The sequence below is a fragment of the Rhodococcus sp. WS1 genome, from assembly GCF_003797745.1.
Lineage (GTDB): Bacteria > Actinomycetota > Actinomycetes > Mycobacteriales > Mycobacteriaceae > Rhodococcus_F > Rhodococcus_F erythropolis.
Genome location: NZ_RKLZ01000002.1, coordinates 20,001 through 76,908, shown reverse-complemented (window position 1 = coordinate 76,908; position 56,908 = coordinate 20,001). Strand labels below are relative to the sequence as shown.

At 63.2% G+C, this 56,908-nt stretch carries 57 protein-coding genes and 1 tRNA gene (2 of these 58 only partly in view); 34 read left to right on the top strand and 24 right to left on the bottom strand.

Going from position 1 to position 56,908, the window contains the following annotated elements; all coding sequences use genetic code 11:
• Positions 1-61, top strand: the 3' portion of a protein-coding gene (locus EEB12_RS12885; protein WP_030535686.1) for an acyl-CoA synthetase. The gene continues 1,496 nt to the left of window position 1, outside the view; only the last 61 of its 1,557 coding nucleotides appear in the window; its start codon lies beyond the left edge, outside the window; its stop codon occupies positions 59-61.
• A gap of 1 nt (position 62) precedes the next feature.
• Here the strand turns inward: EEB12_RS12885 and EEB12_RS12880 are convergent, their stop codons facing one another.
• The 4 genes from EEB12_RS12880 to EEB12_RS12865 form a co-directional block, all read right to left on the bottom strand.
• Entirely contained in the window at positions 63-416 is a 354-nt protein-coding gene (locus EEB12_RS12880; RefSeq protein ID WP_029254326.1) for a VOC family protein, read from the bottom strand.
• A 100-nt stretch (positions 417-516) separates the two neighbouring features.
• Positions 517-840: a hypothetical protein gene (locus EEB12_RS12875; RefSeq protein WP_019746603.1), complete on the bottom strand. Its 324-nt coding sequence runs from the start codon at positions 838-840 to the stop codon at positions 517-519.
• Positions 841-914: 74 nt separating this feature from the next.
• A tRNA-Pro gene (locus EEB12_RS12870) sits at positions 915-988 on the bottom strand.
• A gap of 54 nt (positions 989-1,042) precedes the next feature.
• A complete protein-coding gene (locus EEB12_RS12865) occupies positions 1,043-2,011 on the bottom strand; it encodes a metallophosphoesterase (RefSeq protein WP_003943461.1) in 969 nt (322 codons plus the stop codon).
• Positions 2,012-2,143: 132 nt separating this feature from the next.
• Between EEB12_RS12865 and EEB12_RS12860 the strand changes: the two genes are divergently transcribed.
• On the top strand, positions 2,144-2,620 hold the full coding sequence (locus EEB12_RS12860) for a GatB/YqeY domain-containing protein (protein ID WP_003943491.1): 477 nt from the start codon (positions 2,144-2,146) through the stop codon (positions 2,618-2,620).
• Positions 2,621-2,714: 94 nt separating this feature from the next.
• Here EEB12_RS12860 and EEB12_RS12855 read toward each other — a convergent pair whose 3' ends face one another.
• Positions 2,715-5,084, bottom strand: coding sequence for a penicillin-binding protein (locus tag EEB12_RS12855; RefSeq protein WP_003943525.1), 2,370 nt, complete (start codon positions 5,082-5,084; stop codon positions 2,715-2,717).
• 293 nt (positions 5,085-5,377) lie between these two features.
• Here EEB12_RS12855 and EEB12_RS12850 point away from each other — a divergent pair, with 293 nt between their 5' ends.
• Positions 5,378-5,701 carry a WhiB family transcriptional regulator gene (locus tag EEB12_RS12850; RefSeq protein WP_019746605.1) on the top strand — a complete coding sequence of 108 codons (324 nt, stop codon included), beginning with the start codon at positions 5,378-5,380 and terminating at the stop codon, positions 5,699-5,701.
• 19 nt (positions 5,702-5,720) lie between these two features.
• Here EEB12_RS12850 and EEB12_RS12845 read toward each other — a convergent pair whose 3' ends face one another.
• Complete coding sequence (locus EEB12_RS12845; protein ID WP_029254327.1) at positions 5,721-6,899, bottom strand: ArsA family ATPase; 1,179 nt, start codon at positions 6,897-6,899, stop codon at positions 5,721-5,723.
• Entirely contained in the window at positions 6,899-7,912 is a 1,014-nt protein-coding gene (locus EEB12_RS12840) for an ArsA family ATPase (protein WP_021334234.1), read from the bottom strand. Before EEB12_RS12840 ends, EEB12_RS12845 begins: the two co-directional genes overlap by 1 nt.
• Before the next feature lie 53 nt (positions 7,913-7,965).
• On the opposite strand from EEB12_RS12840, the gene EEB12_RS30500 reads away from it, so the two are divergent.
• From EEB12_RS30500 to EEB12_RS12800, 9 genes are all read left to right on the top strand, one after another.
• Positions 7,966-8,130, top strand: a complete 165-nt coding sequence (locus EEB12_RS30500; RefSeq protein WP_003943454.1) for a hypothetical protein — start codon at positions 7,966-7,968, stop codon at positions 8,128-8,130.
• A gap of 5 nt (positions 8,131-8,135) precedes the next feature.
• Complete coding sequence (locus EEB12_RS12835) at positions 8,136-8,606, top strand: RidA family protein (protein WP_019746608.1); 471 nt, start codon at positions 8,136-8,138, stop codon at positions 8,604-8,606.
• On the top strand, positions 8,606-9,391 hold the full coding sequence (locus tag EEB12_RS12830) for an MBL fold metallo-hydrolase (protein WP_046377838.1): 786 nt from the start codon (positions 8,606-8,608) through the stop codon (positions 9,389-9,391). The genes EEB12_RS12835 and EEB12_RS12830 overlap by 1 nt, the downstream gene beginning before the upstream one ends.
• A gap of 157 nt (positions 9,392-9,548) precedes the next feature.
• Complete coding sequence (locus tag EEB12_RS12825) at positions 9,549-11,024, top strand: 2-hydroxymuconic semialdehyde dehydrogenase (protein WP_020905966.1); 1,476 nt, start codon at positions 9,549-9,551, stop codon at positions 11,022-11,024.
• A gap of 42 nt (positions 11,025-11,066) precedes the next feature.
• Positions 11,067-11,840, top strand: coding sequence for a 2-keto-4-pentenoate hydratase (locus EEB12_RS12820; RefSeq protein WP_019746611.1), 774 nt, complete (start codon positions 11,067-11,069; stop codon positions 11,838-11,840).
• Positions 11,837-12,289, top strand: coding sequence for a RidA family protein (locus tag EEB12_RS12815; protein ID WP_019746612.1), 453 nt, complete (start codon positions 11,837-11,839; stop codon positions 12,287-12,289). The genes EEB12_RS12820 and EEB12_RS12815 overlap by 4 nt, the downstream gene beginning before the upstream one ends.
• Entirely contained in the window at positions 12,286-12,807 is a 522-nt protein-coding gene (locus tag EEB12_RS12810; RefSeq protein WP_003943511.1) for a 3-hydroxyanthranilate 3,4-dioxygenase, read from the top strand. Before EEB12_RS12815 ends, EEB12_RS12810 begins: the two co-directional genes overlap by 4 nt.
• A 3-nt stretch (positions 12,808-12,810) precedes the next feature.
• Positions 12,811-13,806 (top strand): amidohydrolase family protein, encoded by a 996-nt coding sequence (locus EEB12_RS12805; RefSeq protein WP_020968257.1) that lies wholly within the window; start codon positions 12,811-12,813, stop codon positions 13,804-13,806.
• A gap of 184 nt (positions 13,807-13,990) precedes the next feature.
• Positions 13,991-15,349, top strand: a complete 1,359-nt coding sequence (locus EEB12_RS12800) for an MFS transporter (protein WP_019746615.1) — start codon at positions 13,991-13,993, stop codon at positions 15,347-15,349.
• Positions 15,350-15,409: 60 nt separating this feature from the next.
• Here EEB12_RS12800 and EEB12_RS12795 read toward each other — a convergent pair whose 3' ends face one another.
• The 6 genes from EEB12_RS12795 to EEB12_RS12770 form a co-directional block, all read right to left on the bottom strand.
• Positions 15,410-16,336 (bottom strand): LysR substrate-binding domain-containing protein, encoded by a 927-nt coding sequence (locus tag EEB12_RS12795; protein WP_019746616.1) that lies wholly within the window; start codon positions 16,334-16,336, stop codon positions 15,410-15,412.
• Between the two features lie 50 nt (positions 16,337-16,386).
• The gene (locus tag EEB12_RS12790) at positions 16,387-17,679 is read right to left on the bottom strand and encodes a carboxylesterase family protein (protein WP_070796469.1); all 1,293 of its coding nucleotides are present in this window, start codon (positions 17,677-17,679) and stop codon (positions 16,387-16,389) included.
• Between the two features lie 85 nt (positions 17,680-17,764).
• Positions 17,765-18,325 carry a TetR/AcrR family transcriptional regulator gene (locus tag EEB12_RS12785; protein WP_019746618.1) on the bottom strand — a complete coding sequence of 187 codons (561 nt, stop codon included), beginning with the start codon at positions 18,323-18,325 and terminating at the stop codon, positions 17,765-17,767.
• 15 nt (positions 18,326-18,340) lie between these two features.
• A complete protein-coding gene (locus EEB12_RS12780; RefSeq protein WP_019746619.1) occupies positions 18,341-18,811 on the bottom strand; it encodes a DUF1348 family protein in 471 nt (156 codons plus the stop codon).
• Positions 18,812-18,941: 130 nt separating this feature from the next.
• On the bottom strand, positions 18,942-19,616 hold the full coding sequence (locus tag EEB12_RS12775; protein ID WP_003943506.1) for a Crp/Fnr family transcriptional regulator: 675 nt from the start codon (positions 19,614-19,616) through the stop codon (positions 18,942-18,944).
• Between the two features lie 255 nt (positions 19,617-19,871).
• A complete protein-coding gene (locus EEB12_RS12770) occupies positions 19,872-20,144 on the bottom strand; it encodes a hypothetical protein (protein ID WP_019746620.1) in 273 nt (90 codons plus the stop codon).
• A gap of 80 nt (positions 20,145-20,224) precedes the next feature.
• Between EEB12_RS12770 and nth the strand changes: the two genes are divergently transcribed.
• Genes nth through EEB12_RS12750 form a run of 4 tightly spaced genes read left to right on the top strand, consistent with a single transcriptional unit; the run spans position 20,225 to position 23,573 of the window.
• Positions 20,225-21,010: an endonuclease III gene (gene nth / locus EEB12_RS12765; RefSeq protein ID WP_003943471.1), complete on the top strand. Its 786-nt coding sequence runs from the start codon at positions 20,225-20,227 to the stop codon at positions 21,008-21,010.
• A 6-nt stretch (positions 21,011-21,016) separates the two neighbouring features.
• Positions 21,017-21,670 (top strand): TlpA family protein disulfide reductase, encoded by a 654-nt coding sequence (locus EEB12_RS12760; protein ID WP_019746621.1) that lies wholly within the window; start codon positions 21,017-21,019, stop codon positions 21,668-21,670.
• The gene (locus tag EEB12_RS12755) at positions 21,667-22,386 is read left to right on the top strand and encodes an NUDIX hydrolase (protein WP_019746622.1); all 720 of its coding nucleotides are present in this window, start codon (positions 21,667-21,669) and stop codon (positions 22,384-22,386) included. Before EEB12_RS12760 ends, EEB12_RS12755 begins: the two co-directional genes overlap by 4 nt.
• Complete coding sequence (locus EEB12_RS12750) at positions 22,383-23,573, top strand: MarP family serine protease (RefSeq protein WP_019746623.1); 1,191 nt, start codon at positions 22,383-22,385, stop codon at positions 23,571-23,573. The genes EEB12_RS12755 and EEB12_RS12750 overlap by 4 nt, the downstream gene beginning before the upstream one ends.
• 3 nt (positions 23,574-23,576) lie before the next feature.
• On the opposite strand, the gene EEB12_RS12745 is transcribed toward EEB12_RS12750, so the two are convergent.
• From EEB12_RS12745 to nhaA, 3 genes are read right to left on the bottom strand one after another with little or no spacing between them, the layout of a single operon-like run.
• Complete coding sequence (locus EEB12_RS12745) at positions 23,577-24,512, bottom strand: alpha/beta fold hydrolase (RefSeq protein ID WP_070385864.1); 936 nt, start codon at positions 24,510-24,512, stop codon at positions 23,577-23,579.
• Positions 24,513-24,527: 15 nt separating this feature from the next.
• A complete protein-coding gene (locus tag EEB12_RS12740; RefSeq protein ID WP_019746625.1) occupies positions 24,528-25,037 on the bottom strand; it encodes a phage holin family protein in 510 nt (169 codons plus the stop codon).
• Entirely contained in the window at positions 25,034-26,368 is a 1,335-nt protein-coding gene (nhaA, locus tag EEB12_RS12735; protein ID WP_410055708.1) for a Na+/H+ antiporter NhaA, read from the bottom strand. Before nhaA ends, EEB12_RS12740 begins: the two co-directional genes overlap by 4 nt.
• A gap of 173 nt (positions 26,369-26,541) precedes the next feature.
• Between nhaA and EEB12_RS12730 the strand changes: the two genes are divergently transcribed.
• Complete coding sequence (locus EEB12_RS12730; RefSeq protein ID WP_020968263.1) at positions 26,542-27,933, top strand: MFS transporter; 1,392 nt, start codon at positions 26,542-26,544, stop codon at positions 27,931-27,933.
• A gap of 55 nt (positions 27,934-27,988) precedes the next feature.
• On the opposite strand, the gene EEB12_RS12725 is transcribed toward EEB12_RS12730, so the two are convergent.
• The 5 genes from EEB12_RS12725 to EEB12_RS12705 all read right to left on the bottom strand — a co-directional run bounded on the left by EEB12_RS12725 (position 27,989) and on the right by EEB12_RS12705 (position 33,750).
• Positions 27,989-29,674 (bottom strand): purine-cytosine permease family protein, encoded by a 1,686-nt coding sequence (locus EEB12_RS12725; RefSeq protein WP_019746628.1) that lies wholly within the window; start codon positions 29,672-29,674, stop codon positions 27,989-27,991.
• A 135-nt stretch (positions 29,675-29,809) separates the two neighbouring features.
• Positions 29,810-30,865: an AAA family ATPase gene (locus EEB12_RS12720; protein ID WP_141487905.1), complete on the bottom strand. Its 1,056-nt coding sequence runs from the start codon at positions 30,863-30,865 to the stop codon at positions 29,810-29,812.
• A 10-nt stretch (positions 30,866-30,875) separates the two neighbouring features.
• A complete protein-coding gene (locus EEB12_RS12715) occupies positions 30,876-31,913 on the bottom strand; it encodes an aliphatic amidase (protein WP_019746630.1) in 1,038 nt (345 codons plus the stop codon).
• A 26-nt stretch (positions 31,914-31,939) separates the two neighbouring features.
• On the bottom strand, positions 31,940-32,560 hold the full coding sequence (locus EEB12_RS12710) for an AmiS/UreI family transporter (protein WP_019746631.1): 621 nt from the start codon (positions 32,558-32,560) through the stop codon (positions 31,940-31,942).
• Between the two features lie 110 nt (positions 32,561-32,670).
• Entirely contained in the window at positions 32,671-33,750 is a 1,080-nt protein-coding gene (locus tag EEB12_RS12705; RefSeq protein WP_020905975.1) for a substrate-binding domain-containing protein, read from the bottom strand.
• Between the two features lie 107 nt (positions 33,751-33,857).
• Between EEB12_RS12705 and EEB12_RS12700 the strand changes: the two genes are divergently transcribed.
• Positions 33,858-34,283: a MarR family transcriptional regulator gene (locus EEB12_RS12700; RefSeq protein WP_037137389.1), complete on the top strand. Its 426-nt coding sequence runs from the start codon at positions 33,858-33,860 to the stop codon at positions 34,281-34,283.
• Positions 34,284-34,319: 36 nt separating this feature from the next.
• On the opposite strand, the gene acs is transcribed toward EEB12_RS12700, so the two are convergent.
• A complete protein-coding gene (gene acs / locus EEB12_RS12695) occupies positions 34,320-36,251 on the bottom strand; it encodes an acetate--CoA ligase (RefSeq protein WP_113683544.1) in 1,932 nt (643 codons plus the stop codon).
• A 364-nt stretch (positions 36,252-36,615) separates the two neighbouring features.
• Between acs and EEB12_RS12690 the strand changes: the two genes are divergently transcribed.
• The 5 genes from EEB12_RS12690 to EEB12_RS12670 all read left to right on the top strand — a co-directional run bounded on the left by EEB12_RS12690 (position 36,616) and on the right by EEB12_RS12670 (position 42,769).
• Positions 36,616-38,232 (top strand): ABC transporter substrate-binding protein, encoded by a 1,617-nt coding sequence (locus tag EEB12_RS12690; RefSeq protein ID WP_020968269.1) that lies wholly within the window; start codon positions 36,616-36,618, stop codon positions 38,230-38,232.
• A gap of 125 nt (positions 38,233-38,357) precedes the next feature.
• Positions 38,358-39,284 carry an ABC transporter permease gene (locus EEB12_RS12685; RefSeq protein ID WP_019746637.1) on the top strand — a complete coding sequence of 309 codons (927 nt, stop codon included), beginning with the start codon at positions 38,358-38,360 and terminating at the stop codon, positions 39,282-39,284.
• On the top strand, positions 39,277-40,233 hold the full coding sequence (locus tag EEB12_RS12680; RefSeq protein ID WP_019746638.1) for an ABC transporter permease: 957 nt from the start codon (positions 39,277-39,279) through the stop codon (positions 40,231-40,233). The genes EEB12_RS12685 and EEB12_RS12680 overlap by 8 nt, the downstream gene beginning before the upstream one ends.
• A gap of 5 nt (positions 40,234-40,238) precedes the next feature.
• The gene (locus EEB12_RS12675) at positions 40,239-41,963 is read left to right on the top strand and encodes a dipeptide ABC transporter ATP-binding protein (RefSeq protein WP_020968270.1); all 1,725 of its coding nucleotides are present in this window, start codon (positions 40,239-40,241) and stop codon (positions 41,961-41,963) included.
• Between the two features lie 56 nt (positions 41,964-42,019).
• Positions 42,020-42,769 carry a hypothetical protein gene (locus tag EEB12_RS12670; RefSeq protein WP_020905979.1) on the top strand — a complete coding sequence of 250 codons (750 nt, stop codon included), beginning with the start codon at positions 42,020-42,022 and terminating at the stop codon, positions 42,767-42,769.
• 390 nt (positions 42,770-43,159) lie between these two features.
• Here EEB12_RS12670 and EEB12_RS12665 read toward each other — a convergent pair whose 3' ends face one another.
• Entirely contained in the window at positions 43,160-43,978 is an 819-nt protein-coding gene (locus EEB12_RS12665; protein WP_019746641.1) for an HAD-IB family hydrolase, read from the bottom strand.
• 312 nt (positions 43,979-44,290) lie between these two features.
• Between EEB12_RS12665 and ssd the strand changes: the two genes are divergently transcribed.
• From ssd to EEB12_RS12630, 7 genes are all read left to right on the top strand, one after another.
• Positions 44,291-45,385 (top strand): septum site-determining protein Ssd, encoded by a 1,095-nt coding sequence (gene ssd, locus EEB12_RS12660; RefSeq protein ID WP_141487904.1) that lies wholly within the window; start codon positions 44,291-44,293, stop codon positions 45,383-45,385.
• A complete protein-coding gene (locus EEB12_RS12655) occupies positions 45,382-46,563 on the top strand; it encodes a TadA family conjugal transfer-associated ATPase (RefSeq protein ID WP_134998514.1) in 1,182 nt (393 codons plus the stop codon). The genes ssd and EEB12_RS12655 overlap by 4 nt, the downstream gene beginning before the upstream one ends.
• A complete protein-coding gene (locus EEB12_RS12650) occupies positions 46,560-47,348 on the top strand; it encodes a type II secretion system F family protein (protein ID WP_141487903.1) in 789 nt (262 codons plus the stop codon). The genes EEB12_RS12655 and EEB12_RS12650 overlap by 4 nt, the downstream gene beginning before the upstream one ends.
• Entirely contained in the window at positions 47,345-47,929 is a 585-nt protein-coding gene (locus EEB12_RS12645) for a type II secretion system F family protein (protein ID WP_141487902.1), read from the top strand. Before EEB12_RS12650 ends, EEB12_RS12645 begins: the two co-directional genes overlap by 4 nt.
• A gap of 65 nt (positions 47,930-47,994) precedes the next feature.
• Positions 47,995-48,198 carry a DUF4244 domain-containing protein gene (locus EEB12_RS12640; protein ID WP_020905984.1) on the top strand — a complete coding sequence of 68 codons (204 nt, stop codon included), beginning with the start codon at positions 47,995-47,997 and terminating at the stop codon, positions 48,196-48,198.
• Entirely contained in the window at positions 48,198-48,557 is a 360-nt protein-coding gene (locus tag EEB12_RS12635; RefSeq protein ID WP_020968274.1) for a TadE family type IV pilus minor pilin, read from the top strand. Before EEB12_RS12640 ends, EEB12_RS12635 begins: the two co-directional genes overlap by 1 nt.
• On the top strand, positions 48,554-48,904 hold the full coding sequence (locus EEB12_RS12630) for an Rv3654c family TadE-like protein (protein ID WP_020905986.1): 351 nt from the start codon (positions 48,554-48,556) through the stop codon (positions 48,902-48,904). Before EEB12_RS12635 ends, EEB12_RS12630 begins: the two co-directional genes overlap by 4 nt.
• A gap of 7 nt (positions 48,905-48,911) precedes the next feature.
• Here EEB12_RS12630 and EEB12_RS12625 read toward each other — a convergent pair whose 3' ends face one another.
• Positions 48,912-51,200, bottom strand: a complete 2,289-nt coding sequence (locus EEB12_RS12625; protein ID WP_141488674.1) for a DEAD/DEAH box helicase — start codon at positions 51,198-51,200, stop codon at positions 48,912-48,914.
• A 456-nt stretch (positions 51,201-51,656) separates the two neighbouring features.
• Between EEB12_RS12625 and EEB12_RS12620 the strand changes: the two genes are divergently transcribed.
• The 4 genes from EEB12_RS12620 to EEB12_RS12605 all read left to right on the top strand — a co-directional run.
• Positions 51,657-51,860, top strand: coding sequence for a cold-shock protein (locus tag EEB12_RS12620; RefSeq protein ID WP_003946117.1), 204 nt, complete (start codon positions 51,657-51,659; stop codon positions 51,858-51,860).
• A 183-nt stretch (positions 51,861-52,043) separates the two neighbouring features.
• Positions 52,044-52,628: a hypothetical protein gene (locus tag EEB12_RS12615; protein WP_003946106.1), complete on the top strand. Its 585-nt coding sequence runs from the start codon at positions 52,044-52,046 to the stop codon at positions 52,626-52,628.
• A 192-nt stretch (positions 52,629-52,820) separates the two neighbouring features.
• On the top strand, positions 52,821-55,757 hold the full coding sequence (topA, locus tag EEB12_RS12610; protein ID WP_141487901.1) for a type I DNA topoisomerase: 2,937 nt from the start codon (positions 52,821-52,823) through the stop codon (positions 55,755-55,757).
• Between the two features lie 33 nt (positions 55,758-55,790).
• A protein-coding gene (locus EEB12_RS12605; RefSeq protein ID WP_019746652.1) for a DNA polymerase III subunit delta' crosses the window boundary here: on the top strand, positions 55,791-56,908 show its 5' portion. It continues 112 nt past the right edge of the window; only the first 1,118 of its 1,230 coding nucleotides appear in the window; its start codon is at positions 55,791-55,793; the stop codon falls past the right edge of the window.

Below are 56,908 nucleotides of genomic sequence, written 5' to 3'. Positions count from 1 at the left end.
CCGCTCACCCAGTGGGAAGGCCGACTACCGTTGGGCTCGCGAAACCGTAGCGGGAGTGTGAATCACCTTCCGATACTTCGGACGACGCACCACTCGTTTCCCTCTGGATCCAGCAGCACCTGAAAGGTACCGGCCGGGTCCTGCTGGACAGTACCGACCCGAGTTGCGCCGAGGCGCTCGGCGGCCTCGGTTGCAGCGACGACGTCATCCACGCTGACGTCGATGTGTAGACGATTCTTCGTCAGCTTGGATTCCGGTACGCGCTGGAACGCGAGGCGGGTCCATCCTGGAGGGTCGACAAACGCCCACGCGGTGTTTCGCTCCACTGGTTGTCCGCCGAGGATTCCGGCCCAGAATTTCGCCAGTGCAATAGGAGACGAGCAGTCGACGACCACCTCATCAACCTGCCCGATCACCGCTTCACAGCTCCGCTCAATTCGGCTGTCACAGCTGTGCTGAATTCGGCTGTCACAGCTGTGCTGAACTCGGCTGTCACAGCTGCGCTCAATTCGGCTGTCACAGCCACGGCTCGATCGGCTTCTTCACCCACATGATCTTCTCGTCCGGATGCTCACGCCGAGCTTCGGGACGGTCAGGGTTAGCGGCTGCCCACACAGCTTTCTCGTCGAGCAGTCCGGCCGCGATGGTCCAGGTCTCCCGCGTGCTCGGCGGATTGGCGCCGGCCGCACGTGCGAGTTTGCGCAGTCGATCGTCGGGCATCTCGAGCAACTCTGCGCTACTGATATCGCGATCCCAGGCGAACTTGGCCAGGCCGACGGCTTTCTCGCGTCGGCTACGGCTCGCCATGTCGTTGTGCGCAAAGTCTGGTTGGGATGCCACGGCTTCACCTTATCGTCAACGCAATCGAGGCCCTCCCGCGTGAGCGGAAGGGCCTCGATTGCTGTTCTTCACTGTCGGGGTGGCGGGATTTGAACCCACGACCTCTTCGTCCCGAACGAAGCGCGCTACCAAGCTGCGCCACACCCCGTGTCGAACCTCGGTTAGCTTACATTACCGAGTCGACTGACATTAAATCCGCAGGTCAGTTGCGTAGAACCGACGCTGGAGACTCTGCGGAACTGTGTGCTGAGACGTGCTCCGGTTCGCGCCTGGTGGCCGGAACCAGAGTCAACAGAGTTGCCTCTGGGCGGCAGCAGAAGCGTGCCGGAGCCCACGGCGAAGTGCCGATGCCCGCGGAGACGTGCAGCTGGGTGTGCGCGCCCCACTTCGACGGCCCCTTGACCCGGGATCGATCGATCTGGCAGTTGGTGACCAACGCGCCGTAGAACGGAAGGCACAGCTGACCACCGTGCGTGTGGCCGGCGAGCACAAGATCGTAACCGTCGTCGGCGAACCGATCGAGAACTCGAGGTTCGGGCGAGTGCGTCAGACCAAGCTTGAGCTGGGCGACGGGATTGGGTGTTCCGGCGACGGTGTCGTAGCGATCACGCTTCAGGTGCGGATCGTCGACGCCGGCGGCTGCGATGCGAATACCGGCCACTTCGAGCTCGCGGCGCACGTGGGTCATGTCCAGCCATCCACGTTCGGTGAACGCGGCCCGCAGATCGCCCCAGGGGAGGGGATCCCCGGTGATGCGCTTGTCCTTGTTGAAGATGTAGCTCAGTGGGTTCTTCGGTTTCGGAGCGAAGTAGTCGTTGCTGCCGAAGACGAACAGACCCGGCCGAGCCAACAGATCACCGAGCGCCTGGACCACTGCCGGGACGCTGCGCTGATGCGACAAGTTGTCGCCGGTGTTGACCACGAGGTCGGGGTCGAGGCCTTCGAGCTCACGCAACCAATTCTGTTTCAACCGTTGGTTCGGCATCATGTGCAGGTCGCTGAGATGGAGGACCCGCAGCGACGACGAACCGGGCGCCAGGACTGGCATCGTCACCTCACGCAGTGCAAATGCATTGCGTTCGATGCCGGATGCGTACCCGATCCCTAGTGCAGCGGCGCCCGCGGCACCAAGTGCGGTGCGGGTCAGATTGGTGCGGAACTGGGAAGACACCTCTCAAGGATACGGGTGTGGCGTTCTTCTGCGTCGCTCTCGCCGCCTTTTACAGCTATTCCACAGAGAATTGTGTCCGGGCGGAGGTAACTATCGGCACGCTCGAAACGCCGAGCGCGTAACGTTTCCACCATGTCCGACACGACACCATCGCTCAAAGCCACCCTCCGAACCGACATGGTTGCATCCATGAAGGCGAAGGATCCGCTACGTACAGCCACCCTTCGGATGCTCATGGCAGCCATCCAGACCGAAGAGGTGGCCGGTAAGGAAGCACGAGTCCTCACCGACGAAGAAATCATCAAAGTCCTTGCAAAGGAATCGAAGAAGCGCGGCGAATCGGCCGAGATCTACACCGAGAACGGCCGCGGTGAGCTTGCCGCGAAAGAGCGCGCCGAAGCTCAGATCATCGACGAGTACCTGCCGACGCCGTTGACCGACGCCGAGCTTGTCGACGTCGTCGACACCGCCCTCGCTCAGGTGTCCGAGGAGCTCGGTGAGCGTCCGGGGATGCGCCAGATGGGCCAGGTCATCAAGGCCGCCAGCGCGCTGGCCAAGGGCAAGGCCGATGGCGCCCGTATCTCTGCAGCAGTGAAGTCCCGCCTGTAGAAGCGCGCCACCAGAATCGAAAACGGCCGCGATCTCTGAGTCACTCGGAGATCGCGGCCGTTCTTGTTTTCAGAGCCGTCAGTTTTCAGGGCCGTCAGTTCGGCGGGGTCCCCGCAGGCGGTGCGGGTTCACCTCCGGGCGGAGTCGCATCCGGGGGAGTCGCGCCCGGTGCCGGAGCTGCTGGAGCTGCCGGGGATGCGGGTGCTGCCGGAGCCCTCACAGAACCGTCACTGATGTAGATCGTGACGGTCGAACCCGGGATCGCGGACCCGGACGGCGAAACTCCGGTGACCGTTCCCGCGCGTGCTCCGGACGCCGTGGTCACGGAATTGACCGTGAAGCCGGACGCCTGCAACCTCGACGTCGCAGCCGACTGGCTCAGGCCGACAACCTCGGGAACCTGGCCGTTCTGCGATCCCCGTGCGTACTTCTCGTCGATCGGAGGCAGCGAGGTGGGCCCGAAGTTGTTGGCGACCGGGTTCATTGCCGCGAACCAGGATCTCGCCGGTTCGGTACCGCCGTACAGGTTGCCGCTGTAGCAGGGGCGCAGCGGGCTCGAGCAGATCTCTCCCGGCGTCGGGGAGTCGCCGAAGATGTAGACGGCAGCAGCGAGGTTGTTGGTGAAGCCGAGGAACGCCGAGGACTTGTGGGTCTCGGTGGTACCCGTCTTGCCCGACATCGGCAGGCTCCATCCGGCGCTGCTTGCAGCTCCGGCAGACGTACCGGCGCCGACGTCGTCACGGCTCATGGCGTTGGCGAGTGTGTCTGCCAAGCCGGGCTCGACAACCTGCTCACAGCCCTGCTCGGTGACGGCCACCGGCTTGCCGTAGCGGTCGAAGACCGAATCGATGGGACTCGGCGGGCACCACTTGCCGTGCGAGGCGAGAGTGGCCGCGACGTTGGAGAGTTCGAGCGGGTTGATCCAGGTGGGACCGAGGGTGAACGAACCGAGGTTCTGTTCCTTCTGGAAGTCGGCCATGCTGCGCTCGTCGAAGCCCGAGGTGTTGGGATCGGCGTACGAGCGCATGCCGAGACGGACGGCCATGTCGACGGTCGGCGTGACGCCGGTTGCCTCGATGAGCTTGACGAAAGCGGTGTTGGGGGACTGTGCCAGCGCGTCGGTCACGGACAGCGTCGGCGGGTAGTTGCCGGCGTTCTCCACGCAGTAGGTCGACACCGGGCAACCGGCCGCACCACCGCTACCCATGCCCTTGGCTTCGAATCGCTTGGGCACGTCGAGCGTCGCGTTGATACCGAGGCCCTTCTCCATCGCCGCAGCCGTCGTGAAGATCTTGAAGACGGAACCCGCACCGTCACCCGCAAGGGAGTACGGCTGTGCCTGGACGGTTTCGTCGGCGTCGGCATTGAGACCGTACGTGCGACTGCTGGCCATCGCGATGACCTTGTGTGAATCCTGGCCCGGCCTGATCACGTTCATCACGTTCGCGATGCCGTCGAGGTTGGCGCTCGCGTTCGCGTTCAGTCCGGCCTTGGTGGACGCCTGGACCTGCGGATCGAGAGTGGTCTTGATGAGGTAACCACCCTCGTTGATCTGGTCGCGCGTGATTCCGGCGTCCGAGAGGTACTTCAGTGCGTAGTCACAGAAGAATCCGCGATCGCCTGCAGCGATGCAGCCGCGCGGCAAGTTGTTGGGGGTTTCCAGGACGCCGAGGGGCTCTTCCTTGGCGGCGCGGAACTCGTCGGCACGATCCGGAATGTTCGTGATCATGGTGTCGAGCACGGTGTTACGACGCTCGGTCACGCCCTCGACGTTCGTGTACGGGTTCAGTGCGGAGCTGGACTGAACCATGCCGGCAAGCATCGCCGACTGGGGAACGGTCAGATCTGCGGCATCGACGCCGAAGTAGGTCTGAGCCGCGTCCTGGATGCCGAAGGATCCGTTGCCGAACGGTACGAGGTTGAGGTACCGGGTGAGGATCTCGTCTTTCGTGAGTTCCTTGTCCAGCGTCAGGGCCATCCGGATCTCGCGGATCTTTCGGGCCGGGGTGGTCTCGATGGCAGCGCGGCGCTCGGCATCCGTCTTGGCCACGACCAACAGTTGGTAGTTCTTCACATACTGCTGATCGAGTGTCGACGCGCCCTGCTGCACTTCACCGGTCGTCGTGTTGGTGAGGAAGGCACGCAGCGTTCCCTGCCAGTCGACGCCCTTGTGGTCGGGGAACCGGCGGTCCTCGATGGAGACGATCGCCAACTTCATGTTGTTGGAGATCTTCTCGCTCGGGACTTCGAAGCGTCGTTGGTCGTAGAGCCAGGCAATGGGATTGCCTGCCGCATCGACCATGGTGGACACCGCGGGGACCGTGCCTTCGACCAGTTCGGCCGAGACGTTGTCGACGGTATCGGCGGCGCGGTTGGACGCGAATCCGAATCCGCCCGCCACTGGGAACATCACCCCTGCGACCAGGACACCCGCCAATGCGGAGCTTCCGGCGAGCTTCGCCACTGTTTTTGCAATCGACACGATCTACAGAGTACGTGTGCCCACCCATTGGAACCGGTTTCAGTGTTTTGGGGGTGTTCAAAACCTTCTGAACACGCGCTTTGTACTGCCGTACCAAAAAATGCTCCCGAGCGTCTTGCGTTAGGGCCGTTCTTTACCTAAATTGTGATCAGTGTGATCGACGTAACACTCGATCACGAATGTGTCTCAGCTTTCACCGTGCTACCGCGGGGACGGCTGAGATGGTGCGCTGCTCGCCCTATGGCGACGGTCAGACTTTGTAGAGGGGACCCAGAATGTACACAGCCACCCCGAGTAGCCGTTTGGACATCGAGCAGGCCGAGGCACGAATTGCCTGGGTAACTAAGGCACGATGCCGCGAGGTCGACCCCGACCAACTTTTTGTTCGTGGCGCCGCGCAGCGCAAGGCGGCCACCATCTGCCGTCACTGCCCGGTCCTCATGCAGTGCGGAGCAGATGCTCTCGACAATCGTGTCGAGTTCGGTGTGTGGGGCGGAATGACCGAGCGTCAGCGCCGTGCACTGCTCAAGCAGCACCCCGACGTCGACTCCTGGTCCGAGTTCTTCGAAGACCAGCGCCAGCATCACTCAGCAGTCTGATCCAGGCCGATCGGGGGGATCAGCCCTTACGAGTGAGCTGATCTCCCACCGCGCGCAGCGCCTCGAGGTCCGAGACCTCGAACGGTAGCGACGGAACACCGATCAGCGGCACCCTCGGGTGAGCTGCGGTGAATCGACTCAGCAAGGCGATCTCCCGCTTCGCGATCACTGCCCGATGGGCATGGATGCGGAGAACGGCTGCGGTGAGGGCTTCGGCCTCGGTCGCACTTTCCTTCGCTTCCAGTTTGTCGGCGGCGGTCACCGCATGATCGGCAGGCAGAGCCGTCAATGTCGGGTGCGTGCGGTTGAGAACCAGACCGGCCAACGGCATCGAGTCGCCCGCAAGGCGATCGACGAAGAACGCCGCCTCGCGCAGAGCGTCGGGTTCGGCCGCTGCGATCACCAGGAAATGAGTCCCCGGCTGACGTAGCAACTCGTAGGTCTTCGTTGCGCGTTCACGGAAACCGCCGAACATCGAGTCGAGCGACTGCACGAATGCCGATGCATCCGAAAGCATTTGGCTTCCCACGATGGTCGAGACACCCTTCAGTGCCAATCCCATCGCGCCGGCCACGAGCCTGGTCAGGCCACGGCCGGGTGCGGAGAGCAGCCGGATCATCCGTCCGTCGAGGAATGTGCCGAGCCTCTGCGGGGCGTCGAGGAAGTCGAGCGCATTGCGCGACGGCGGGGTATCGACGATCACCAGATCCCACGCGTCGTTCGACGCCAGCTGCCCCAACTTCTCCATCGCCATGTACTCCTGCGTTCCGGAGAACGATGTGGCAACGGTTTGATAGAAGGGATTCGCCAGGATCTGCTCGGCCTTCTCAGGGCTCGAATGCTCGATGACCATCTCGTCGAAAGTCCGACGCATGTTCAGCATCATTGCGTGCAGTTCGCCCGTGGCCTCGGGACCCAGCTTCACCGGCTGCGGAGTGTTGTCGAGTTCGGCCACACCCAGGGCCTGTGCGAGGCGGCGGGCCGGATCGATGGTGAGGACGACTACGCGTCGGCCCTCTTCGGCTGCACGCAACGCCAGGGACGCGGCCGTCGTGGTCTTGCCGACGCCACCTGCGCCGCAACAAACCACGATCCGGGCCGTCGGGTCCTTGATGATCGCCGAAATATCGAGGGCAGGAGCTGCGCGTCGGCCGGTCCTGGAACTGCCGACCGTCACGTTCTCGGTGGTCTCGGTCATCACACGCCCTGTTCCGTGAGGTATTCGGCAAGCTCGTACAGCCCACCGAGATCGACGCCGTCGGCGAGTGCGGGAAGTTGCACCCGAGCCCCGTCGATCTCGCGGAGCTTCTCGGCGCTGGATTCTTGAGCTTCGAGCACCGAGGCATGCTCGATCGTCTCGGTGAGCAGGCCTGCGAAGTCGTCGTCGGACAGATCGATGCCGACGTCCGAGAGTGTCGACCGGATCGAAGCCGCGTCGATATCGCCGGCAGCGGCACCGGAGAGTTCGTCTTCGGGCAAGAACCTCGGGCTGGCGCGGTTGACGATGATGGCACCGAGGTTGAGGTCGTCGCGCGCCAGTTCTGCGGCGGCGTCGGCAGTTTCCTGAACGGGCAGCGCTTCGAGAAGTGCAACAAGATGTACGACGGTCTCCGGCGAGTGCAGCAGCCGAACGACGCCTTCACTCTGGGAGTGCACCGGGCCGCCCTTGGCGAGATCGGCCATCGCCTTGGTGACGTCGAGGAAGCTGCCGATTCGTCCGGTCGGGGGAGCGTCGACGACAACGGCGTCGTACACGCGTTTGCCGGTTCGATCGGTGCGGATGACGCACTCCTTGATCTTGCCGGTGAGCAGAACGTCGCGAAGGCCGGGAGCGATGGTGGTGGCGAATTCGATGGCGCCGAACTTACGCATCGCCCGGCCGGCGAAGCCGAGGTTGTAGAACATTTCGAGGTATTCGAGGAACGCGGTCTCGATGTCGACGGCCAGAGCCATCACTTCACCGCCACCTTCGGCGGCCGCGACCTTGGTCTCCTGCGGTGGAAGCGGCGGTACGTCGAAGAGCTGCGCGATTCCCTGGCGGCCCTCGACTTCCACGAGGAGAACGCGCTTGCCGCCTTCGGCCAACGCGAGCGCCAACGCGGCGGCAACCGTGGACTTACCGGTTCCGCCTTTACCCGACACAAAGTGCAGGCGGGCCTTCGTCGCAGACTCGGGCCAGGTCCTGCTCAGCTCATCTTGGGATGCAACCACACCGCGAGCCTATAAGTCTGGGGCCGAAGATGTACGCGGGATAGGCTCACCGCATGAGCGAAATAACTTCCTGGGAATACACCGTGACTCCGTTGCTGGTCCACAATCCGAAGGCAATTCTCGACAACTGGGGTGTCGACGGCTGGGAACTCGTGGCAGTCCTGCCGAGCGCGTCGGGCGAGCAGCACGTCGCGTACATGAAGCGTCCGAAGGGCTGAATCACATGGCAGAGGCAACACAGACCTGGTCGGAGCGTCTCGCCGAACTGGGCATTGCACTTCCCGCCGTCGCGGCACCCGTTGCTGCGTACGTTCCCGCGGTTCGCAGCGGCAACCACGTGTACACGTCGGGTCAGCTCCCGTTCGTCGACGGAAAACTGGCGCTGACCGGCAAGCTCGGTGCGGGCGTGTCGGATGACGACGCCAAGGCTGCGGCTCGCACCTGCGCGCTCAACGCTCTCGCTGCCATCGACGCCCTGGTCGGCATCGACAACGTCGTTCGCGTTGTCAAGGTTGTCGGCTTCGTGGCATCCGCCGAAGGATTCACCGGTCAGCCCGGCGTGATCAACGGCGCGTCCGAATTCCTCGGTGAGGTGCTCGGCGACGCCGGTATCCATGCTCGTTCGGCAGTCGGCGTGGCAGAGCTTCCCCTCGGCTCTCCGGTCGAGGTGGAACTGATCGTCGAAGTTCGCTGATGTCGACGGTCCATCCCGCCTACGCGCAGCTTCGCCGCGTCACCGACATCGCTTCGGTCTTGCTCGAGAACAATCCGGGCATGATGACGCTGGACGGTACGAACACCTGGATTCTGCATGCTCCCGGCAGCGTCGAGTGTGTAGTCGTCGATCCAGGCGACAACGACGAGGAACACCTGCAACGTGTCGCTGGTATCGGTCCGGTTGCGCTGACCTTGATCACGCACCGGCACTACGACCACACCGGCGGGGTGGACCGTTTCCATGAATTGACCTCGGCTCCCGTGCGTTCCGTCGACCCCACTTTTCTGCGCGGGGGTGCTTCGGCGCTTGTCGACGGTGAAGTGATCGAGGTGGCGGGTCTGAAGTTGCGGATCCTCGCGACTCCAGGACACACCGCTGACTCGGTGTCGATAGTCATCGAGAACGATGCGAGCGTGCTGACGGGCGACACCATTCTCGGCCGCGGCACAGCAGTTCTGGACGACTCCGACGGCGATCTGGGGGATTACCTCACATCACTGCGGTCGTTGGCCGCACTCGGCGAAGGACTGACGGTTCTTCCCGGGCACGGTCCGGACCTGCCCGATCTGCAGGCGATTTCGCAGCAGTACCTTGCTCACCGCGAGGAGCGTCTAGCCCAGGTGCGGGACGCTCTGACGACGTTGGGGGAGTCGGCATCGGTGCGCGAGGTTGTCGAGCACGTCTACTCCGACGTGGACCCGAAGCTGTGGCCGGTGGCGGAGAAATCCGTCAACGTGCAGTTGGCGTATCTGCGCCGCTGAGGCGCTCGGCGCCGACATTCTGCGCCGCTGAGGCGCTCGGCGCCGACATGATGAGCTGAGTTGTGTAGCCGAACTGCCGCCATCTATGCCGATCGAGGTATAGCTGGCGGCAGTTTTTGCATTTGTTTGATATGGGTCACGGGCCAATAGTTAGTCCATGACCTCACAATGCGACGGATGGATCCGCAATTACGTGGACGGCTCCTATGTCGAACCCGACGAGTCGTCGAGCTTCGATCAGGTCGACCCAGCAACGGGCCGTGTTCTCGCCCGGGTCCACGAGGCCGACAAGGCCCTGGTCGATCGGGCCGTGACCTCTGCCAGACGTGCTCTGGACAACGGTTGGGCCGATACGCCGGTCCGCGAGCGGACGGCTCTGCTGCGACGCGCCGCCGACCGGATCGAGGAGCGATTCGAAGAGTTCGTCGCCGCAGAAATGGCGGACACCGGCAAGCCGATCACACAGGCACGCGAACTCGACGTCGCGCGCGCCCTGACGAACTTCCGCACTTTCGCCGACATCGTCGCCGCGGCCGGACAGGAATCGTTTGTCACGGATCTCGCGGGTGGCAAGCAGGCGTTGAACTACGCGATCCGCAAGCCGCTCGGCGTCGTCGCCGTCATCGTTCCCTGGAACCTGCCGTTGCTTCTCCTGACCTGGAAGGTAGCGCCCGCGCTCGCGTGCGGAAACTCCGTGGTGGTCAAGCCCTCCGAGGAAACCCCAGCGACGGCGTCGTTGCTTGCCGAGGTACTCGAAGAAGTCGGCCTGCCTGCCGGTGTCTACAACGTCGTCCACGGGTTCGGTGCGAACTCCGCCGGCGAGTTCCTCACCACGCACCCCGGCATCGACGGCGTCACCTTCACCGGTTCTTCGGCAACCGGTTCCCATGTCATGAAAACCGTTGCGCCGCGAGTCCGTCCGGTCTCGTTCGAACTCGGTGGCAAGAACGCCGCGATCGTCTTCGACGACGTCGACATCGACGAAGCGTTGACGGGTCTGACCAAGTCGGTGTTCACCAACACCGGCCAGGTCTGCCTGTGCACAGAGCGGGTGTACGTGCACCGCAGCATTTTCGACGACATCGCCGGTGGACTCGTCGAGCGGGCAGCAGGATTGCGTCTGGGCGACCCGACGCTCGATGCAACGACGACCGGACCGCTCATTTCGCAGGCGCACCGGAAGAAGGTTCTCGACTACTTCGAGATCGCCGAGCAGGAAGGCGCGAAAGTGCTGACCGGCGGCGGTATTCCGGACCTCGGACAGGAACTGTCGGGCGGATCGTGGATCGAACCCACCCTGTGGACTGGCTTGACCAACAAGGATCGCGTCGTGCGCGAGGAGATCTTCGGACCCGTTGCAGCACTCATTCCGTTCGAGACCGAAGCCGAGGCGATCGCCCTGGCAAATGACACCGAGTACGGCCTCGCTGCCTCCGTGTGGACCAACGACCTGCGCCGTGGACACCGCGTCGCGCAGAAGATGAACGTCGGAATCTCCTGGGTCAACACGTGGTTCACCCGCGAACTGCGATCTCCCTTCGGCGGTATGGGCCTGTCCGGCATCGGACGTGAGGGCGGCGAGTCCTCGCTGCACTTCTACACCGAACCGACGAATGTATGTGTGCAACTGTGAACATCGAAACCGCAAAAGTTTTCCAGAAATGAGCGAGGCGTGATGACAGCCCCCGAAGACACCGTATCCGCGCTCGCGCGTCGCCTCGACGACGCTGCGCAGACTCGCACCGACACCCCGAGCCTCGCCGACGAATACACCATCGACATCGACGAGGCCTACCGGATCCAGAACGAACTCCTCGAACGACGAACCAGCCGTGGCGAATCGATTGTGGGTATCAAGCTCGGCTTCACAAGCCAAGCGAAGATGGCGCAGATGGGTGTCTCCGAAGTGATCGTCGGTCAGTTGACCGACGCGATGTGCGTGAGCAACGGCGGCGAAGTCGACCTGAGGAAGTTCATTCATCCCAAGATCGAACCCGAAGTGGCATACCGTCTGTCGAAGGACGTCGATCTCGACGATCCGAACGTCGACATCGAAACCTGCGTCGATGCACTGGCTCCCGCAATGGAGATCATCGACTCGCGCTATCGCGACTTCCGCTTCACCTACACCGACGTCGTCGCTGACAACACCAGCGCTGCCGGGTATGTGATCGGGCGGTGGCTGCCGCTACAGAACGTCGAAGACCGTTCCGTACGTATGGAGGTCGGCGGCGAGACGGTAGTCGGTTCCACGTCGGCCATTCTCGGCGATCCGGCGCGCGCTTTGCATGCACTGCTCGACATCGCCCGCCGACGCCGAATTCCGTTGCGCGCCGGTCAGGTAATTCTGGCCGGTGCCGCCACAGCAGCTGTGCGACTCGACGAGGGCGTCGCACAGTGCACGATCGACGGACTCGGAACCGTCACGGTGAAAGGCGTGAAGCGATGAGTGGGGCGCAGGTCATCGAGAAGCTGGCGAAGCCGCGCGGAAAGTTCCCCCACGTCAAGGTGGTCGGCGATTTCGTCTATGTCTCCGGGACCAGTTCGCGTCGACCCGACAACACGTTTGTCGGCGTCGAGGTCGACGAGATGGGGACGACGGCGCTCGACATTCGGGCGCAGACGCGTGCCGTCATCGAAAACATCGCGGCAATCCTCGCCGAAGTGGGTGGAGAACTCAGTGATCTGGTTCAGGTCACCTCCTACCTGGTGTCGATGAACGACTTCGGTGGATACAACGAGGTGTACGCCGAACTGTTCGACGAAAACGGTCCGACGAGAACGACTGTGGCTGTTCACCAACTGCCCCACCCGCATCTGCTCATCGAAATTTCCGGCGTGGCGTACGTGCCCGCCTCCAAGCGCTCAGCGTCCGAAGATACGGAGAATGCATCATGACCACGATTCCTCCCGTCATCGACTTCAAGAAGTGGATCGACGACAACCGCCACCTGCTGCAGCCGCCTGTCAACAATCAGACGATGGCGCTCGGAGACGACTTCATCGTGCAGGTCGTCGGCGGACCGAACCAGCGGACCGACTACCACCTCGATCCGTACGAGGAGTGGTTCTACCAGCTCGAAGGCGACATCCACGTCAACGTCATGACCGAGGACGGTCCTCAGCGTGTCGACATTCGTGAGGGCGAAACCTGGTTGCTGCCGGGAGACATTCCGCATTCGCCGCAGCGTCCCACGGCGGGCTCCATCGGCCTGGTCATCGAACGCGTCCGCAAGGAAGGCACGCTCGAGAAGTTCCAGTGGTACTGCCTCGAATGCGATCACAAGATTCACGAGGTCGAACTTCAGGTGCGCGACATCGTGGCCGACCTTCCGCCGGTGTTCGTCAAGTTCTACGAGAGCGAAGAAGCCCGCACGTGTGACAAGTGCGGCACGCTCCATCCCGGCAAGGGCTGAGTGATGAGCAACCTGATCGACATCCACACCCACTACGTGCCCAACGGGTGGCCGGATCTGACCGAAGACGCGGGGCCGCAAGCGCCGTGGCTGAAGGTCGAGTCGGAGACCGAAGCCATGATCATGATGGGCACCAAGGAGTTCCGCCGCATCCAGTCCGATGCTTGGGACGCCGAGGTGCGGCTTCGGGACATGGATGCCGACGGCGTGCACACGCAGGTCGTCTCGCCGACGCCGGCATTCTTCAATTACGGCCGGAGCGGCGAGCAGGCAAGTCGCATCGCACGGATCTTCAACGACCTCGCGCTCGAGATCGTGGAGCCGGCGAAGGATCGGTTGATTCCGTTCTGCCAGGTGCCTCTGCAAGACACCGACGCAGCGTGCCGTGAGCTCGAGCGGTGCATCGCGAACGGGCACCGCGGTGTCGAGATCGGCAATCATGTGGGCGATCTGGACCTCGACAGCGAGGGCGTGGTGACGTTTCTCCAGCACTGTGCGTCGCTTGACGTGCCGGTATTCGTGCACCCGTGGGACATGGCCAACTCTCCGCGCCTCGATCGCTGGATGGCGCAGTGGCTCACCGCGATGCCGGCCGAAACGCATCTGTCGATACTCGCGCTGATTCTCGGTGGGGTGTTCGACAAGATCGACGATCGTCTCAAGATCGGATTTGCGCACGGTGGTGGATCTTTCGCGTTCTGGTTGGGCCGGATGGAAAACGCCTGGCACGGCCGCAACGACATCATCGGTACGTCGGAGTTCCCGCCTTCGCATTACCTGGGTAGGTTCTACGTGGATTCCGTCGTCTTCGACGAGCGCGCACTGCGACTGCTGGTGGACACGGTGGGGGTGGACCGTGTGATGGTGGGTAGTGATTACCCGTACCCCTTGGGGGAGCGTCCGGTCGGTGAGGTGGTTCGCAAGAGTGAGTTCTTGGACGATACTGCGCGCCAACTGATTTCGCGGGGGAATGCCGAACGCTTCCTGGGTCTCGTCTGAGACCCCGGCTATACCCTTTCCGGTATGGCGGACGGTGAATTCGGCATTTGTGAGTCATGTCTCGAGCGAGCACAATTCCAAACACAACGATCGACGACGCTCGTGATGCCGACAATCCCGAAGACGGGGTCGGTGACTACAGATTTCATCGTCCGCCTGCCCCATCCAATCGATAGGTTCCGCGATGTCAGACAAGATATCCAACAGCACAACGAGTGACGGAAAGCCGTTGCCGGAGAAAGCTGCCCGTAGCCGAGTTGCCATGGCAACTCTGGCCGGCACAACTCTCGAATGGTACGACTTCTTCCTCTACGGCACAGCCGCCGCGCTGATCTTCAACAAACAATTCTTTCCGAGCCTGAGCCCCACGGCCGGCACGCTGGCTGCCTTCAGCACCTTCGCCGTCGGATTCATCGCACGGCCGGTAGGTGGGCTCGTGTTCGGGCACTTCGGTGACCGGATCGGGCGCAAGGCCACACTCGTGGTCTCCCTGGTGATGATGGGCGTCGGGTCCACACTCATCGGCCTCATCCCGAACTACGATTCCATCGGATTCTGGGCGCCCGTCCTCCTGGTGGCCATGCGCGTCGTTCAGGGCATCGGTCTGGGCGGTGAAGGCGCCGGCGCGACACTCATGTCGATGGAGCACGCGCCGGCAGGGCAGAAGAATCGTTATGCAGGTTTCCCGCAGATGGGCACACCCGCCGGACTGGTTCTCGCCAACGGCATCTTCCTGACGACCAACGCCGTGATGTCGGACTCGGCATTCGCTTCGTGGGGTTGGCGAATCCCGTTCCTGCTCAGCTTCGTTCTGGTGGCGATCGGTCTGGTGATTCGCCTGCGCGTCACCGAGTCGCCGTCATTCGCCGGGATCATGGAGAAGGGCGAAATAGTCCGCTTCCCGCTGCGCGAGTCGCTCAAGGTCGGCTTCCCCCGTCTGTCTCTCACGCTGGCCGCGTGCTTGGCGAACTCCGCCGTGGCGTACGCCTTCATGGTGTTCACCCTGTCGTACGGAACTCAACATCTGGGCTACGACAAGCAATTCCTGGTGCTCAGCGTGACCGCGGCCGCAGTCCTGTGGTTCCTTTCCATCCCGTTCTGGACCAAGATCGCTGACAAGTACGGGCGTCGACACATGTTCATCGGCGGATCTGCCGCAATCCTGTTGTGGTGCATCGTGTTCTTCCCGCTACTGAACACCGAGAACAAAGTGGTCGCTGTCATCGCGTTCCTGGGTATGGGTCTGATCGTGCCGGTCACCCACTGCGTTCAGGGCAGCATCATCGCCGATACCTTCCCGGCCAAGGTCCGCTACTCCGGTTCGTCTCTGATCCTTCAGAGTGGTGCGATTCTCGGCGGTGGACTGGCGCCGATGATCGCCACCGCACTGCTGGACGCCACCGGGTCTTCGGTAGGCGTCACCTGGTACCTCGCCTCGATATGCACAATCAGCCTGGTCGGCGCCATCGCACTGTTCAAGATTGTCCCCGATTCGTCGCGGGGCTTGGAGCACGAGGAGATTCGCGTCTCCGAAAACGCCTGAGTACTGGATTGATCCGACATCGGCCCGTTCCCCCTCGCGGGGAACGGGCCGATCGGCGTTTCACGGTCGCATGAGCTCAGCTGCAAAGGACTCCAGCGTCGCGATCAGGGCCTGTGCGGACGGGCTCGACGTGCGAGTCGCCGAGGAAGTGATGCCGACGCTGTGCCCGATCGGATCGAGTGTGATGGACAGGGTGGTCAAGCGCGCGTCGTCGCGGGGGATGAGGCTCGGTAGGACCGCGATCATGTCGGTCTCGACCAGCAGCTGGCGCACGGTGAGGAAAGAGGTTGCCTCGACGCGGTTTTCGGGCAACGGCAGGCTGTTGCGGGCGAAGAACTCCTCGAGCTCGCGGCGGAGCACTGTCTCGACCCCGGGAAGGATCCAGGGGAAGCCGCGTAGTTCTTCGAGTTGGACGTCCTCGCGGTGAGCGAGCGGGTGATCCACGCGGGTGACGAGTTCGACGGACTCCGCGTAGAGGTTCCGTCTTATCGCGGTGTCATCGGTAGGTGAGGTGAGCCGGCCGACGATCAGATCGATTCGGCCCGCTTCCAGATCGGTGAGCAACTGTTCGGGCGTGCCTTCGCGCACGATGACGGTGAGCAGCGGGTGGTGAACCTTCAGGCGCGCGATAGCGCCGGGAAGCAGCACGTTGGATCCGGCGAGATGTGTTCCCACGATGACGGTTCCGCGATTGGCGTCGGCAAGTTCGACGACGTGCCGCCCGGCTTCGGTCAGCTGCGCGATCACGGCCCGCGCATGAGTTGTGAAGGCCTCGCCGAAAATGGTCGGGGTGATTCCGCGTGGGCCGCGGTCGAAGAGCGAGACACCGAGAATGGACTCGATGTCGTGCAGACTGCGGGTCGCGACGGGTTGTGTGATGTGAAGTGCGGCAGCGGCGCCGACCACGCTGCCCTGACGGCTCAATGCGTCGACGAGCAGGAGATGGCGGAGTTTTAGTCGCCCGTCGAGGAGCTTGGGCATGTCCATGGAGCAATCCTAGACGGGATTGCCGCGAGTGGGTAGGCGCCCGAAGTTGCTCAGAAGAAGGTGATTCCGATCGGTTGGGCCGAGGTGTACTTCTCCCAGGTTTCGCTGCTGTCCGGACTTCCCGTGTGCGCAAACGACGTCCAGTGCCGGCGTATCCGACGACCCAGTGCGTCGATGCTCTGCCAGTCGCTGCTGCCCAGCATCGGTGAGCTCTTCCAGGACTGCTCGGTTCCCAACATGAAGGGTAGTTCGATGCAGTGAGTGGCTCCGAAGACGTCGTCCGTCGGTGCCCAGTCGAAGCGATACGTGTACACCGACGCGCCGGCCGCTGTGAAGGCGTCGGCCAGCTCCATCGCCGGTTCGGCAAACATGTTCTGTGTCAGTGCCTTTTCGGCGACGCGTTCGGGATCGGGTACTCCCGCTACGTCGCGCACGAAAGCGGATCCCTCGTCGCGGGTGTATCCCACGATGACGTCCGGCGCTGTTTCGAAAGTTCGGATCACCGGATCCAGTTCGGAAATCGGTGCGAAGGGCGGTTGCACGACATTGGGGGACCGCCGGCTGAACTCGATTGCGGTGCTGCGGAATGCGTCGAGAATGCGGGAGAGTGGCGCGGTCCGAGGATCTCCGTCGAGCAGTCGGGCAAATGTTTCACCGTTCTCGATCGCGGCAGCCTGCGTGAAGTTGAGGTCCGGCCGTGGAGTGCTCTGCAGAATTGCTCGATGGAACAGAGTTCGAGAGTTGTTACTGTTCAACAGATTCACGATGGAATGAGCGCCGGCCGACTGCCCGAACACGGTGACCGAGTCTGGGTCGCCGCCGAATGCCTCGATGTTCTCGCGCACCCACTCGAGCGCTGCGATCTGATCGTGGACCCCGAGATTGCCTTCGCTCACGCCGTCGAGGAGGAGATATCCGAGCACGCCGACGCGGTAGTTGACCGACACCACGACGACGTCGCCCTCGGCTGACAAAGCGCCGCCGTCGTACCAGGGGAGGGAGCCGCCGCCACTGGAGTAACCGCCACCGTGAAGCCAGACCATCACCGGGCGATGACCGGTCAGCGACGGGGTTGTGACGGTGACGGTGAAGCTGTCCTCGCTCTGCTCCGGTTCGGGGAGCGGTGGCCCCATGATGCGCTCGAGCCGTGAAGGTGGTTGGGGGAAGACCGTTCCAAGCGCTGTGGCGTCGAAAACGTCGGAGAACGGTCCCGCCGGCCGCGGCTTCTCGAAGCGCGGTGCGCGGGCGTAGGGGATCGCACCGAAGTAGTAGGAACCGTCACGCTTTAGGCCGCGGATCTTCCCCGAAGCTGTGGATGCGATCACCGTCTCGGACGAGGGCATGGGTTCCTTTCCTCTTGTGCATACCTTTTCGAGCATGCCAGGTGCATGCCGCGGCACAAATGCCTTTGTGGTCGTGCGGTATGCGTTACGGCGTGAGTGCCTGAACCAGTCGATCTTCGAGTCGCGTCGTTACTCGGCTGTATACGGCACCGTCGTCCAGGGCTCGGGACATCACTATTGCGCCTTGGATTCCGGCCACGGCTTCTTCGGCGAGTCCGGTGGAATCTTCGGCTCCCACGAGTGCCGCCTCGAGCGCCGCGGTCCATTCGTCGAAGTAGGTTCGCACCTTGGCGCCGAAGCGGTTTCGCTCTTCACCGAGTGCAAATGCGCCGAACAGGCAAATGCGTTGCCCTGACCGAAAGTAGTCGGCGACGGTAGCGAACATGCTCTCGATGCGCTGCCGCGGTGGAACCGACTCTGCTCGAAGCGGTTCGAAGACTTCGGTGCGAAACCATCCGTCGACCTCGTCGAGTACGGCCTCGGCCATCTCTTCCTTTCCTCGCGGAAAGAAGTTGTAGAGACTGCCTTTGCCCAAACCAGTGTGTTCGGTGATGACGGCCAGGCTTGCTCCGTCGAACCCGTAGGTTCGAAACACGTTCGCGAGGGCGGGGATCGTGTCCGAGCGTTCAGCTACCTGTCTGACCATGGATTCATCCTTTCATCACAGACCCAACTCGCTCAGGCCCGGATGATCGTGCGGGCGTGGTCCGGTCGAATCCCAGAAGAACTTTCGCTCGGACTCCGCGATGGGGACGTCGTTGATGCTGGCATGACGGTGGTGCATGAGGCCGTCCGCGTCGAATTCCCAGTTCTCGTTGCCGTAGGAGCGGAACCACTGCCCGTCGTGATCGTGCCACTCGTACGCGAATCGCACGGCGATGCGGTCGTCGCCGTGTGCCCACAACTCTTTGATCAACCGGTAGTCCAGCTCGCGGGTCCACTTCTCGGTCAGAAGTTCGACGATTTCGGATCGGCCGGTGACGAACGTCGACCGATTGCGCCACCAACTGTCCGGCGTGTAGGCCAGCGACACCTTGTGCGGATCGCGTGAGTTCCATCCGTCCTCGGCGAGGCGGACCTTCTGGACGGCGGTTTCGTGGGTGAAGGGCGGAATCGGTGCTCGGACGGTCATTGCGTGGCCTCTCGATCGGATGTGTACCTATCGGTACACACTTTACCGATAGGTACAACAAGAGTCCAGGGAATGACTTCGGCCGCCCCCACCGAAGTGGGAGCGGCCGAAAGTGTCGAGAAGGAAGAAACTAGCGGGCGCGACGAGCCAGACGCTCGGAATCCGAGATCAGAACGCTCTTGCCTTCGAGGCGCAGCCATCCGCGGTGTGCGAAATCGGCGAGCGCCTTGTTGACGGTCTCGCGGGAAGCGCCGACGAGCTGGGCGATCTCTTCCTGCGTGAGGTCGTGAGTGACGCGCAGGGCGCCACCTTCCTGAGTGCCGAAGCGCTGCGCGAGCTGCAGGAGCGCCTTGGCCACACGGCCGGGAACGTCCGTGAAGATCAGGTCGGCCAGGGTGTTGTTGGTACGACGCAGTCGGCGGGCGAGAACGCGCAGCAGCTGCTCGGCGATCTCGGGGCGCTGCTGGATCCATGCCTTGAGAGCGTCGCGGTCCATGCTCACGGCGCGAACCTCGGTGACGGTCGTAGCCGTCGAGGTGCGGGGGCCGGGGTCGAAGATGGACAGTTCGCCGAACATGTCGGACGGGCCCATGATCGTCAGTAGGTTCTCGCGACCGTCGGGTGAGCGTCGACCGATCTTCACCTTGCCGGACACGATGATGTACAGGCGGTCACCGGGTTCACCTTCGTTGAAGATGACATGTCCACGGGGGAAGTCGACGGGCTGCAGCTGCTTTGTCAGCGCCGCTACCGCTGAGGGCTCGACTCCTTGGAAGATGCCGGCTCTTGCCAGGACGTCGTCCACGTGCGCTCCTTGTTGGGATTTGTTCGTTTGTGGTGTCATTTTTGCGCTAACTATCTTTGTACCCGCGCTGCGCACAAACCGTCGTACACAGGCTCAGCCCTCATGAGTGAGACACTGTGTCCAATGCAATCTGTGTTCAATGCAACAGGTACGGCATCGAAGTCTACGTCCCGATAGCTCGCGACGAGTGATTGATGCCACGTAAGAGCCGAAAATTCTTCCGGAATCCGCTGCGGTGACTACTTTGTATGGCCGTCAACTTGCCCGTTGTGTCCGAATTTCGCCCAGGCTGGCGCTCTCGGGAGCCTCCGACTGACGGCCCTTCCGCTTCCGGTGGAAGCGAGCGAACGCATGGGGAAACCCATCGCTTGCCAGGCGGGCGACGTCGTCGTGACTTGCCTGATCGAGGAAGTCTTCTACTTCGTGCTCTTGAACCGAGAGCCGACGCAATCGCCCTTCGACTCGTTCCATCGCCAGGGCAAAGAGCATCAGCAGTAGCGGAAAGAGAATTACTGCGAGTCCTTGCATAGGGGGAAGTAAACACGTCGAAGGTCTCAGAATCGACACGACGGAGTCTCCACTCATGTCGTATCCGTACAGTTGTCTGAGTGCAGACCACCCCGACAGGCAGTTCAGAGCAGCGGAAGAAACCGCGTTCGGGGGGTGCGCGGAAGGAAGAATCACACCTCGGATTGGTACGCCGGGCGCGTCGGATGAATCGCGAGCTCGCTGTGGCTTTCCCGCACGTGTATTGCGAACTCGACTTCACGACTCCGTTGGAACTGGCAGTGGCGACAATCCTGTCGGCGCAATGCACCGACGTCCGCGTCAACATGGTCACGCCGGCGCTCTTCGCCCGCTATCCCGACGCGAAGGCATACGCGGAAGCCGATCGGACCGAACTCGAGGAGTACATCCGCTCCACCGGCTTCTACCGGAACAAGACGACGTCGTTGATCGGACTCGGTCAGGCGCTACTCGAACGCCACGACGGTCAGGTCCCGAACAAGCTCGAAGATCTGGTGAAACTCCCAGGCATCGGACGCAAGACCGCGAACGTCGTGCTGGGCAATGCCTTCGACATCCCGGGAATCACCGTCGACACCCACTTCGGTCGGCTCGTGCGCCGGTGGAAGTGGACCGAGGAAGAAGATGCCGTCAAGGTGGAACACGCCGTCGGGGCACTGATCGAACGTAAGGAATGGACACTGCTCTCGCACCGCGTGATCTTTCACGGCCGACGGGTCTGCCACGCGCGCAAGCCCGCGTGCGGGGTGTGCGTTCTGGCCAAGGACTGCCCGTCGTACGGACTCGGCCCGACCGACAAAACCGAGGCCGCGGCCCTGGTGAAAGGCCCCGAGACCGACCATCTGCTCGCCCTGGCAGGGTTGTGATCGCCGATGACAAGTGCTGGAAGATGGTCTCTCGCTGCGCTCGTGGTCGTCGCGGCTCTCGTCGTGGCGATCTGGCCGCGTGGGGGAGACGACACGGCGCCCACGTCCACGGGTCCGTCGTCGTCCGCGTATCAGCCGCCGACGTTCACTCCGTCGTCGGAATCGCTCGATCAACTCCGTAGCCAGGCCTCACTGGCTCCCTGTCCGACTCCGACGGGCGAAGCTCCGGCCGGCTCGGCTCTGGCCGGAATCACCCTCGACTGCGTGTCAGACGGTCGGCCCGTCGACCTTGCCGCAGCGGTCGGCGGAAAACCGACTCTGCTCAACTTGTGGGCGTACTGGTGCGCGCCATGCGCCGAAGAGCTTCCGTACCTTCAGGAATTCGCGGAGCGCGCCGAGGGCAGCATCAACGTTCTGACGGTGCATTCGGATCCGAATCAGGAGAACGCTTTGACGCGACTCATCGACTACTCGGTGCGTTTGCCTGGCGTCCAGGACGGTGACGGCAAGGTACGGATCGCAGTGGGCGCACCGCCGGTGCTGCCGGTGTCGGTGCTCGTGCGCGCGGATGGAACAGTCGCCAAGGTCTTGCCTCAACCTTTCCGCAGTGCGGACGAAATCGCCGCCGCTGCGGCGCAATATCTGGGAGTCGTCGTATGAGCACACCGGTTCCCGAGTGGTTGCGAGCTGTCGCCAGCACCGAGCCCACCGATCCACACCGGATCAACCCCGTCCTCGAGCGTCGCGCGCCGCGCGGGACCGTGACGCGTCCGGCCGCGGTGCTCGTGCTCTTCGGCGGACCGCGTGAGGCAGACCCTCTCGCAGTCGGCGGCTTGCCGGAGGGCGCAGACGTGTTGCTGACCCAACGGGCGTCGACGATGCGTCAGCACAGCGGACAGGTCGCATTCCCGGGCGGCGCCGCTGATCCGGGCGACGACGGCCCCATCGGCACCGCGCTGCGTGAAGCGCAGGAGGAAACCGGGCTTGATCCGAGCGGAGTTCAGCCGCTCACCGTGCTGCCGGAGATCTTCATCCCGCCGTCGGGTTTCGACGTGACGCCGGTGCTCGGCTACTGGGAGCAGCCGACGACGGTGGGGATTCAGGACGAGGGCGAGGTCGGACGGGTGGCCAGGGTGCCGCTGCGCACGTTGCTCGACCCCGACAACCGGTTTCAGGTTCGCCATCCCCTCGGATACCAGGGCCCGGCGTTCCGCGCCGACGGCATGCTGGTCTGGGGGTTCACAGCAGGAATCCTCGCGGCGCTGTTCACGGTGTCGGGCTGGGAGATTCCGTGGAACTACGAGGACGTGAGAGACCTGGACACAGCGCTGTCCGAGTTCGGTGAAGGTGTCGAGGATTCGGCGGTGCCGCGATGACAGGTTCTCGTTGGGTGGACATCGCCATCGTTCTGGTCGCCCTCATCGCGGCCACGTCCGGATGGCGTCAGGGTGCGGTGGCGTCGGCGTTGGCGTTTGTCGGCGTGATCCTCGGTGCCGTCGCCGGAATTCTGTTGGCGCCCCACCTGCTCGTGCACGTCACCGAAGGCAAGCTGCGCATCCTCGCGGGCATCTCGCTGATCGTGGTGTTGGTCATCATCGGCGAAGTCGCCGGCATGGTGCTCGGACGCGCGGCGCGCAGCGGAATGCACAGTCCGACGGCGCGATCCGTCGACAGCGTCATCGGTGCGGGTCTACAGGCGGTGGCCGTCGTGGTCGCGGCGTGGTTGCTCGCGATTCCGCTCACTTCTTCGTCGCAGCCGAATATTGCCGCCGCTGTTCGTGGTTCGGATGTTCTCGCCAGCGTGGACGAACTGGCCCCGCAGTGGCTGCGCCGCATCCCGACGGAGTTTTCGGCGTTGCTCGACACCTCCGGCCTGCCAGACGTCATCGGCCCGTTCGGGCGTACGCCCATCACCGAGGTCGAAGCACCCGACGCGAGCGTTCTGGCCAGTCCGTTGGCGGCGCAGTTGCGTCCGAGTGTTCTACGCATCAACGGCGTCGCACCGAGTTGCCAGCGCGCGCTCGAGGGATCCGGATTCATCGTCGCTCCCGAACGCGTCATGACCAACGCACACGTGGTTGCCGGAACCGAGAGCATCACGGTGGACACCATGGAGGGCGCGCTGCCCGCGCAGGTGGTTCTCTTCGACTCCGCCGTCGACATCGCGATTCTGGCGGTTCCCGGACTGGACGCACCGGTGCTGCCGTTTGCTCCGGAGCAGGCTCAGACCGGCGACAACGCGTTGGTGCTCGGTTACCCAGGCGGCGGTCCGTACACGGCCAGCGCAGCCCGCGTTCGTGAGGTCCTGAACCTGAACGGACCGGACATCTACAAGGCCGGAACCACTCAACGTGAGGTCTACACCGTCCGCGGATCCATCAGGCAGGGCAACTCTGGTGGGCCGATGGTCGACGATCAGGGGCGCGTCCTCGGCGTCGTGTTCGGTGCCGCCGTCGACGACAGCGACACCGGATTCGTCCTCACCGCCCAGGAAGTATCGCGCCAGTTGAACGCGGCTGCCTCGGCGTCGACGCCGGTGCCGACAGGCGCCTGCATTCTGTAGCGGTCACTGCTCTGTAAGGAGGAAGTCCTCGAGTTCGCGGTTGACGCGCTCGGGGGCTTCCTGATGCGCGTAGTGACCAACTCCCGCAATGGTGCGCAGTTTCTCGCCGGGAGCCCAATGCTTGTCGCGCCGCACGGTACGGGTGAGCACGTACGGGTCGAGTTCGCCGTGAATCTGGACGATCGGAATGCGAAGAACCTGATCCATCAAACGCATGAAACGACGACCCTCGGGCCGAAGCTGGCTGCGGAAGGCCCAGCGCTGGTACTCCAGCGTGGAATGCGCGACGCCCGGGATCCGGATCGCGGCCCGCATCTTGGTCATCACGTCCGCGAACTCGGGTTGCTGCGGCCAGGTGGGGCCGGACCGCGAGCGAACCAGACGCTCCACCTCGGCGCCGTTGTCGGCCGTCAACCGACGTTCCGGGCGTAGCGGTACCTGATAGGCCAGGAAAGAGGGCAAAAGCGCGCGGCGCTGATATGGGTCGCGCACGACTGCTTTCTTGAGTGCCATCGGGTGTGGCGACGAGATCAACGCGATCGACCGCACCAGGCGTGGATGCAGGAGCGCGGTCGCCCAGCACACCAACCCGCCGTCGGCATGACCGATCAGCGTGGCCTTGCCGTAACCCATCGCACGAATGAGACCGGCTACGTCACCGGCGAGCGTCCAACCGTCGTAGCCGCGAGGGGGCTTGTCGGAATCGCCGTACCCACGAAGATCCATGGCGACGACGCGGAATCCCTGTTCCGACAGTGCCGTCAACTGATGGCGCCAGGACCACCAGAAATCGGCGAATCCGTGCAACAGGACCACCAACGGAGCATCCGGCTCCGCGTCGCCTACCTCGACGACGTGAAACCGGATGCCGTTGGCGTGAATGTCCCGGTGAATCCAGGGGCCGTCGAACCTGACGGTGGATGGATCTGGGGCTGCCACTTTCGATCAGACTCGCTACCGGCGCGCGTTGAAATCGACAGACGGCTTTGCGTCGTCATGGCTGCCGGGAAGGACGTTCTTGGCCTGCTTGAGCGATTCGATCGTCTTCTCCGGAGCCCTCAGCTTGCGCACACGCAGATAACCGAGCAGCGCCAGAATCGCGGTGGTCACCACCATGATCAGGAAGACGATGAGGAACGCCAGCCAGCGCGGCACCCAGGTATCGAGCATCTCGGCCAGGAAGAAAAAGAAGAAGAACGAGCTGAACAGCAGAACCGTGAAGGCCAGGATGAAGAAGACACTGCCCTGCAGACCCTTCTTGACCTCGCCCGTGACCTCGGCCTTGGCAAGTTCAACCTCGGCGCGCACGAGGGTGGAGACCTGTGCGGTCGCGTCCTTGACGAGGGCCCCGATGGTGGCCTCACCCGGCGTGCGGGCGTCCACATCGGTGAGAGGGATGGACGAGACCGTGTTCGGTACTCCATCTCCGGTGAAGCGCTGGCTCTCTCCGTTGGTCAAGCTCACTTGTCGACCTCTCCAGGTAGTTCTCTCGCGTCCGTGGCAATGGCGGTGGAAGCGTCGTCTCGAGCCGCATGAACTCGTCCACGTCGCCACAGCAGCGCTGATCCGATCAGCGATGCCACCAACGATGTCACGAGAACTGCGGCCTTCGCTATCTCGGCCTCGCTGCCATCGCCGACCCCGTCCAATGCGAGGTCTGCTACAAGCAGGCTAACGGTGAACCCGATGCCACCGAGAACTGAGAGGGCAAACATGTCTCTCAATTCCAGTGTCTTGGGCTTGGTGGCTATGCCCAATTTGATCGCGAGCAGGGAAATTCCGAAGATTCCGACGGTCTTTCCGACCAGAAGGCCGACGACAACCGATTGCCCGACGGGGTCGGTGAAAATGTCGCCGAGTACCGCGGCGTTGATCGGAACACCGGAGGCGAACAGTGCGAAGACGGGGACGCAGAAGCCTGCGGAGTACGGCTGAATGCGGTGCTCGAGGCGGCTGCCCGGCGCGTACTCCTCGTCCGGATCGCGCCTGACACGGGTGAGTAGGCCGAGCGCGACGCCCGCGAGTGTGGCGTGTATCCCCGCTTCGTGCATCGCGTACCAGGTCAGTAGTGCCAGCGGGACGTAGAGGAACGGCGTCGTGATGCGCTTGTGCTGGGCGTAGGCGTAGACAGCGAGGGCTGCGGCCGCGGTCAGCAGCCACAACATCGCGAGGGAGCCGGTGAACAGTACGGCGATGAGGATGATGGCGAGCAGATCGTCGACGACGGCCAGGCTGAGCAGGAAGACTCGGGCGCTTGCGGGGATCTTCGATCCGGTGAGAGCGAGCACGCCGAGGGCAAAAGCGATGTCCGTCGCGACGGGAATGGCCCAGCCCTTGTCCATACCTGGAGTGCCGAAGCCGATGGACGCCGCGATGATCGCGGGGACCAGGACGCCGCCGCACGCCGCGATGATCGGGAGCATCGCGGCTTTGCGGTCCGCGAGCTCGCCGACCACCAGTTCGCGTTTGAGTTCGAGGCCGGCGACGAAGAAGAAGACGGCAAGCAGTCCGTCTTGCGCCCAGGTGCCAAGGCTGAGGTCCAGATGGAGTGCAGACGGGCCGATCTGGATGTCGCGCAGTGCGATGTAGCTTTCACCGAAAGGTGAGTTCACCCAGATCAGAGCGACGGCAGCGGCGATGAGCAGTATCGATCCGCCCACCGTTTCGGTGCGCAGATAGCGGGACAGTTCGGAACGCAAAGTGGAGATCACGCGTGGGGACGACCTTTGTTCGTGCACCCGAGTTCGGATGCAACAGACATGAACGTGATCGACGTTGTAAAGCATCGAATGCACGTGCCGACCAGACTTCCCGGCTCACCTTTACGGGATTTTATCGCGGATTGCTCGCTGAGCCGAATTAGCGAACCGAATTTGCGCCGGAAAACCCCGCGGGTGTTCAATTCCTACTGATTGGGACACCATCCCACCAATTGGACAATTTTCGTATAACGGCGCAGGAGCATGTTTTGAGCACGTCAGTCAGTGAGAACCCACCCAAGCCGGAGGGCGGCGACGCAGATACCGTCGCCGGAGTGCCGCGCAGCCGAATCGTGGTTGCCAGCATGGTGGGTACGTCCATCGAGTTCTACGACTTCTACATCTATGCAACAGCGGCAGTATCGGTGTTCCCGCACCTGTTCTTCCCGAAGGGCAACGACACCACCGCGCTTCTCGCGTCGTTGGCGACGTTCGGACTCGCGTTTGTCGCCCGTCCCCTCGGCTCGATTCTCTTCGGACACTTCGGTGACCGCGTCGGACGCAAGGCAACTCTGGTCGGCTCGCTGCTGACGATGGGCATCGCGACCTTCCTCATCGGACTGCTGCCCACTTATCACCAGATCGGTCTACTGGCCCCGGCGCTGTTGGCGCTCATGCGTTTCTGCCAGGGCCTCGGACTCGGCGGCGAATGGTCTGGCGCGGCTCTGCTCGCGACCGAGACGGCCAAGGAAGGCAAGCGGGCCTGGGCAGCCATGTGGCCGCAGCTCGGTGCACCCATCGGCTTCTTCATGGCCAACGGACTGTTCCTGATCATCACGTTGTTCATGAACCACGACAATTCCAGCCCGGACCTCGAAGGTGCCTTCCTGAGCTGGGGGTGGCGAATTCCGTTCCTGCTCAGCGCAATCATGGTGATGATCGGCCTGTACGTCAGGCTCAAGCTCGAAGAGACCCCGGTGTTCGCGCGCGCAGTCGAGCGCGGCGAGAAGGTCAAGACCCCGGTCGCCGAGGTATTCAAGACCAGCTGGCGTCAGCTGATCATCGGTACGTTCGTGATGCTCGCGACGTACACGCTCTTCTACATCATGACCACCTGGGTGCTCAGCCACGGAACCGGCAAGACGGCGGCCGACGGCGGAACTGGCGCCGGCTTCAAGTACACCGATTTCCTTGTCCTGCAGTTGATCGCAGTCGTGTTCTTCGCTGCCGCCGTGCCGGTCTCGGGTTGGCTTGCGGACCGTTACGGGCGTCGTATCACACTGCTGATCATCACCGGCCTGATCATGGTGTTCGGCTTGACCTTCGGCGTGTTCCTCGAACCGGACGGAATGAACGACGGTCGTATGTTGGCGTTCCTCATCGTGGGCATGCTGCTCATGGGCCTGACCTTCGGGCCGATGAGTGCCGTTCTCCCGGAACTCTTCCCGACCAACGTCCGCTACACGGGCTCGGGAATTGCGTACAACACCGCCAGCATTCTGGGCGCTGCGGTGGCGCCGTTCATCGCCGTCTACCTCGCCAAGAACTACGGCGTCGGCTGGGTCGGCATCTACCTCCTCGTAGCGGCGACGCTGACTTTTGTTGCGCTGCTGGTCATGCGCGAGACAAAGGGTGAGTCGCTAGACGATGTAGGGGCATAACCCTGCTGTGCGCCTTTATTAACCCCCGGCGGTTAATAAAGGCGCACAGCAGTTGTCAGGGAAGCTGAGCAGGCAGGACGTGCTCACCGGTCTTGTCGGTGCTCAAGGCCAAGGAACTGATGTACTGCTTCTCGCCGTTGGGGCCGGGAACGTTCGACGCGAGCATGTCGGGTCGCTCGAACTCGATGCCGCTGACGCAGCACAGAAGCGTTTCACCCGAGGGGTTCCCGTACTCGTCGAACATCGGCAGATCGATGCCGTCGTCGGTGCGCCGTAGGTAGTACTTGCCCTTGGTGGCGACGGCGAGGACCGGCGGCATCACCAGTGCGATGACGATCGCGACGATCGGGGAGAACGGCTTGATCGCCGAACCGAAAGCACCGAAGAACACCAGGATCGAAATGCCCGCGGCCAGCAGCATCGACACGAAGCCGACAGGATTGACGTCGTAGAGCATCCCGCGTCGGAACTCGGGGACCTTCGGGGAGAGCTTCAACCAGTACTTGTTGATCGCGATGTCGGAGGCGACGACCACGACCCAGGCGATACCGCAGTTCGCGTAGAAGCCCAGGATCGTGTTGAGGAAGTCGAACATGTTGGCTTCCATCAAGATCAGTGCGATCGCCAGGTTGACCAGAACGAAGATCATGCGTCCCGGGTAGGTCTTGGTGACGCGGGTGTACGAGTTGGTCCAGGCCAGTGAGCCGGAGTACGCGTTGGTGACGTTGATCTTGATCTGGCTGATGACCACGAGGATCACGGCAAGGGTCATGGCCAGCCAGTGCGGCATCATGTCCTGGTAGATCTCGAGAAACTGGTGCACGGGCTGGTTGGCGATCGAAGATCCGTCGACGACGTTCGCGATGATGTACACGGCGAGGAACAGTCCGACGATCTGCTTGAACGCGCCGAAGATGACCCAACCGGGCCCCGCGAGAATTACTGCAGCCCACCAACGACGGGTGTTCTCCGGCGTCTTGGGCGGCATGAAGCGTAGGTAGTCGATCTGCTCGGCGATCTGTGCGATCAGCGACAGGCAGACACCCGCGGCCAGCATCACCGATCCGAAGTTGACGCCCTTGCCGTTTGCGCCGTCCTCACCGCCGAAGGCGAAGAACGCGCTCACCGAATCTGGGTGCTTGAACAGCAGATACAGGAACGGCAGCACCATCATGACGAGCCACAGAGGCGTCGTCCACACTTGGAGCTTTGCCAGAGCCTTCATTCCGTAGATGACCAGTGGAATGACCATCAGGGTCGAGACCGCGTAGCCGATCGAGAGTGGGATCCCGAGCCCCAGTTTCAAACCCTGGGCCATGATGGAACCTTCGAGCGCGAAGAAGATGAAGGTGAACGTCGCGAAGATGACGTTGGTGACCACCGAGCCGTAGTAGCCGAAACCGCTTCCGCGCGTGATCAAATCGAGGTCGATGTTGTATCGCGCGGCGTAGTAGGCGAGTGGGAAGCCGGTGGCCATGATGACGACGGCAAACACGGCGATGCCCAGCAATGCGTTACCGGTGCCGTAGGAGATGCCGATGTTGGCGCCGATCGAGAAGTCTGCGAGATACGCGATTCCGCCGAGTGCGGAGGTCGCGACGACGCCGGTTCCCCATTTGCGGTAGCTGCGTGGCGCAAATCGGAGGGTGTAGTCCTCCAGAGTCTCCTTCAGTGCGGCGTTCTCACCGAGATCTGCCCTGTCCGGTGCGCCGGCGGACACCTGCTCGTTCACTGCTGTCATGACGTCACTTCCCCTGGGTGCCTGTGCATGTGCACTTTGTGGTGCAGGCACCCAACCTAGGGAGGTGGCGTTACGCGGACATGTTTGAAATGTGTCGCCCACGTTGCGGATTCGATCCGCAACGTGAGCGAGCACTCATGGGACTTTCTTTACCTGTATCTGATCACCAACTGCCCGCGCCTGCAAGGCGAGTGGCTGCGTCCCGACTGGTCGTAGGTCGAGAACGGCGGCGGCCACCGGGTCGGCCAAGACGTTTCGGATGGTCCGGCGCAGGCCACGTGCTCCGTACACCGGATCGAATCCGCGCCGTTGCAACAGAGCGACGGCGCTGTCGTCCACGTCGACGTCGACGCCTCTCCTGGCCAACCGAGTCGTGATCAGTTCGATCTCGAGCCGGGTCACTTGTTCCGCGGTCTGTTCGTCGAACTCGTCGAGGATCACGGTTTCGTCGATGCGGTTGAAGAACTCGGGGTCGAAGAACTTCTCGAGAGCGCGCTGCGCCAAGTGGTGACCATGGTGTGGTCGATCGATCCGGACGCGATCGGCGAGCTGCCGCACCCGGGACCGTCGACGTTCCGCCACCGCAGCAGAACCGAGATTCGAGGTCAGGAACACATAGCTGTTGCGGAACGAGATCTTCTGCTGACCGTTCGCCAACCGGAGTTCGCCGTTGTCGAGGACCTGCAGGAGCGCACGTAGAACGGTGGGGTCGGCCTTCTCCACTTCGTCGAACAGGACGATTCCGGGGGTGTACGGATCGCCCTCGACGGTGTTCTTGTCGAACAGTGTGAAGGACTCCTTGCTGCCGGCGTACCCAGGCGGAGCCCCGGAGAACGACGCCGCATAATGCTCTTGAGCAAGAGCATTCATGTCGATGCGGCACAGATCGTCGGGCCCGGACCGTAGTTCCGCGGCCACGCGCCGCACCAACTCCGTCTTGCCGACGCCGGTGGGGCCGACCAGAAGGATGTTGGCGAGCGGACGCGTCGGATCCGTGGCACCGACATGCGCGATCGAAATCGCCCGAACCACTGCGTCGACGGCGGCCTGTTGTCCGACGATCTTGGAACTGAGGGCTTTCGAGAGATTGCGAGCGTCGAAGGCCCCGACCGGTACGGGTTCGGATCGTTCCTCGGCTGGTGGTGGTGCTGCACTGTTCCGGTCATGGAGCATGTCGGTGATATACGGCACAGCGAGATCCTTAAACTTCGATTGTCTTCTCGACCGGCAGGTTTCCGACGCGGCAGTCCGCCACGCCCACTGTGTCTCGGGTGATGGCCTCGACGCGTTCCTGAGCCTTCTGGGCATCGGTGACCCACAGCTTGTAGAACTCGAACGGGCAGTCCGCGACACCCTTGTCCCCGTCACCTGCAGCGTGCACGCCGGAGTATCCGCGGTGAAGGAGCTTGAAGATGTGGTTCTGGGACTGATCGTTCTCGCGTGCATCGCGAATGGCGGAAACGGACAGCTGTGCGTACTGGATTCCGTATTCCTCCTCACCGGTTTCACCCAACGTCCGACCGTCGAATCCGATGATCGCGGAGTGTCCGAAGTAGGAGTAGACGCCGTCGAATCCGGCCGCATTGGCAACTGCCACATAACAATTGTTGGCCCAGGCCATTGCCTTGGACATCATCACCTGCTGGTCCTTGGCGGGGTACATGTAGCCCTGGCAGCGGACGATGAGTTCTGCACCCTTCATCGCGCAGTCACGCCAGATCTCCGGGTAGTTGCCGTCGTCGCAGATGATGAGCGAGATCTTCAGGCCCTTGGGACCCTCGGATACGTACGTGGTGTCGCCGGGGTACCAACCTTCGATGGGGCACCAGGGCAGGATCTTTCGGTACTTCTGAACGATTTCGCCCTTGTTGTCGATGAGAATCAACGTGTTGTACGGCGGCTTGTTCGGGTGGTCTTCGTGCTGTTCACCGGTGATGGAGAAGATTCCCCAGGTATCGGCCTCGCGGCAAGCGGCGGAAAAGATTGCGGTCTCGTCACCGGGGATGGTTGCCGCTGTCGCATACATCTCCTCTTCGTTGTACATGATTCCCTGCGTGGAGTATTCGGGGAATACCACCAGATCCATTCCGGGGAGTCCGGTCTTCATGCCGATCATCATGTCGGCGATCTTGCGCGCGTTCTCGAGAACTCCGGCGCGATCGTGCAGGCGGGGCATCTTGTAGTTGACTACTGCTACGCCGACCGTGTCGTTGCTCGAGGAGATGTCACCGTGTCGCATTGTCTTTCACTCCTTGGTTGTGTGGATCAGTTGAAGACTGGATGAGTCTGGGGTACTGCGGCTTTGGGTGCGGCGAGGATCTTGGCCAGGCCGAGGAGAACCAGAAGCGCTCCGGCCCAACCGGCGGCTACCGCGGGTGTGGTGTGGAAGTTGTCGGTCAGGATCAGAAAGGCGGGAACAGTGCAGGTGGGCTGGCTCAGCAGGACTGCTGCCCAGCCGGTGAAGCGGCTGAGGTTCTCGCGGCCGAGGCCGAGCACCAGGAAGAACAGGGTCCACAGTGCTGCCCATGCGAGCCAGATGACCCCGAAGACGGGGTCGTTGCTCACCGTGAACGAGAGGAAGGAGTACACGAGCGCGGCGCACGCGACGAACAGTGAGAACCACCCGATTCCTTCCGGTTCGAAGCCGGCGAGATTGCTGATTCCCACGTAGAGGTAGGTGAATCCGAACAGGTAGAGGCCTGAGGCCGCCAGGACGGCGCTCGAATCTCCCTGTGCCTGAATCAACAAAACGGTGGGGACGACGCATTGAAGTGCGCCGACGAAGAGATTGAGGACCGAGGCGGATCGAACGGGAACTGTGCCGAGCAGCATCAGTCCGTTGACGAAGAGGACGGCTCCCACGTAAAGCAAACCAACACTGCCCATCGGGCACCTCCGGTTACTTTCGGGACGGGTTACTTTCAAATGAAATGATTCCAAATGAAACTAAGTGATGCGCGCCACAGAAGTCAAGAGGTGGATCTCAGGGGAAGGTTTCAGAGGGTGGCGATGATCGAGAAGTCGAGTCCGTCCGCGACGGCCAGCTGAATCTTCTGTCGTGCAACGCGATCGCGAAACTCGACGGTTCCGCGAGGCCCGTCGTACGCGGCGCCTTCGACGACGGCGTCCAGGGCGTGCGGGTGGGTGCTGTCGGCGCGTCGAACCAGGGCCGAAAGGGTATGTATCCCTTCGTAACACGACTCGGCAGCGTTGTTCAGCGCCGGGGCGTGCGCGCCGTGCAGTGCGATGTAGCGCCCGAGCAGGTCCATGGAGTTACCGTCGACCATCGATCGGAAGTACGCTGCCGAGGCAAACAGGTTCCGGGTTGCGCGGGGGCCGCTTGCGAGCAGCATGTTTTCTTCCATCAACGGGCTGAATCGGATCATCGACTCGTCGAGGCCTCGGCGGGCGAAGGCTCGGTTGAAGTCGACGGCGTCCTGTCCGACGAGGAGCATGATCACGCCGTCGCAACCGGAGTTCGAGACGGTCTCGACCAACTGCTTCATGTTGCCGCGCCCCAGATCGACAAACGAACCGCCGACCAGGGTGAGATCGAGTTCGGTGGCGAATTGCCTCACGGCCCCGAGCGAGCTGTGAGGCCAGATGTAGTCGTCGCCGACGACGAACCACTTGCGCGCTCCGACGTTGTCGCGCAGCCACTTCAGTGCCGGTGCGATCTGCTGTCGTGGGGTTTCGCCCGAACAGTAGATTCCTGGTCGGACCTCGCCGCCCTCGTAGAGCGAGGTGTACGAGTACGGAATGCGGCCTGCGACCACCGGTGCGAGTGCGTGGCGGACCGAGGAGATGTGCCAACCGCTGACGGCGTCGATGTCACCTGCGTCGAGTAGCTGTTGCACGCGGGCTGCGACGACGCCCGGCGAAGCGCCGCCGTCGATCACTTCGATCTGGACCTCGCGTCCCAGTACGCCGCCGGAGTTGTTGAGGTCGCGGGCGGCCAATTCGCTGATCGCCTCACACGACGGACCGAACAGTCCGGCCGGTCCTTGGAGGGGAACCACCATGCCCAGGCGCCACACGGCGCTGCGCGCGCGTTCGAGCGCGCCGGTAGCGCTCATGCGTCGCCGCCGGAATCGGAAGTCAGCGGCCTGGCCTGGGTTACTATCATTTCATTTGAAAGTATTGCCCGAGAAGTGTGAAGTACGCAACAGCGGGGGAGCGATCAGTGGGAAAAAGTGACTCCGGAATTCTTGATGCTTCGCTGACGACCGCGCTGGTCCGAGCGGCTCGAATGGCCGCGGCAGCGGCGGAGAAGACGCTGGCGGCTGAGAATCTCACTCTCGATCACTGGATGACGCTCGAAGCCCTGGCGTCGACCGAGGGGCTGACGATGGCTGAGCTGCGCGATCGAACGGGAACGCCGGCTCCGACGCTGACGCGAGTTGCGGACAAGTTGGTCTCGCTTGCGCTGATCTATCGCGAGGTCGGTGAGGACGATCGCCGGAAGGTGCGCGTGTTTCTCTCCTCGCGCGGAAAATCTCTGCACAAGCGGGTTGCCGCAGACATTCGCGTGGCCGAGGAGTCCTGGCTGACGTCGAAAGAGGAAGTGAAGTTGCGAGAGGGGCTCCGCCCCTGTGCGCCTTCCTGGTAGTGGGGACTACCAAAAAGGCGCACAGGGCCGAAGGCCCTACTTGCCGCGGATTGCGTCGAATACCTTGGGGTCGACCAGGGTTGAGGTGTCTCCGAGGTCGCGGCCTTCGGCGACGTCGCGCAGGAGGCGGCGCATGATCTTGCCGGATCGGGTTTTCGGCAGTTCCGGCACGATCGTGATCTGACGCGGCTTTGCGATGGGGCTGATGTCAGTGGAGACCTGAGCCTTGAGCTCCGCGATCAGAACGTCGCCGGTGTTCTCGACGCCTTCGCGCAGGATGACGAACGCGACGATGCCCTGTCCGGTGGTCTCGTCCGCGGCACCGACGACGGCAGCTTCGGCGACTCCGTGATGGTTGACCAGTGCTGACTCCACCTCGGAGGTGGAGATGCGGTGACCGGAGACGTTCATGACGTCGTCGACGCGGCCGAGGACCCAGAGGGCGCCGTCGTCGTCGTATTTGGCGCCGTCACCGGCGAAGTACCAGCCTTCTTCGGCGTAGCGGGACCAGTAGGTGTCGCGGTAGCGGTCCATGTCGCCCCAGATGCCGCGGAGCATCGCCGGCCACGGCTCGTCGAGGACGAGGTAACCGTTGCCGCCGGGGCCGAGGGGCTTGGCGTCGTCGTCGACGATCTTCGCGGAGATACCGGGCAGCGGTGCCATCGCGGATCCGGGCTTGGTGGCGGTGATACCGGGCAGCGGGGAGATCATGATCGCACCGGTCTCGGTCTGCCACCAGGTGTCGACGATGGGGGCCTTGTTGCCGCCGATGACGTCGCGGAACCAGCGCCACGCTTCGGGGTTGATGGGCTCGCCCACAGATCCGAGCAAACGGATCGAGGACAAGTCGTGGGCGTCGGGGATTTCCCGGCCCCACTTCATGAACGTCCGCACGAGGGTGGGGGCGGTGTAGTAGATGGAGACGCCGTACTTCTCGATGATGTCGAAGTGGCGGTGCTCGTTCGGGGAGTTGGGGGTGCCTTCGTAGACGACCTGGGTGACGCCGTTGGAGAGGGGTCCATAGACGATGTAGGAGTGTCCGGTGACCCAGCCGATGTCGGCGGTGCACCAGTAGACGTCTTGTCCCGCTTTGTGATCGAAGACGTTGTGGTGGGTGTACGACGCCTGGGTGAGGTAGCCGCCGGAGGTGTGGATGATGCCCTTGGGCTTACCGGTGGTGCCGGAGGTGTAGAGGATGAACAGGGGATGTTCGGCGTCGAAGGCCTGCGCTTCGTGCTCAGGTGAGGCCTGCGCGACGGTCTCGTGCCACCACAGGTCGCGGCCGTCGGTCCACTCGACGTCGATGCCGGTCCGGTTGACCACCAACACGTTCTGGACGGAGTCGGCGCCGGCGACGGATTCGTCGACCGCTGTTTTGATGGGTGCTGCGGCGCCGCGTCGCCACTGGCCGTCGACGGTGACGACGAGTTTGGCCTGGGCGTCGTCGATGCGTGAGCGTAGGGCGGTGGCGGAGAATCCGGCGAAGACGACCGAGTGGGTCAGGCCGAGGCGGGCGCAGGCGAGCATGGTGACGATCGCTTCGGGGATCATCGGCATGTAGATCGCGACGCGGTCACCGGCGACGAGGCCGAGGTCGGTGAAAGTGTTTGCGGCGCGGCTGACTTCGGCGAGGAGGTCGTTGTAGGTCAGATCACGGGAATCGCCTGGTTCGCCTTCGAATGCAATGGCGACGCGGTCGCCGTTGCCGGCGAGGACGTGGCGGTCGACGCAGTTGTAGGCGACGTTGAGTTTTCCGCCGACGAACCACTTGGCGACGGGGGCGTCGGTCCAGTCGAGGACGTCGGTCCATTTCTCGTGCCAGTGAAGGCGCTCAGCCTGATTCGCCCAGAAAGCGAGGCGGTCGGTATCTGCGGCAGCCTGCAACTCCGGTCCCGCGTTGGCGGCCGCAGCGAACTCTGCGCTCGGCGGATATGCCTGGGGGACGTCTGTTTCGGCTGCGCTTGTCATGGCTGACGGCCTTCTTTCCACTTTGATCGACACTTTTCTGACTCCGTGTGAGGGTAGTCACAAGCTCGCTCAAACGCACCGTTGCATCACGTTGCAACCCGTTGTCCTGCGACGATCGGTCGAATCGATGCGACGGGTGGTCACTTCCGCCGACGAATGAATGTGTCCGAATTCAATTACCCCCAATTTTCCAACAATGGGTGCGGTGCGCGCTTCGGGTTCGATGTGTCTATTGTCAAACCATTATTCGACCGCAACTCGAAGTCACGTTCACTTTCAGTTGTAGGCGACACGACGCCGGCAGTTACGGCTGTCGGCAGGCCGCGAGCATGCTCGGGGTCACTTAGATGTGGAAGGAATTCCTTTGCGTATCTCACGCATAGCGACCGGCGCGGTCGCGCTCGGAATGACGGCAGTGCTGATCACGGCATGTTCGTCCGGCGATTCGTCGGGCGGATCGTCCAGTGGCGTCGTCAACGCCTGGGCGGGCGAGCCTCAGAACCCGTTGATCCCCACGAACACGAGTGAGAACATGGGCGGCCGCGTCCTCGACTCGCTGTTCTCCGGTCTCGTTTCGTACACCGCAGACGGCGGTACGGAGAACGAGGTTGCCGAGTCCATCGAGAGCACCGACGGTCAGAACTTCACCGTCAAGCTCAAGGACGGCTGGACCTTCACGGACGGCACCCCCGTCACCGCGAAGTCGTTCGTCGACGCGTGGAACTACGGCGCCCTCTCCACCAACGCTCAGCTTCAGGCATCGTTCTTCGATCCGATCAAGGGCTACGACGAAGTTGCCGCCGAGGTTCCGACGGCACAGACCATGTCGGGTCTGAAGGTTGTGGACGACTCCACCTTCACCATCGAACTCAAGCAGCCCGAGTCGGCGTTCCCCGATCGCCTCGGCTTCACGGCGTACTACCCGCTGCCCGAGGTCGCGTTCAAGGACATGACCGCCTTCGGTGAGAACCCGATCGGCAACGGCCCGTACAAGCTCGACGGAACCGGCGCGTGGCAGCACAACGTCCGCATCGACACCGTCGTGAACCCGGACTACAACGGCAACCGTAAGCCGAAGAACGCCGGCGTCGACTTCATCATGTACAACAGCCTCGACACGGCGTACACCGATCTCCTGGCCAACAACGTCGACGTTCTCGACCAGGTTCCTCCGAGCGCCGTCACGACCTTCGAGTCGGACCTGCCCGGACGCACCGTCAACCAGCCGTCGGCAACCATCGAGACGTTCACGATCCCGGGTCGCCTGCCGCACTTCAGCGGCGAAGAGGGCATGCTCCGCCGTCAGGCGATCTCGATGGCGATCAACCGCGATCAGATCACCCAGCAGATCTTCAACAAGACCAGGACGCCTGCACTCGACTTCACCAGCCCCGCAATCAAGGGCTGGAACGACTCGCTGACCGGTAACAGCAACGTGAAGTTCGATCCCGAGGCGGCCAAGGCTGCTTGGGCCAAGGCCGACGCCATCGCACCGTGGTCCGGCAGCTTCGAGATCGCCTACAACTCCGACGGCGGACACCAGGAATGGGTCGATGCCACGGCGAACAGCATCCGCAACACCCTCGGTATCGACGCGAAGGGCAAGCAGTACGCCACCTTCGCTCAGATCCGCACCGAAGCCACCGACCGCACCATCCAGAGCTCTTTCCGCTCCGGTTGGCAGGGCGACTACCCGCAGCAGTACGGCTTCCTGGCGCAGAACTACCAGACCGGCGGCAGCTCCAACGACGGTGACTACTCCAACCCCGAGTTCGACCGCCTCCTGCGCGAATCGGCCGGCCAGACCGATCAGGCGAAGGCTCAGGAACTGCTCGATCAGGCCCAGGAAGTCCTGCTCAAGGACCTGCCCGCAGTTCCGACGTGGTACCGCAACGCTGCCAGTGGATGGTCGGAGAACGTTTCCAACGTGACCATCAGCTGGAACGGTGTTCCGGTCTACGAAGACATCGAAAAGAACTGACGCGTAGAACGATCCGCATCTGAAACGTGAGTTCGGGGCGGCAGGCGCCCTGCCTGCCGTCCCGAACTCGTGTTCACACCGGACTGTCCGCTGACGTACACGATCATCGACAAGGAGGTGATCCGATGCTCTGGTACATCGGTCGCCGAGTGCTTCAAATGATCCCGGTTTTTCTCGGGGCCACTCTTCTGATCTACGCCATGGTCTTCCTGCTTCCCGGTGATCCGATTGCCGCGTTGGCGGGCGACAAGGCGCTCAGTCCGGCTGTGGCAGCACAGCTTCGGGAGCGCTACCACCTCGATCTCCCCTTCTATCAGCAGTACCTGCTGTACCTGAAGGGCATCTTCACGCTGGACTTCGGCACGTCGTTCTCCGGACGACCTGTCAGTGAAGTTCTGGCACAGGCATTTCCGATCACGATGAAACTTGCCTTCATGGCACTGATCGTCGAGACGGTCTTCGGTGTCGGCTTCGGCCTCATCGCGGGCCTGCGTAAGGGCGGATTCTTCGACAGCACCGTCCTGCTGTTCAGCCTCGTTCTCATCGCCATCCCGATCTTCGTGATCGGCTTCCTGGCTCAGTTCTTCATCGGCGTCAAATGGGGCATCGTCCCGCCGACGGTCGGTGGCAACACCAGCTTCACCAATCTCCTGCTCCCTGCCCTGGTTCTTGGTTCGGTCTCGTTCGCGTACGTACTGCGACTGACCCGAACGTCCGTGGCGGAGAATCTGACTGCCGATTACGTCCGCACCGCTACCGCCAAGGGACTTTCCCGTGGACGAGTGGTTCGCGTGCACGTGTTGCGCAACTCGCTGATCCCCGTGGTCACGTTCCTGGGTGCCGACCTCGCAACGTTGATGGGCGGCGCCATCGTCACCGAGGGCATCTTCAACATCAACGGCGTCGGTGGCACGATCTACCAGGCCGTGACCAGAGGTGAAGCGCCGACGGTGGTTTCGTTCGTCACCATCCTGATCGTGATCTACCTGATCGCGAATCTGCTCGTCGACCTCTTGTACGCCGCGCTCGATCCGAGGATCCGCTATGTCTGAGACCGTGAAGACCGGACGCGCAGTCCGGCAAAGTCATTTCGTGGCACCGCCCGAAGTTGCGGCACCGGGGGAGACGGACGCCGTCAAACTCGATCAGGCGCCGACCAGCATGTGGACCGATGCGTGGCGCGACCTACGCAAGCGCCCCCTGTTCATCATCTCGACGATCATCATCCTCGCGGTCATCGTCATCGCAGCGTTTCCGAGCTTGTTCACGAGCACCGATCCGCGGTTCTGCGACCTCACCTACAGCATGCAGGGACCGACCTCAGGGCACTGGTTCGGTTTCGACCGCCAGGGCTGTGACGTGTACTCGCGCACCATCTACGGTGCTCGCGCATCCGTACTCGTGGGCGTCGGTGTCACGGCGTCGGTGCTGGTGATCGGCGTGATCTTCGGTGCGCTGTCCGGTTTCTACGGCGGATGGACCGATTCGATCCTCTCCCGTGTCGCCGACATCTTCTTCGGCATCCCGCTGATCCTGGCTGCCATCGTCCTGATGCAGCTGTTCACCGATCGCACCATCTGGACTGTCGTCGGCGTCCTGGCGCTCTTCGGCTGGCCGCAGATGGCAAGAATTGCTCGCGGCGCGGTGATCTCGGCGAAGAACAACGATTACGTCATGGCTTCGGAAGCATTGGGTGTCTCGAAGCTCAAGACACTGATCCGCCACGTCATCCCGAACTCGTTGGCGCCCATCATCGTGGTCGCCACCATATCGCTCGGTACGTACATCGTTGCCGAGGCGACGCTGTCCTTCCTCGGTATCGGTCTTCCGTCCACCGAGGTTTCGTGGGGCGGCGACATCAGCAACGCACAGGTGACGCTGCGTCAGGGTTCGACCATTCTGTTCTACCCGGCAACGGCTTTGGCGATCACCGTTCTCGGATTCATCATGATGGGTGACGCTCTGCGCGACGCCCTCGATCCCAAGTCGCGGAAGCGGTGAGCACGATGACCACCAAGGAAACTCTCACCTCGGAGGAAACTCCGTTGCTCGAGATTCGTGATCTCGAGGTGTCTTTCCAGTCCAATTCCGGTCCGGTTCCGGCAGTTCGAGGCGTCAGCCTGACCGTCTACCCGGGTCAGACGGTCGCGATCGTCGGCGAATCGGGTTCGGGTAAGTCCACCACCGCCCACTCGATCATCAATCTGCTTCCCGGCACCGGCAAGGTGACGGCAGGCGAGATCATCTTCGACGGCAAGGACATCTCGAAGGTCTCGGAGAAGGACTTCGTCCACATCCGGGGAAGCCAGATCGGTTTGGTTCCGCAGGACCCGATGTCGAATCTGAATCCCGTGTGGAAAGTGGGCTTCCAGATCGAGGAAGCACTGGCCGCCAACGGGATCGCCAAGGGCAAGGCAGCCAAGGTTCGGGCCGCCGAACTGCTCGAGGAGGCAGGACTCGCCGAAGCCGAGAGCAGGTTGGGGCAGTACCCGCACGAGTTCTCGGGCGGTATGCGTCAGCGCGCACTCATCGCGATCGGGTTGTCCGCTCGTCCGAAGCTCCTGATCGCGGACGAGCCGACGTCGGCGCTCGACGTCACGGTCCAGCGTCAGATCCTCGATCACCTAGACGGTCTGACAACGGAACTCGGCACCGCCGTTCTGCTCATCACTCACGATCTGGGCTTGGCCGCCGAGCGCGCCGAGCATCTGATCGTGATGAGCAAGGGTCGTATCGTCGAATCCGGTCCGGCGCTGGAGATTCTGAAGCGCCCGCAGCATCCGTACACGCAGAAGCTGGTCGCTGCTGCGCCGTCGTTGGCGTCGAAGCGGCTCAGCTCATCAGTGGCACGCGCCGAGATTCGCGAACAGGCGGAAGAGGTCGCCGAAGCGGTCAAGGCCGAGGAAAGTGCGGCAGAGTCCTTCGGCAAGGCGACCGACGACGTTCTTGTCGTCGATCATCTGACCAAGGTGTTCAAGCTGCGCAAGGGTTTCCGCAAGACCACCGACTTCACAGCCGTGAACGACGTGTCCTTCAAGGTCCGCCGCGGAACCACGACTGCAATCGTCGGCGAATCGGGTTCCGGTAAGTCGACGGTCGCGCAGATGGTTCTCGGCTTGCTCGAGCCCACCGCAGGCAACGTGGTCTTCGACGGTCAGGACGTGTCCAAACTCGGAGCGAAGGAAACCTTTGCGTTCCGTCGTCGAGTGCAGCCGATCTTCCAGAACCCTTACGGCACGCTCGACCCGATGTACTCGATCTACCGCACGATCGAAGAGCCGCTGCGTACCCACAAGGTCGGGACCAAAGCAGAACGGGAGGCTCGCGTCCGCGAACTTCTCGACAAGGTCGGTCTGCCCCAGTCGGTCATGCGACGGTTCCCGAACGAGCTCTCCGGCGGACAGCGTCAGCGCGTCGCAATTGCGCGAGCGTTGGCACTTCAGCCGGAGGTCGTGATCTGCGACGAGGCGGTCTCCGCTCTTGACGTGCTCGTGCAGGATCAGATCTTGACCCTGCTCAACGACCTGCAGGCAGAGTTCGGGTTGACGTACCTCTTCATCACACACGACCTGGCCGTGGTTCGTCAGATCGCGGACAACGTGTTGGTGATGTCGCGTGGCTCGATCGTCGAATCGGCACCGATCGACGATGTGTTCGGCAATCCGCAACAGGACTACACCCGCAAGTTGCTCGACGCGATTCCCGGCGGGTCCATCACGCTGGGAAGCTGACGCAACAGGTAGGTAGGCAAGTCCGCAGAGGGGCTGCAAGGGTACCGTCGTTGATCGTGACGGACCCCTTGCAGCCCCTCGTCGATCTTCCAGGCGTACGCGCCGCCGCCGATCATGCGCGCGACGCTCTGGGTGAGGTTCATCGGCACAAGACCAACCGTCGCGGTTGGCCCACCACTGCCGCCGAAGCCGCGGTTCGCGCTGCGCGAGCTTCCGCATCGCTGGCCGGTGGCACCACCGAATTGCCGGCCGAGGGCATGGCCGGTGATCCGATTCTCGCGGGTGCTCTGCGCGTGGCTCAGGCTCTGGACGGCGACAGTCTTCCCCTCATGGAGTCGACGTGGAAGCGCGCCCCGCTGCAGGCTTTGGCCCGGCTGCACCTGCTGGCCGCGGCAGACCTCGTCGAGGACGCGGATCAACTGGGACGGCCACGGTCGGATCGCGGAGTGGGGGAGCGGTTGGACGCTCTCGCGCAACTCGTTACCGGCGGAACCAGTGCGCCGGCGCCGGTTCTGGCGGCCGTCGTACACGGAGAACTCTTGGCGCTGAGCCCGTTCGGCACCGCTGACGGCATCGTTGCACGTGCGGCTTCGCGTCTGGTTGCGGTCTCGTCCGGGTTGGATCCGCACAATCTGGGAGTCCCCGAGGTCAGTTGGCTTCGGCGGCCGCAGGCGTACACGGACGGCGCGGCTGGATTCGCTTCGGGAAATCCGGCGGGTGTCGGCAGTTGGGTGATCTTGTGCTGTGGAGCTCTCGAAGCCGGTGCGCGAGAAGCGACTTCGATCGCCGACGCGGCGACTGGATAGTCTGCAACAGGGCGAGGCCGGCACATAACGAACGGGCGGCGCTGCCGATAAATCGACTTCGCCGCCCGTCAGCACGGACTACTCGTTACCAAGCGTGCTCGGTGGGTTGTGTGGGTGGCCTCGGCGAGGGATCGCACTTTCTGAGGTCGTCCCCGCAACCGGTGCGGGGTCCTCGCTCAAATTGAACGAATCTCGCAGGCCCACAACGCTTCTGCCCTTATAGTGGCTTGTGCTCCGCGTGGGTGCCCTAGTGCCCGTGCTAGGAATTTCAGTTGGGGAAACGGTCCTTCTCTTCCGAGCCGTTCCTGGCCTTCCGTTCTTCCGTAACTCCTTTGTACCCTGTGTCCGGGCTCACAGCAAGTACCAATTTTTGTTTGTGGGCATTGGATTTCAGCGTTTCCGACGCAGTAGCCCGAAGGTCATGGCGCCGGCCACCAGAGCTGCGATTCCCACCGCTGCAGTTGTGGCGACCGTCGTCGTGGACTGGGCTGACAATCGCGCGCGAAGCGAGACCGGGTTCGAGAAAGTCAGTATGGGCCAACCGTTTACGGCTGCTTCCTTGCGTAATGCACGATCGGGGTTGACTGCGGTGGGATGTCCGACCGCCTCGAGCATGGGCAAATCGGTCACCGAGTCGGAGTAGGCGTAACTGGCGGCGAGGTCGTAGCCGTATTCCGCGGCGAGTTTTTCCATCGCCTCGACCTTGCCCGGACCGTAGCAGTAGAAGTCGACCTCGCCGGTGTAGTGGCCGTCTTCTTCCCTCATCGACGTCGCCACGGAGTGGGTGGCGCCGAGGGCGCGGGCGATCGGCGCGACGATTTCCTCGCCCGACGCCGACACCACGATGACGTCGTGTCCACGCAGCTTGTGATCGGCGATCAGATCGGCCGCCTCGGCAAAGACGAGTGGGTCGACGATGTCGTGCAGAGTCTCCGCGACGATGGCCTTCACCTGTTCCACGTCCCAGCCCGCGCACATCGCCGTCAGGTGCTCGCGCATGCGCTCCATCTGATCGTGATCGGCGCCGGACAGAAGAAACAGGAATTGCGCATAGCTGCTCTTGAGAACCGAGCGTCGATTGATCAGACCCTGGGCGAAGAATGGCTTGCTGAACGCCAGGGTGCTCGACTTCGCGATGATCGTTTTGTCCAAATCGAAGAAAGCGGCTGTCCGCCCGGTATTCAGTCCGTTCGCAGGCTTGTCGGTCACAGGAATGAGGATAGTCCGACAGGCGGTTCGTGTGCTCCTCGGCAAGCGTCCTCTTTCGGCGAAAAACAGCAGTTCAGTGCAGCTCAGGCTTGCATTTCTCGCCAATGGCGGGTGTAAGATCGTTGCTGTTCGATTCGTTCGAACTAGTTCAGCCCGACCCCCCGGGGCTGAACTCAGACGGCCCCCGCCTCCTCCCCCCATTGGCGGGGGTCGTCCTCTGTCTCAGGTCTGTTTCTCCACAACTTCTCAGTTGTCCACAGGCTCTCTCGACCCACTGTTTTCGGTGCTGGTGCTCGTTCAGGCTCTGCAGTCATGAACACGACGATCAACTCTCGGGAAACCGGGGCTCCCATTCTGGTTCTCGTCGACGACGCGAAGGTCCTCGCGAGCGTGCGACGCGTCGCTGCCGCGGTGGACCGCCGTCTGGACGAGGCCGAGCATCCCGTTTCCCGGCAACAGTGGAACCGGGCCTCGGCGGTCGTATTGGACGCGTCGGCTGCGCGGGATGCTCTGGCTCGTTCCCCTAAACGAACGCGAGTGTTCCTCGTGTGCGACGGCACACCGACCGTCGACGACTGGAAGAGCGCCACCGCGATCGGAGCCCACAGCGTTCTGTCCCTGCCGGAAGAGGAGAACGCGCTGGTCGCAGTTCTGGCCGACCACGTAGACGTGAGTGGTGACGGCACCGTCGTGAGCGTGGTGGGTGGTTGTGGCGGCGGCGGAGCCTCGGCAACAGCTGCGGCTGTCGCGTTGACGTCGGCGGCACGTCACGTCCCGACGCTACTGGTGGACGTCGACGCACTCGGCTCCGGCGCTGATGTGCTGTTGGGCATCGAGACGACCCCCGGATTGCGTTGGGGTGCACTGACCGTCGAGGGCGGGCGGTTGGCCCCGGATGCGCTGCGCGATGCCCTGCCGGCAAAGGGAAAGTTCTTGAGGGTTCTGGCGAGCAGTCGCCGCGAGATCGACGGTCCGACAGTGACCGCCGTTCGCGCCGTGCTGGACGCAGGTCGCAGTTCCGGCGGACTCGTGGTCTGCGACGTGCCACGTCATCCCAGCGAGGTAGGTCAGGCCGCGTTGGAGATGTCGGATTTGGTTCTCGTGGTGGTTCCGGCCACCGTGGCTGCGTGCGTCGCTGCCGAGAAGGTCGGAGCCTGGGTGGTGCGACACAACTCCAATGTCGGGCTCGTCGTGCGTGGGCCGGCGCCGGGAGGCCTACGCGGCGCCGATGTGGCAGACATGCTCGGTCTGCCGCTGACGGCCGTGATGCGCGGCCACCGCTCGCTGGCGCCGATGCTCGAGCGCGGTGGCCTCGAATTGACCCGAGGTTGTCCGCTGAGTGCGGTGGCAACGGCGGTACTCGACGCCGTCGAATCCGGCGCACGCCCGCGCAGGGCTGCGGCATGAGCGCGTTGGTCACGACAGAACTGCTCGACCGAGTTCGCGAGCGGCTGACGGCGTCGTCGGTCGCCGAGCCGACGGCGGCCACCGTTGCCGACGCCGTGCGAGCCGAGTCCTCTGGCGTTCTGGCGGACACGGATCTGTTGGAGGTCGTCAGGGTGCTCCAGACGGAACTGACAGGCGCAGGGCCGCTCGAACCACTGCTGCACGAACCCGGTGTCGCCGATGTACTGGTGACCGCGCCGGATCAGGTCTGGGTGGACCGCGGGGTCGGCCTCGAAAGGTCAGGGGTCCGGTTCACCGACGAGGCAGCCGTGCGTCGACTGGCGCAGCGGTTGGCACTGTCGGCAGGTCGACGCCTCGACGACGCCCAACCGTGGGTCGACGGCCGTCTGCGGGGCGTCGGCGACGGGCACTTCGGGGTACGACTTCATGCCGTACTCGCACCGGTGGCCCAGGGCGGAACCTGCGTGTCACTGCGAGTGCTGCGGCCCGCAACACAGGGTCTCGACGCGCTGTGTGCTCACGGCGCCGTGGAACCGGACGCGCGCGAACTCCTCGATCGCATCATCTCGTGCCGCTTGGCCTTCCTGGTGATCGGCGGTACTGGCGCGGGAAAGACCACGTTGTTGTCCGCCATGCTCGGCGCCGTCGACCCGCGCGAGCGAATCGTCTGCGTCGAGGACGCGGCCGAACTAGCGCCGCCGCATCCGCACGTCGTCCGCCTCGTCGCCAGGGCTCCCAACGTCGAGGGCGTCGGAGAGGTGACGGTGCGCGATCTGGTTCGGCAGGCACTGCGGATGCGTCCCGATCGCATCGTCGTCGGTGAGGTCCGCGGTGCAGAGGTGACGGATCTGCTCACGGCGATGAACACCGGCCACGACGGCGGCGCCGGCACCGTTCACGCCAATTCGCCCGAAGAGGTGCCGGCCAGACTCGAGGCGTTGGCTGCGCTCGGCGGTATGGATCGCCACGCGTTGCACAGTCAACTTGCCGCGGCAGTTCAAGTGATCCTGCACGTACACAGATCGGCCGACGGATCGAGGCGTCTCGAACAGATCGGCGTCATCGATCGCGGTGCGGACGGATACGTACAAATCATGCAGGCATGGCCGGACGGCGGTTCGGGTCGTGAGCGGCTCGAGCGGATGTTCCGGCTTCGCAATCGAGAGGTCGGGACGTGACAGTTTCCTTCCTGGTCCTCGCGTTGGCGGTCTCGATTGCGCCGGTGCGGGATTCACGTGCTCGGCTCGCTACGTACGCCCCGAGCATCCGCAAGCCCTCCCGGCAGATTCCGTGGCAGTTGGTCGCCGCATTTTTCGCGGTGTCGGCTGCAGGGGTTCTCGGAGGCTTGTCGGCAGGATGCGCAGCGGTTGTCCTCGCCGGAACCTTGATCTTTCGTGGGCGCCGCGCGAAGGCGGCCGAAAACCGGGACCTCTCACAGAAGATGCTGCTCTCCGGTCTGGAGGTGCTGATCGCCGAGCTGAGCGTCGGCGCGCATCCTGCAGTTGCCAGTTCTGTTGCAGGCGAGGAATGTAGCGGCGAAGTAAGTGCGGTGTTCCGGTCCGCTGGGGCCAGGGCGCGTCTCGGTGGTTCTGCCGCGGCGGCCTTCGCGGTACCGGATTCGTGCATCGAGCGTGAGTTCTTCCGTATCGGATCCGTCTGGCGGGTCGCAGACCAACACGGTCTGGCTCTGGCTGAACTACTCGGTGCGGTCCGGACGGACATGTTGGGGCGTAGACGCTTTCGTCAGCGCACCGAGGCCGGGTTGGCGGGCGCTCGGGCGACCGCCGCCGTGCTGGCTTTTCTACCGCTGCTGGGGATCGGCCTCGGCCAGTTGATGGGCGCGTCGCCTCTGCGCGTGCTGTTCGGAGGTGGGCTCGGCGGCGTGCTGCTCGTGATCGGAACTGCGTGTGTCTCAGCTGGTTTGCTCTGGACCGACCGGATAACTGCGAAGGTCACGTCGTGAGTTGGGCATCCGTGGCGATGATCGCGTTGGCGCTCGCGATCATTCCCACTCGCCGCGGTGCTTCGGCCAGGGCGACAGAAATTCTGTTCGCGGACACAACAACAGAAAATTCGGTTTCAGCCCCGGACAAGCCGGATCCACTCGCGGTTGCCGCAAGTCTCGACCTTCTCGGGGCCTGCCTGCGAGCGGGGCTTCCCGTCTCCGCCGCGATCACAGCGATGGCGTCGACGGCACCGAAACCGATGGCCGACACGCTCAGTCGCGTCGCCGACCTTCTCACGCTCGGTGCTGATCCCGACGCCGCGTGGAGCGAAGCCGCTCTCGATCCCGATACCGAGGCGCTGGCCAGAATGGCTCGGCGTTCCGCCCGTTCGGGTTCGTCGCTGTCCTCGTCCATGGCCGAACTCGCCGAGCGCAGTCGAGGTGACGCCGAGGATCTGGCTGCTGCCGCGGCCGAACGTGCGGGAGTGCTGATCAGCGGTCCACTCGGACTGTGTTTCCTGCCGGCGTTCATCGCCTTGGGCATCGTCCCGGTGGTGATCGGGCTTGCCACGACTGTGCTCGGTAACGGCCTGTTGTGAGCCGGATCCGTATGAAAGCTCCTGCGGCAGAACTGCTGCCACAGGTTTTGATTGAAGGGGGAAAAATGATTTCGAAGACGTTCAGGACGATGTCGGCCAGATTTGCGCTGTTGGTAACGGAGGACGACGGTATGTCTACCGCGGAGTATGCGATCGGCACGATTGCGGCTGCCGCATTCGGTGCCGTCCTGTACACGGTTGTCACCGGCGACTCCATTGTCTCGGCGCTGACAGGCATCATCGACAAGGCGCTCAAGACAGCTGTGTGATGTTGTCCACGAGAGGTATTCGGCAAGCCGACGACGGCGCCGTGACGGTGGAGGCTGCGATTGCTCTGGCTTCGATCGTCACGGTGGTCGTGCTGTGTATCGGTGGCGTCCTCGCGGTGTCGATGCAGGTGCGGTGTGTCGACGCAGCTCGTGAGGCCGCGCGGTTGGTGGCACGTGGTGATCGTGAGTCTGCGGTCGCCACGGCCCGCCGGATCGCACCCCAAGATGCGTCGATCTCGGTGGAGATCGTTGACGGCTTTGCCGTTGCCGTTGTCAGCGCCGAGAGTACGTTGCTGCCGCTGGTCGACATTTCTTCCGAGGCTGTGGCAGCTGTGGAGTCAGGGGTGGAAGAGGGGTGAACCTACGTGACGACGAAGGTGTTGCCACTGTTCTGGCGTGCTGCGTTTTGGCAGCGATCGTGATGGTGACTGGTGGGATGCTGCATGTCGGGTCCGCGGTGGTGGCCCGGCACACTGCTCAGTCGGCCGCCGATCTTTCGGCTCTCGGCGGTGCGGGCGCCTTGGACGGAGGTGAGGCGTCTGCGTGTGCGAAGTCCGCGGCCATCGCGGAGCGTATGCGTACGGTGCTCGCGGAATGTGAGGTGCAGGGGTGGGATGTGGTGGTCGAGATACGTGCACCGGTGTTGTTGTCGGGCTTCGGGATCGGTGATGCGCGGGCTTCCGCTCGTGCGGGTCCAGTCGGCTGATCGTGTCTCAGTTGATCGTCTCGATGACGGCGGTCAGAACCTTGACCGCGCCGTCTTTGTCGAGTGGGTCGTTTCCGTTGCCGCACTTGGGTGAATAGACGCAGGACGGGCATCCGTGAGCGCACTCGCAGGAGAGTATGGCGTCGCGCGTCGCGGTGAGCCATCGTGACAGTTCGCTGTGCCCCCGGTCGGCGAACCCGGCGCCGCCGGCGTGACCGTCGTAGACGAAGACAGTCGGGAGTCCGGTGTCGGCGTGCATGGCCGTCGATACTCCGCCGATGTCTCCGCGGTCGCAGATCGCCACCAGTGGCAGCAGGCCGATCGCGGCATGTTCGGCGGCATGCAGTGATCCGGGGAACCGTTCGGGCGGCACCCCGATGGATTCGAGAAGTTCCGGCGTGACCGTGTACATCACTGCCCTGGTGGGCAAAGTGTGAGCGGGCATGTCGAGTTCGATCGAGTCGAGGACTTCACCCGAAGTCAACCGTCGTAGGTACCCGACGACTTGATGTGTCACCTCGACCTGGACGAGAGCGACGGCGATGTCGCCGTAGTTCTTGTGCTCGAGTTGTTCGGTGATCGTGATTTCGGTGGTCTCGCGAGCCGAGGTGGTCCAGTCCGGATTCTCGGTGTGTACCAATGCGAGTCCGACGTCGAGGTCCAGTTCGTCGACGACATAGGTCTCGCCTTGATGGATGTGCACGGCACCGGGATGAACTGTGGCCGGAGCGCGGCCCGCGTCGACAGTACCCAGCATCCGGCCGGATTCACCGTCGACAATGGCCACCTGAGTTCCGATACCGCCGCGAATGTCCAAAGAGCCGTGGGGGTTCGAATCGGCGGTGACGAACCATCCGTGCTTTCGGCGCCGGATCTTGCCTTCCTCCGACAGCCTGGTCAGAACCTCGAGAGCCCCGAAAGAGTCCACCTCGACATCGGAAAGTGGGAGTTCCATTGCAGCGCAGAGAAGTTGTGGTCCCAGGACGTACGGATTTCCGGGATCTGTCACCGTCGCCTCGACGGGTTTGTCGAGTACCGCCGACGGATGGTGAACGAGGTAGGTGTCGAGTGGATCGTCGCGGGCGATCAACACGACGAGTGAACCCTCGCCGCGTCGCCCGGAGCGACCGGCCTGCTGCCAGAACGAGGCAACGGTCCCCGGGAAGCCTGCCACGACAACGGCGTCGAGGCCTGCGATGTCGACGCCGAGCTCCAGCGCGTTGGTGGTGGCTGCGCCCAGCAGCGTGCCGTCGGCGAGCGCAGCTTCCAGTTCGCGACGGTCCTCGGCCAGATATCCGGCGCGATACGACGCGACTCGCTCGGCGAGGTCCGGGTCCACCTCGGCGAGTAGACGTTTGGTGGCCATCGCGGTCAGTTCGGCACCGCGGCGGGAGCGGACGAAGGTGAGAGTACGGGCGCCCTCGATCATGAGGTCGGCCATGATCCGCGCTGCTTCCGCGCCCGCGGGACGTCGTACCGGGCTACCGTTTTCGCCGGTCAATGCCTCGAGTAGCGGAGGCTCCCACAGTGCGACGGTGCGTGGGCCGTGCGGCGATCCGTCTTCCGTGACCTCGGTGCAGTGTGCGCCGATGAGCCGCGAGGCCGCCGCGCCGGGATCTGCCGTGGTCGCGCTGGCCAGGATGAAGGTAGGTTCGGCGCCGTAACGCGCTGCAATCCTGCGCAGTCGCCGGATCACGAGCGCGACGTTGGATCCGAAGACTCCCCTGTAGGAGTGGCATTCGTCGATGATCACGTATTTCAGGTTGCGGAAGAAGTGCGCCCATCGCTGATGGGTGCGGAGCAGCGAAATGTGGATCATGTCGGGGTTGGTGAAGAGCCAGCGTGAGTTCTCGCGTGCCCAGGTGCGGAGTTCCTGCGAGGTGTCGCCGTCGTACGCACTGGCGTTCGTACTGCGAAGTTCGACGTCGAAGTCGGTGAGGGACAGCACTGCTCGCAGTTGATCCGAGCCCAGCGCTTTGGTGGGGGAGAGGTACAGGGCAGTTGCGAGCGGATCGGTCGCCATGGCCGTCAGCACCGGGAGTTGGTATGCCAGTGACTTACCCGACGCCGTACCCGTGGCCACGACCACGTGTTTTCCCTCGTGAGCGAGGTCTGCGGCCTCACTCTGGTGGATCCACGGGGACCGCACGCTGTGCTCGGCGAGCGCGCGTACGACGCTGGGGTGCACCCACTCCGGCCATTCGGTGAACTCGGCTACGCGAGCAGGCAACTGCGCGGTGAACATCAGTGGTTTTTCGCTTCCACTGACCCCGGCGACGACGCGATCGAGCAGCATCTGCCCGTAGGTGTCGCCAGGCTTCCCTCCCGGGGCGGGGATCGGGGAAGGTGCGTTCACGTGACTCTCCGGGCTCGGCGTTGGGGTGTGGCGGCAATCGGAAACTGTCGCTACCTGCAGTTTTGATGATACGCAACGGCCGGCGGTCTTGGTGGAACCGGGTGGTCGGCGCGGAAGCGGGAAGCCACGATCGTGGGCCGTTTTTCTCGTAGCGAACTTTTAACGTTTTTAGTTCCCTTTTCGACTGTTGTGCACGCGGAGAACATGGTTGACTGACAATCGGTCGCAGCTTCTGTGTTCGTAGGCTTGAGAAAGTGCACGCTCGCAGGATCGTTGTTGCGGGCGCGGTGCTCTGCCTTTCCTGAGGGGGAAATAAAGACGTACAGCGGTCGGAACCGGCCCGGTGGACTGTAAGGGCTGTTCACCGAATCCGGTGTTAGAAAGAGAAGGAAAAGCATGGCACAGGGCACTGTGAAGTGGTTCAACGCTGAAAAGGGCTTCGGCTTCATCGCTCCCGAAGACGGTTCCGCAGACGTCTTCGTTCACTACTCCGAAATTCAGGGCAACGGCTTCCGTACCCTCGAGGAGAACCAGCGTGTGGAGTTCGAGGTCGGCCAGGGCACCAAGGGTCCCCAGGCTACCGGCGTTCGCGCGGTCTGATTTTTCCGCTCACTCGCTGAGCGATTAGTTCGGACAGTATTTGTCCCCCATCGCATCCGTGCGGTGGGGGACAAATCTTTTCGGGCTGAGCCAGTCTTTCTCTGTCCGAGGTAATGCACGCAGCTGTTCGACCACGGCCGGTCGTCTATGCCGTCAGTACCTTCGTGGCTTACGTTTCACTCTGTGAGCCAACTGTCCTTTTTCTCTGCCGAGTCGATTCCACCTGCCGTGACGGACCTCGCCGGAATGCTGGCCGGACCGGGTCAGGTCGTGACCTCGGAGGACCGTGCCCGGATCTCGATCGTCGTGGATCGGGACTGGAGAGCGCAGGCCGTTGCCGAGTTGATCGCGCAGTGCGGACTCGGGGCCGAGGTGACGCGTAGTGAAGAAGGCAGCCCATTGGTCCGCACTCAGTCGACGCCCGCACTCCTTCCGCTGTCCGTGCAGTGGACCAAGGGAGCTGTGAAGGCGGTGCCGGTCGGTTGGGTACCGAACTCCCGCCAACTCCGGGTGTGGGCCGTCGCGGCCGGCAGGCTCGAAGAAGGCGGCGAGCGATTCGTGTTCGGCCTCGACCCCCATGCCAAGGAGACGCACGCACCGCTGGCTCAGGCCTTGATGCGGGTTGGTATCGCGCCGACTCAACTGGGTAACCGGACACCGGGCCCGGGGCTCCGTGTGTCGGGAAAGAAGAGACTGACAAAGCTCGTCGAATACCTCGGTGAGGCGCCGAAACACGTCGACACTTCGGTCGCCTGGCCGCACGTCTGACAGTGCTCTTGCCTCGTGTCCGACGGTGCTCATGCCGCGTGTCCGACGGAGCCCATACTGTACTGATCTGCACGAATGTCTTGCGGGTATGTCACTCTGTAAAGAGAGACACGGGGTATAACTTGCTCCACACGTCTAGTTCTGAAGATCTGCCGACGGCAGTGAACGTCCAAAGGAAGGCTCGGGCAGCAGGTGGCTAAAGCGGACAACGGCAGCGGTCAGGGAGCGTCCGGTAACCCTCGTCGCCTCGTGATCGTCGAGTCACCGACCAAGGCGCGCAAAATCGCTCCCTACCTCGGTAAGGACTACGTCGTAGAGGCATCGGTCGGTCACATTCGCGACCTGCCGCGAGGCGCAGCAGACGTTCCGGCCAAGTACAAGGGCGAGTCATGGGCCCGTCTCGGCGTCAACGTCGATCACGACTTCGAGCCGCTCTATGTCGTGAGCCCGGAAAAGAAGGGCAAGGTCGCCGAACTCAAGTCTCTGTTGAAGGACGCCGACGAGCTCTTCCTCGCAACTGACCCCGACCGTGAGGGCGAGGCAATCGCCTGGCATCTCCTCGAGACTCTCAAGCCCAAGATTCCGGTTCGTCGAATGGTCTTCCACGAGATCACCGAGCCGGCAATCCGTGCTGCCGCCGAAGACACCCGCGAACTCGACACCGACCTCGTCGATGCTCAGGAAACCCGCCGCATCCTCGACCGTCTCTACGGTTACGAGGTCAGCCCGGTTCTCTGGAAGAAGGTCATGCCGAAGCTCTCGGCCGGCCGCGTCCAGTCGGTGGCCACTCGCGTCATCGTCCAGCGTGAACGCGAGCGCATGGCGTTCAAGTCGGCGTCGTACTGGGACATTTCCGCGACGCTCGACGCCGGTGCAGAGGCCAGCCCGCGTAGTTTCGGTGCTCGCCTCGTCTCCGTCGACGGTTCGCGTGTCGCCTCCGGTCGCGATTTCGGAGCTGACGGAAAGCTCAAGGGCAGCGCGGTCACCGTGCTCGACGAGGCGTACGCGCGTCGTCTGGCGGAAGCGTTGCAGGGCGTCGACCTCACGGTTTCCTCCGCCGAGGACAAGCCGTACACGCGCAAGCCTTACCCGCCGTTCATGACGTCGACGCTCCAGCAGGAAGCCGGACGCAAACTTCGTTTCACGTCCGAGCGCGCCATGCGTATCGCGCAGCGTCTGTACGAAAACGGCTACATCACCTACATGCGTACCGACTCGACGACGCTCTCGGAGTCGGCGATCGCAGCCGCTCGTGCGCAGGCCACCGAGTTGTACGGTCCGGAGTACGTCCATCCGACGCCGCGTCAGTACACCCGCAAGGTCAAGAACGCGCAGGAAGCGCACGAGGCGATCCGCCCCGCCGGCGACGTGTTCCAGACCCCGGGTCAGCTGCACTCCAAGCTCGATTCCGACGAGTTCAAGCTGTACGAACTGATCTGGCAGCGGACCGTCGCTTCGCAGATGGCCGACGCCCGCGGTACGACGCTGACGCTCCGCATCTCCGGCACGGCAGGCACCGGCGAGGACTGCACGTTCTCCGCTTCGGGTCGCACCATCGTGTTCGCCGGCTTCCTCAAGGCTTACGTCGAAAGTGTCGACGAAGAAGCCGGCGGTCAGTCCGACGACGCCGAATCCAGGCTTCCGGTACTGGTCAAGGGCCAGGAAGTCACGGCCACCAAGCTCGATCCGGACGGGCACAGCACCAACCCGCCCGCTCGCTACACAGAAGCCAGCCTGATCAAGACGCTCGAAGAACTCGGCATCGGCCGTCCTTCGACCTACTCGTCGATCATCAAGACCATCCTCGATCGCGGATACGTCTACAAACGTGGCAGCGCGCTGGTTCCGTCCTGGGTGGCGTTTGCCGTCATCGGACTGCTCGAGGTGCACTTCGGCCGGCTGGTCGACTTCGACTTCACGGCAGGAATGGAAGACGATCTCGACGCGATCGCCGGTGGCCGTGAGCAGCGCGGCAACTGGCTGAGCAGCTTCTACTTCGGCGGCGAGACAGGCGCAGAAGGTTCGGTCGCCCGCGAGGGCGGGCTGAAGAAGATGGTCGGAGTCAACCTCGAGGAGATCGACGCTCGCGAGGTCAACTCCATCCGTCTCTTCGACGACGCCGAGGGTCGCGAGGTGCACGTGCGCGTCGGCCGGTTCGGCCCGTATCTCGAGCGCATGGTTCAGAACCCGGACGATCCCGAAGGCGATCTGATCTCGCAGCGGGCAAATCTTCCCGACGACCTGCCGCCGGACGAGCTCACTCCCGAGTACGCCGAGAAACTGTTCTCGACGCCTCAAGAGGGCCGCAAGCTGGGCGTCGACCCACTGACGGGCCACGAGATCGTCGCGAAGGAAGGCCGCTTCGGTCCCTACGTGACCGAGATCCTGCCCGAACCGCCGGCCGAGCCGGAACCGGACATCGTTCCCGTCTCCACTCCCGAGCCGGAAGAAATCAGTTCGGGCAGTACCAAGACTGCGGTGAAGAAGGCCGCAGCCAAGAAGGCACCCGCGAAGAAGGCTGCCAAGAAGGTCGCGGGCCCCAAGCCGCGGACGGGATCGCTGCTCAAGTCCATGGATTTGGCGACGATCACCTTGGAAGATGCACTTCGTCTGCTGTCGCTTCCGCGCGTGGTGGGTGTCGACCCCGAATCCAAGGAAGAGATCACCGCGCAGAACGGCCGTTACGGTCCGTACCTGAAGAAGGGCACGGACTCACGCTCGCTCGCCAACGAAGAGCAGATGTTCACCGTCACGCTCGACGAAGCGCTCAAGATCTACGCCGAGCCGAAGCGTCGTGGGCGTCAGGCATCGGCAACGCCTCCGTTGCGTGAGTTGGGCGTCGATCCGGTCAGCGAGAAGCCGATGGTGATCAAGGACGGCCGTTTCGGTCCGTACGTCACTGACGGCGAGACCAACGCCAGCCTTCGCAAGGACGACGACGTCGAATCCATTTCCGATGCTCGTGCGTCGGAGTTGCTGGCTGATCGTCGGGCCCGCGGTCCCGTCAAGAAGAAGGCAGCAGCCAAGAAGGCTCCGGCAAAGAAGGCCGCTGCCAAGAAAACAGCCGCAAAAAAGGCCCCGGCCAAGAAGGCTGCCGCCAAGAAGGCTCCGGCGAAGAAGGACTCGTAAGGCTTCGTCGGTGCCGACGGTTAGGGTTTTTGCATGAGTACTGAAGTGGCCGAGCGAGGTGTGTTCGGTCGGCTGGTGGGTCAGCACGACGTCGAGCAGAGCCTGCGTGATGCTGCGCTGTCGGCTCGTGGCGATTCCAGCGGCTCGGAGATGACCCACGCGTGGCTCTTCACCGGGCCACCCGGCTCTGGTCGTTCGGTTGCTGCTCTCTGCTTCGCCGCAGCCCTGCAATGCACCTCCGACGGTGCACCAGGGTGCGGTGAGTGTCATGCGTGTACGACGACGATGGGTGGAACCCACGGTGACGTACGACGGATCATCCCCGACGGCCTGAGCATCAGCGTCAAAGGCATGCGCGAGATAGTCAACATCGCTTCGCGTCGGCCGACGACGGGGCGGTGGCAGGTCATCGTGGTCGAGGATGCCGATCGTTTGACCGAAGGCGCAGCCAACGCCCTGCTGAAGGTTGTCGAGGAGCCACCGGACCGCACGGTCATCCTGCTCTGCGCGCCGACGACCGATCCGGAAGACATGTCTGTCACCCTCCGTTCGCGGTGTAGGCACATGCCGTTGGTGACGCCGTCCGTCGAATCGATCGCTCAGGTACTGATCGACCGCGACGGGCTGGATCCGGAGCGAGCGAGAATCGCCGCATCGATCAGCGGCGGACATGTCGGTCGGGCGCGGCGCCTCGCCACCGACGAGAGCGCGCGGGACGAGCGTCAGCGTTCGCTTCGGCTGGCCGCAGACGCGATCGGTGCTTCGACGGCGTACAAGGCCGCAGAGAACTTGGTGAAGTCGATCGAGGCTGACACCAAGGCGTTCTACGCCGAACTCAAGGAACAGGAACTCGAGGAGCTCAAGGTCTCCTTGGGTGGCGGTGGAACCGGCAAGGGAACAGCCGGGACTCTGCGCGGATCGGCTGGTCTGATCAAGGACCTCGAAGCACGCCAGAAATCGCGCGACACCCGGGCCCGCCGCGATCTTCTCGACCGGACGCTGATCGACCTGGCCGGCATGTACCGGGACGCGCTTTCCTATTCGCTGGGGTCGACGTCGACGGCGACCCATCCCGACATGGCTCGGCAGGCTGCCGAGTTGGCTGCACGAACGTCCCCGGAGGGGTTGCTCAAGTGCATCGAAGCGGTGCT

Excerpts from the sequence above, each read along its gene's own strand:
- EEB12_RS12860 (WP_003943491.1), top strand. The coding sequence starts at position 2,144 with ATGTCCGACACGACACCATCGCTCAAAGCCACCCTCCGAACCGACATG.
- EEB12_RS12850 (WP_019746605.1), top strand. The coding sequence starts at position 5,378 with ATGTACACAGCCACCCCGAGTAGCCGTTTGGACATCGAGCAGGCCGAG.
- EEB12_RS12845 (WP_029254327.1), bottom strand. The coding sequence starts at position 6,899 with ATGACCGAGACCACCGAGAACGTGACGGTCGGCAGTTCCAGGACCGGC.
- EEB12_RS30500 (WP_003943454.1), top strand. The coding sequence starts at position 7,966 with ATGAGCGAAATAACTTCCTGGGAATACACCGTGACTCCGTTGCTGGTC.
- EEB12_RS12835 (WP_019746608.1), top strand. The coding sequence starts at position 8,136 with ATGGCAGAGGCAACACAGACCTGGTCGGAGCGTCTCGCCGAACTGGGC.
- EEB12_RS12830 (WP_046377838.1), top strand. The coding sequence starts at position 8,606 with ATGTCGACGGTCCATCCCGCCTACGCGCAGCTTCGCCGCGTCACCGAC.
- EEB12_RS12825 (WP_020905966.1), top strand. The coding sequence starts at position 9,549 with ATGACCTCACAATGCGACGGATGGATCCGCAATTACGTGGACGGCTCC.
- EEB12_RS12820 (WP_019746611.1), top strand. The coding sequence starts at position 11,067 with ATGACAGCCCCCGAAGACACCGTATCCGCGCTCGCGCGTCGCCTCGAC.
- EEB12_RS12815 (WP_019746612.1), top strand. The coding sequence starts at position 11,837 with ATGAGTGGGGCGCAGGTCATCGAGAAGCTGGCGAAGCCGCGCGGAAAG.
- EEB12_RS12810 (WP_003943511.1), top strand. The coding sequence starts at position 12,286 with ATGACCACGATTCCTCCCGTCATCGACTTCAAGAAGTGGATCGACGAC.
- EEB12_RS12805 (WP_020968257.1), top strand. The coding sequence starts at position 12,811 with ATGAGCAACCTGATCGACATCCACACCCACTACGTGCCCAACGGGTGG.
- EEB12_RS12800 (WP_019746615.1), top strand. The coding sequence starts at position 13,991 with ATGTCAGACAAGATATCCAACAGCACAACGAGTGACGGAAAGCCGTTG.
- EEB12_RS12795 (WP_019746616.1), bottom strand. The coding sequence starts at position 16,336 with ATGGACATGCCCAAGCTCCTCGACGGGCGACTAAAACTCCGCCATCTC.
- EEB12_RS12790 (WP_070796469.1), bottom strand. The coding sequence starts at position 17,679 with ATGCCCTCGTCCGAGACGGTGATCGCATCCACAGCTTCGGGGAAGATC.
- EEB12_RS12785 (WP_019746618.1), bottom strand. The coding sequence starts at position 18,325 with ATGGTCAGACAGGTAGCTGAACGCTCGGACACGATCCCCGCCCTCGCG.
- EEB12_RS12780 (WP_019746619.1), bottom strand. The coding sequence starts at position 18,811 with ATGACCGTCCGAGCACCGATTCCGCCCTTCACCCACGAAACCGCCGTC.
- EEB12_RS12770 (WP_019746620.1), bottom strand. The coding sequence starts at position 20,144 with ATGCAAGGACTCGCAGTAATTCTCTTTCCGCTACTGCTGATGCTCTTT.
- EEB12_RS12760 (WP_019746621.1), top strand. The coding sequence starts at position 21,017 with ATGACAAGTGCTGGAAGATGGTCTCTCGCTGCGCTCGTGGTCGTCGCG.
- EEB12_RS12755 (WP_019746622.1), top strand. The coding sequence starts at position 21,667 with ATGAGCACACCGGTTCCCGAGTGGTTGCGAGCTGTCGCCAGCACCGAG.
- EEB12_RS12750 (WP_019746623.1), top strand. The coding sequence starts at position 22,383 with ATGACAGGTTCTCGTTGGGTGGACATCGCCATCGTTCTGGTCGCCCTC.
- EEB12_RS12725 (WP_019746628.1), bottom strand. The coding sequence starts at position 29,674 with ATGACAGCAGTGAACGAGCAGGTGTCCGCCGGCGCACCGGACAGGGCA.
- EEB12_RS12715 (WP_019746630.1), bottom strand. The coding sequence starts at position 31,913 with ATGCGACACGGTGACATCTCCTCGAGCAACGACACGGTCGGCGTAGCA.
- EEB12_RS12710 (WP_019746631.1), bottom strand. The coding sequence starts at position 32,560 with ATGGGCAGTGTTGGTTTGCTTTACGTGGGAGCCGTCCTCTTCGTCAAC.
- EEB12_RS12705 (WP_020905975.1), bottom strand. The coding sequence starts at position 33,750 with ATGAGCGCTACCGGCGCGCTCGAACGCGCGCGCAGCGCCGTGTGGCGC.
- acs (WP_113683544.1), bottom strand. The coding sequence starts at position 36,251 with ATGACAAGCGCAGCCGAAACAGACGTCCCCCAGGCATATCCGCCGAGC.
- EEB12_RS12685 (WP_019746637.1), top strand. The coding sequence starts at position 38,358 with ATGCTCTGGTACATCGGTCGCCGAGTGCTTCAAATGATCCCGGTTTTT.
- EEB12_RS12680 (WP_019746638.1), top strand. The coding sequence starts at position 39,277 with ATGTCTGAGACCGTGAAGACCGGACGCGCAGTCCGGCAAAGTCATTTC.
- EEB12_RS12675 (WP_020968270.1), top strand. The coding sequence starts at position 40,239 with ATGACCACCAAGGAAACTCTCACCTCGGAGGAAACTCCGTTGCTCGAG.
- ssd (WP_141487904.1), top strand. The coding sequence starts at position 44,291 with ATGAACACGACGATCAACTCTCGGGAAACCGGGGCTCCCATTCTGGTT.
- EEB12_RS12655 (WP_134998514.1), top strand. The coding sequence starts at position 45,382 with ATGAGCGCGTTGGTCACGACAGAACTGCTCGACCGAGTTCGCGAGCGG.
- EEB12_RS12640 (WP_020905984.1), top strand. The coding sequence starts at position 47,995 with ATGATTTCGAAGACGTTCAGGACGATGTCGGCCAGATTTGCGCTGTTG.
- EEB12_RS12635 (WP_020968274.1), top strand. The coding sequence starts at position 48,198 with ATGTTGTCCACGAGAGGTATTCGGCAAGCCGACGACGGCGCCGTGACG.
- EEB12_RS12625 (WP_141488674.1), bottom strand. The coding sequence starts at position 51,200 with ATGCTGCTCGATCGCGTCGTCGCCGGGGTCAGTGGAAGCGAAAAACCA.
- EEB12_RS12620 (WP_003946117.1), top strand. The coding sequence starts at position 51,657 with ATGGCACAGGGCACTGTGAAGTGGTTCAACGCTGAAAAGGGCTTCGGC.